The following is a 57,671-nucleotide window of genomic DNA, read 5'->3' as shown; positions in this document are numbered from 1 at the left end:
ATTAATCTATGAGATAGGGTTTAGTTCCTATACTCTTTAACTGTTTTCTTTTGGGACGAGGGGCCTCCCCTCATCCCACTTATAAGGTGAATTTATCTATTTCAACAATGACATCTTTGCTAATATGGCTTAGTTGTGTGGCGGATGCAGAGACTTCTTCGGCTGATGCATTCATTTGCTGGGAGGAGGAGGAAATTTCCTCGGCTGATGCAGCCACCTCCTGAGCTACGGCTGAAGCGCCTTGCACCTTGTCCACAATCACACCTTGATTAGTCTGAAGCTTACCCATTGATCCATTGATGCTCTGCATTTTTGGAATGATTTTGTTAATCGCGTTTATAATATTTTTAAAAGAAAGAACGGAGGTATTCGCCACCTCGATTTGATCATTCACCTCTTTAATCATGTCATCTGATGTATTCACCATATCCTTTGTATCTGAGGATATTTCGACGACCAGCTTGTTAATGTTTTCGGAAGAGAGCTTACTTTGCTCGGCGAGTTTTCTAATCTCCTCGGCAACAACAGAGAACCCTTTACCCGCTTCACCCGCTCTTGCCGCTTCAATCGAAGCATTGAGGGCCAATAAATTGGTTTGATCCGCTATGCCGTTAATGATATTGGTGATATTACTGATTTTATTAACGCTCGATTCAAGGTTAGAAATTTTATCCTTTAAGGCCTTAGCTGCTGAATTGACCTCAACGATTGAATCGGATAAAACCGTCATTTTTCCGCTGCTATCCTTTGCCATCCCATCGACATCACCTGCACTGTGAGCCACTTCATTGATAGAAATAACAATGCTGTCCATTTCCATTCGGAAGTCATCTAGAATCGCTGTAATATCTGCTAGATTCTCGGATTGCGAGCTTGTTCCCTGCGCCACTTCATTAATAGACTGAGAGACATTTTGTGTCGCAGCGGACATTTCTTCAAAAACCAGCCCTAAACTATCGGCTTGCTGTTCAATATGCTTTGTCTTAGCTTTCACAGTAAGGATCATATTCTTAATATCCTCGACAGTGTTGGCCAGCGCCTTTTTCATGAGACCAAATTCATTTCTCTGACCTCGGTCGATGGTTAAGGTGAAATCTCCATTTGCGACTTTATTTAACAGAGCAACCATTTCCTTCGCAGAGCGTTTGATTGAAACGACCGTTACTACAACGAGGAGGATAAAGATAATCGTAACGGATATATATATGTATAAAATCGTTTTAAAGCTGCTTTCATAAGTGTTTAGACTGTTGGTATTTGCCGATTTGGCTTCCTTTTCGTTTATTTCCTTTAACGCTGTCAGACTCGCATAAAGATTGGTTCCAATAGCATCAAGCTCATCAAAATGACTGTCCGACAGTGTACCCGTTGCATCAATTTCCTTTTGGGCATCCTCCCAGTTTGTGACATATAAGGTTAATTGATTTTTTACATTTTCGACATGCACGGCTTCTTCGCTTTGTTTACCGTTAATATAATTAGAGCGAGAACTGCTATAGGAATCGATCAAATCGGTTATTTTTTGATAATCCGCTTGGATAGAATCCGGAAGCTTCGCATCCTTCTTGAGCGAATAATCTCTGACACTAATCCTTATATTAGAAAAAGTACCTCTCATGCTGCTGATTTGGGTGAGCGGAATTAAATTTTCATTGTACAGCAGCCGATTATCCTCATTAATACTCGCCATTCGGTTAGTACTGAAAAAGCCAATAACCCCCATAAATACAATGGCAATAACGGCAAGCATCCAAACCACATTGATAATTTTTAAGTTTTTCAACCTATTAATCATCATTTTCAACTCCTTTAATCATTATAATCAAATTCGCCCGTCGAATTTGCGTCCGGATTTTTATCGAGCTCGCTCGAAATTAACATTAAAAAATCGCAAGACTCGCCGGAGGCTTAACTTCATTCAGCCGGGGTTTGAATCCCCACTGAATCGAAGTACCATTTGCATTCATCTGCTGAATGAAGTTAAAAATAAGACTATTCTATCAAAATTATATTATATCGACATAACAATACATACGACCCATGTTAAAAGATTGTGAACGATTTGGGACAGGTTCCTTGTCCCAAAGGATTTTTTGTGGTACACTTTTGAACGTTAAATAAGTGACTGAATGGTTCATTTGGTCAATTGTGATTGGGGTGACTTCTTAGTGGCGATGGATCGACGTAAATTAATCATTGAGGCTGCGACAAAATCATTTTCTTTATTCGGGTACAAGGCTACGACGATGGACCAGGTGGCAAGGCTTGCTAATGTGGGAAAAGGGACGATTTATACCTTTTTTAAAAATAAAGAGGAATTATTTGATGAAATTATCTCAAGCTTGATTCGCGATATGAAGTCGGTGGCAGAGGATGCCATGAATCGAAGCCTTACCTTTTATGAAAATGCCAATCGGGTCCTATTCGGTCTGCTGGAATTTCGCAAGTCCCATCAGTTAACGATTAAGCTCTTTCAGGAGGAAAGAGAAATCGGGACACAGGCGGTGGTGGATGTGGTACAGCGGATGGAGCAGGCGATCATCCATTATATGATAGGCATCATTCAAGACGCGATGGACCGCGGTGAAATCAAGCCCTGCAATCCCGAAATTACGGCATTTGCCATGCTGAAGCTCTATGTTTCATTAATCTTTGATTGGGAACAGAATCATAAACCACTGACAAAGGAAGAAATCGCCGATCTGTTTAAATTATATTTCTTTACTGGACTAGAAAAATAACCACATGACATCATGGGTGCTCCTCTTTTTTCAAAAAGTAGAGTACCCTGCTTATTTGGCCAAAAATGACCAATTGAATAAAACGGTCAATTGTTAACAGGAGGTTTAAATCGTGAGAAAGTCATCCTTTCTAGCTGAATTAAAGCATATTCTCACCAATCGTAAAATTCTCATTCCAATCATAGCCGTCGCCTTTGTGCCTGTCCTTTATGCCGGCATGTTTCTGTGGGCCTTTTGGAATCCATATGACCAGATGGAAGACCTGCCAGTCGCCATCGTTAGCGAGGATAAGGGCGCTGAGCTTGATGGAGTCCATTTAGAGCTCGGGAAACAGCTGACCGATAAGCTCTCGGAAAACGATCAATTCGATTTCCATATCGTATCGAAGGAAAAAGGCTACAAGGGACTGGAAAACAGGGATTATTATTTATTAGTTGAGATTCCAGAGAATTTTTCAGCGAATGCAACAACCCTATTAGATTCCGCACCGCAAAAGCTAGAGTTAATCTATGTTCCTAATGAAAGCACCAATTTCCTTTCTTCACAAATCGGAGAAACGGCCGTCAAGGAAATTAAAGCAGAGATTTCGAAAAATGTGACGGCAACCTATGCCGAAACGATGTTTGGGAAGGTCGAGGACTTGGCCAAAGGGTTAACACAGGCCAGTGACGGCTCTACCCAGCTTTCTGAGGGTGCAACAAAATTAAAGGATGGCACTAAAAGCCTCCGGGAAAATCTTGAAGTTTTAGCAGCGAAAAGCCTTGAATTTTCCAATGGAGTGGAAAAGGCTGCATCTGGATCAAGCGACCTTGCTGCTGGTGCGGACCAAGTAAAAGCCGGTCTGCAGAAAATCAACGAAAATATACCTGACTTAGTGAGTGGGACATCACAGGTGCAGGATGGGATTCAACAAATGAAAGAAGAGCTGCCAAAGCAAATAGCCTCAGGTGTGACGAGTCAAATCAACGGAAGCTTGGGGCAGGTGGATGCCGGCATGGACCAGCTGGAATCACAGCTAAGCACAGAGCTTTCAACACAGCTTACCAATGGCATTACAGCCAGCCTTTCTGTGCAGCTGGCCGATCAAATCTCAACCTCACAGGCTGAACAAATGGTACAGCTAAAGGCTGCACTCATAGAATCACAAGCCATGGATGAAGCGCAAGCATCTGCTTTTGTTGCCCAAATGGCTCAAGGTAATCCGACAAAGGAACAGCTTCAACAGCAGTTTGAGCAGCAATTGACTGGACAGCTGTCACCGGGCATCACGTCTGGCATAGCAAGTGGGTTAAATCAAGGCCTATCTCAATTTAAAACCAATCTGCATGACCAATTATTATTCTCTACGCAGGGGTTAGAGGGGCAATTGAAGTCTCAAACGGGTCCTTCTTTTGACCAGTTATTAGCCGGTGTTCAACAAATAAATGACGGACAGCTCAGCCTCCAGCAGGGCATTGGTCAACTTTATAACGGTTCCGTAGGATTGAATAATGGTGCACAGGATTTAAGCACGGGAATGGATCAATTAACAAATGGAAGTACGCAATTAGAGACAGGCGCCGGTAAGCTTGCAGAGGGATCAAAGGCAGTGGAAGATGGTACATCACAGCTTATGGACGGATCAACAGAGCTTGCTAGTAAACTAGCAGAAGGGTCCGAGCAGGCCGGTTCCGTTGAAGCAACTGATGACACCTTCGATATGATGGGCGAGCCTGTTACCGTGAAAAAGGAAGAAATCAATAAGGTGCCTAACTATGGTACCGGCTTTGCGCCCTATTTTATCTCACTTGGCTTATTTGTTGGCGCGTTGCTCATCTCGATTGTCTTTAAGCTGAAAGAACCTGTCGTGGCGCCAAAAAATGCGATGCAATGGTTCCTTAGCAAATTTGGTGTGTTAACGATTGTCGGAGTGATTCAGGCTGTATTAGTAGACCTCGTGTTATTATTTGCCTTAAACATCGAGGTTGAAAGTATTCCCTTGTTCTTTTTGACCTCGCTCATTACGAGCTTCGTGTTCTTAAGCTTAATCCAATTGCTTGTTACAACAATGGGCGACCCGGGGCGTTTTATTGCGATTGTCATTCTGATTTTGCAATTAACCACAAGTGCTGGTACATTCCCGCTTGAGTTAATTCCAACTCCACTGCAATCCATCAACCTCTGGCTGCCGATGACCTATTCCGTCCAAGCCTTTAAAGCCGTCATTTCAAGCGGTGATTTGACCTATATGTGGCACAATCATATTATTCTCTTAACCTATATGATTGGCTTTATGCTCATGACGATTGGCTATTTCGCCATAAAATTAAAAAAGCAGGAACAGGATTCAGAGGAAATGAATCAGAATATGGTTTTTTATCATAATTGATTGTGTGGTTGGGTGCACTGGTGCTATCTAGAAAATAGGTGGTGTTGGTGCATCTTTTTTTATTCCTTGTGCCTGATAAAGTAGCATATTTTTCCTCCTTCTACACATCCTATAAAGAAGAACTCTGTACCCAGGAGGACAGCATTATGAACATCGATGATATTGTCATAGCTCGTGAAAAGATGAAGGGGATTGTCTACACCACGCCTCTGGATTATTCGAAAACCTTTAGCCGGCTTTCAGGTAATGAGGTTTTTTTAAAGCTGGAGAATCTGCAAAAGACAGGCTCGTTCAAGGTTAGGGGGTCCTATAATAAGCTGATTTCGCTGTCAAAGGATGAATTAAAAAATGGGGTCGTCGCGGCTTCAGCCGGGAACCATGCTCAAGGGGTTGCGTACTCTAGTCAGATGCTTGACGTGCCGTGCACGATTGTGATGCCACAAGGCGCGCCACTCAGTAAGGTACAGGCCACGACGCACTATGGGGCAGAGGTCGTATTAGAGGGGGCCGTGTTTGATGATGCGCTCGCCCATGCGTTAAAGCTTAAAGAGCAAATGGGTGCCACCTTTGTACATGCTTTTGATGATGAAGCCGTCATCGCGGGACAAGGAACGGTTGGGCTAGAGATTATTGAACTGCTTCCGGATGTCGAGGCCATCATTTGTCCGATTGGCGGCGGCGGACTTGCGGCTGGTGTGGCGATGGCCGTGAAGGAGAAAAACCCCCATATTTCTGTCTATGGGGTGCAAACCTCTGCTTGTCCGAGCATGAAGCAATCGTTGCTGGAAAATAAACCGGTATTGGTTGACTCCGCACCCACGATGGCCGACGGAATTGCGGTTAAAAAGCCAGGGCTCCAAACCTTTGAGATTGTGCAAAAATACGTGGATGATATTTATTGTGTCGACGAAATGGAGATTGCCAGAGCCATGCTCCTAATTTTAGAAAGAAATAAGCTGCTCGTAGAGGGTTCGGGGGCCTGCGCACTGTCTGCCCTGATTTATGAAAAAATGAAGCTCAAGGAGAAAAAAGTCGTTGCGATCCTAAGTGGCGGCAACGTCGATTTGAATTTTATTTCAAGAATTATTGAACATGGCATGGTGGAGTCCGGAAGATACATTACGTTTACGATTACCTTAAAGGATAAGCCGGGTGAACTTCAGAAGGTGTTAAGCACCATTACGGACCTCGACGCCAACATCCAATCCGTTAACCACAACCGCATTGGTCAAAATATTTATCCCGGCTACGCCCAACTCGAGATATCCGTCGAAACCAAAAACCATGACCATATCGAGCAGCTCTACAAGATATTAGCAGAGAAAAATTACAATGTAGAAATTGGGACATAGGACAGGTCCCTCGCCCCACCATATATTACCAAAAAATCTATGCTTTCACTAATCGCTAAAGTGGATGTTCTAAGGGAAACGTGGACAGATAGCATTTCCTCGCTATATTAATTAAGGCCATATCTCTCTGATCCTAGAGATATGGCTTACTTTGCTTTTCTTTTTTCATAAAAGTCCTTTATAAATTTCTTTATCAAGAACCTTTTCTGCCAATGGAAGCGCAAGAACCTTCCCTCTGCTTCTTGAGCCCCCCCTTCTTCCTCAATAAGCGATGATGACGCCGCGGGCCTTTAGGTTTTCGATTATTTTTTGGGATTCTGCATTCAGTTCATTATCCGTTATATTAAGGTATCGAAGGTCTGCTAGATTGCTTAACGGTGTGATGTCACTTATTTTGTTGATGGATAAATACAGGCCTTGCAGATGGGTTAATTTACTCACTACAAGGATATCGCTGATTCCGGTTGAGGTTAAATCGAGCATGGTAAGATTGGTTAAGGTGCCCAATGCACTGATGTCGCTTAATTGATTTGAACATAGATTAAGATCATCAAGCTTGGTTAAGCTGCTCAAAGCACGAATATCACTTATTTCGTTCGTATTTAAGTTAAGTGATGTAAGTTTGGTTAAACCACTTAGGGCACCGATATCATTAATTTCGTTGTAGTGCAGTCTGAGAGCATAAAGGTTGGTTAGTCCCTTTAGTGCACTTATATCACTTAGCTTATTACCAGCTAAATCAAGATCCTGCAGCGTGTTTAATTCGCGTAATGCGTTGATATCACTTATGTTGTTGTAGGATAAATTAAGCAGATAGAGAGTGTTTAATTTGCTCAATGCGCTAATATCGCTTATTTTATTCGCAGACAAATCAAGATCGATCAGTTTGGTCAGTCCACTCAAAGCGCTGATATCACTTATTTCGTTTTGAAATAAGTGAATTATTTGAAGGTTCGTCAAACCCTTCAAGGCACTAGCATCACTTATTTGGTTGAAGGATAAATCAAGCGTTTCAAGCTTGGTTAATCCGCTTAATGCACTGATATTACTTATTTTATTAGACGATAAATGAGCGACTCTCAGTTTGGTTAACCCACTCAAACTACTAATATCGCTTATTTCGTTTACGCCTAAATCTAGATAGGTTAGATTCTTCGCATATTCAATCCCTGATAAATTTTTAATAGAGTATCCCACTCCATCAATTCTAGTCACACGATTCATATCGTCAGCTGTTATGTTTCCCGCAGGTTTGTTAAGCGTTTCTCTTATGGCTTTTTCAAGATACTTATCCTTTATAATTCCTCTAAATGAAGGTTCGAGTGTTCGCGCCATAAACGCAGAAAACTGTCCACGGGTCACCGCTAAATCAGGACGATAAGTGCCATCATGATACCCGCTTGCAATTCCATTTGCGGACACATTAAGAATAGATTGATAGGCTGCCATATTGGAAGATACATCAGAAAATCCATTTTCCTGCCCGGTTGTTAAGGGAAATGCCCGATTTAAAAATAGGGCCATTTGCGCGCGAGTAACTGGCTGATAAGGTTTGTACGTCCCATCCGGAAAACCGCTAATGATGCCTTCCTCAACTGCAGCAGCAATATATCCTGAACCTGTTACATTTGAAGGAACATCACGAAAAGTCGTATCTCTTTGATTTCCGTTCAAATCAAGAGCACGGCCAATCATGATAGCAGCTTGGGCACGGGTTACGGTGTCATTGGGCTTGAAGGTACCGTCCGGAAAGCCAGAAATCATTTCTTCTGAAGAGAGATAAATTACCTCATGATAAAAAGTATAGTTTGGTGATACATCCTTAAATCCCCCTGCCGCTTGTCCAGTGTTTGGAGCTAATAGACCCAAGACGAAAACGAAAAGGATTAAACACATTAACTTTTTCATATAAATCCCCCCTTTATTACAGTATAGCACCAATATCCAATATTTCCCTTTTTTCGACTAAAAAAGGACAGTATCGATTGGGGAAACTTGGGGAGGTTCTGCTTTTCAAAAAAGCTCTATAAATAGATAAACAGCTAACGTACAAGCGTTTTAAGGCTTCACCATCTGCTCTTTTCATCTAAATACGCAAAATATAGAATCAAATTCGCCCGTCGAATTGGCGTCCGGATTACCTGAGCTTGTTCGGGTAAACTACCTTTAAAAAATCGCAAGACTCGCCGGAGGCTTCACTTCATTCAGCCTGGGTTTGAACCCCCACTGAATCGAAGGACCATTTGCATTCATCCCCCACTTATAGAAGTGGAGGACTTCTGTACCTGTCGCAAGCTTTCGGTACAAAAGGCATTTGCTGAATGAAGTTAAAAAGCCCTTTCACTACCATCCATGTGATAGGGCTTTCTTTGTATGCTCTTACGTTATTTAGCTTTGGGGCAAGGAACCACCCTTATCCCAAGTCATATTTCCCTTCCCTCTCGTATATGATTTCTTTAGGTGAAAAAATGGGGGGGATTTCCCCTTTACCTCTATCTATAAAGGAGAAATCGGAAATGGAAATGGCCTTTTGTAAAAATTGTGGTGAACCGCTTGAGGAATCGATAGAATTCTGTCCTGCTTGTGGCTCACCGGTTAAAGAGGAGAACGTGACACCTCCAAATCCTGAAACCATCCCTCTTGAGACAGGAACCAATGCCCCTATTCCTTTTAAACGGAAGGTCCTTTACAGTATTCTTGCTGCCATCGTGCTACTTCTTATAGGAACTCATTTTACGATTAGTCATTGGATGGATAGCGACAGGCATTTGCAAAAGATCTTTAATGCCATCGTTGATGAAGATGGCGAAGAATTATTTAAGGAATTACGCATTTCCGACGGTCTTATTTATACGAAATCATCCTTTGCCACCTATCTCAAAGACGATAATCCTGAAAGACTCCACAAGGATTTGCAAGCTGCCGTCGCACAGGTAAAGAAAACAGGGCTGACTGAGGTTGTGACGAATCCAAGTGGCCGTGATTTATTCCGCGTTAAAACGGAAAAGTTCCTCTTTTTTTATTCAAAAACAATCATTGAACCCATCTCTTCCACATTACGAATTGATACCGATTTATCTAATGCCAAACTGACGATTGCGAACCAAACTTTTCCCTTGAACGGAAAGTCCTTGGAGATAAAAAATATCCTCCCCGCTGACTATGACATTCATTTGCAGGGGAAAAATGAATTTTTTGAATCAGAAGGGAAAAGGAAAGTGGAAGCCAATGACTTTGGGGATCACAATGGGATAGAAATTAAAGCGGAGGATTATTCAATCATTTTTGCCGAAGATCCGACAGACAGTATCATTTTTATCAACGGAAAATCGACCAACAAAACGGCAAAGGAAATTGACACCCTGACACCTGTATTTAGTGATAAAACAGAGGTGTATGGAGTCAGACAAATGGCAGAAGACCAAACAGAGCCGTCCGAAGTCGTTCAAGCCAATCGCGGAGAAACCGTGAGCTTTATTTTTCAAGAATTGATAAAAGCAGAAGAGGAACATAGAAAAAAGGAGCAGGAAGAGGCCGAGGCTGCATTGATTCAAAAACAAAAGGCTGCGGAGCATCAGGAGATAATCAAACATGCCTCCTATGTATACAGCGACTTCCGTAACGCCTATGAAAACGCACTAAATTATAAGAACTTTAGTTATGTTGAAGATTATCTCTATGGATCAGGCGCTGCCTATACTGAGCTATATGATTTTGTTTATGAAAATAAGGACTCCTATTATTGGTACCGATTTATTACCAATGAGGTCAAAAGTGGCGAGGTCCATGAAGACGGTGTCCATTTATTTGTCCATGAAGTATTTACCTTTGAAAATCATTTAGGAGAAAAAATAAAATACAACCGTAATAAGGAATACATCTTGATTGAAGTGTCACCAGGAAAGTATGAAATTAAAGAGATTCGTATTAATACGACGAAAAAAAATGCGATTTAAGGAGGAGTTCCTTTGCATTGTAGTCATTGTGGGCATTCACAGACTTCCGGGAAATTCTGCGTTAAATGTGGAAATTCATTCGTACGATTTAATGATGTTGAAAATGATTTACCAGCTTCAGAGATGACCGTTTCCATACAGCCTAATGTAGCGGCAGACAAGAGCATGAATAAAGCAAAGACAGCATCCTCCCAATATTTCCATTACTTCTTTTCCTATTTAAAAAACCCGACGAAGTCTTTCGAGAACAACTCCGTTTCTTTAATGAATGGAATCGTAACCTGGCTGATTGTTACTTTAATGATTGGATTCATTGTATACACGGGTATTAAACATTTTGTGGAGTTTTACGCAGATTCCTTAAGCGATATCATACAAACTAGTTATTTTATGCCCGTGTTTTCGAGGGCTTGGGGGATTTCGATTGCCACAACCGGTTTAATCATCCTGATTCTATACGGCCTCATTCATCTATTCATTCGTCCTCGTTCACTAAAATGGGTGGCGTCCATGTACGGTTCGGTTTTACTTCCTGTCGTGATCCTGTCGTTACTAACCTGGTTACTCATAATGATGAGGTCCTATACATCTGCCCTTATTGTCTTTACCTTCACCCTCAGCATGATGACCATCGTCTTACCATTAATCGTCCTTTTTCAAGCTTCTAATGGCATCAAAACAAAAATGGACCGAACGTATTTGGGGTTCATTTACATTGTGACTTATACCATTGCCACTTATATTCTTTACTACATTGTGCTTGAATCTACTTTTACGACTTTATTAAAATATTATACGGACTTTGTGAGGTATTTTTGGTGAAGGATTGGGGGGGCACGTTGGGGACGCCTCTTATCTATTTTCTGATTTTTCCAAATAATAGGTGTTCCTTTCTTATTTTTGTTTATATTCGTCCGTCGAATTTGCGTCCGGATTACCTGAGCTGATCGGGTAAACTACCTTTAAAAAATCGCCAGACTCGCCGAAGACTTAACTTCATTCAGCCAGGGTTTGAACCCCCACTGAATCGAAAAGTACCATTTGCATTCATTTGCTGAATGAAGTTAATTTTTTTCAGAATAAGCCTCTACCTATTAATCTGCTACAACACGGCTCTCTTCTGTAGAGAAGCCTTTTTATCCTTCCAATGGTAGAATATTTTCAGCAAAGGCATGATGAAAACAAAAATAAATAGGAGCCTGAAGGTTTGGAACATCGAAACAAGCGAGACATCTGCTTTTACGGCATTAGCTAATACGACCATTTGATCTAAGCCGCCTGGGGCTGTGCTTAGGAAGCTTGTAGCGAATGTTGAGCTCATTGCAAACGACATTAAAAAGCTTGAAGCGAAGGTTAAAGCAATCAGTGCGAATGCGCTGAAAATACCGCCTACAAGTACACGTACTGGAAGCTTAATCATATCGGGCTTGAGCATTAAGCCGATATGAGCACCAATGAGTAGCTGTGCAACGTCCATGACAATTCCAGGTACTTGTGGCATGGCGATGGGTGTTGAAAGTTGTAACAAAATTAATAGAATAATGGGTGTAATGAAAAAGGCGACGGGCAAATGGATGCGTTGCGTTAATGAGGAAAATCCCCATGCAAGTGCAATTAATAAGACTAAACTTATCGTTATCTTAGCATCGGCTGGCGGCTTACTCATGACTTGACCAGCGACAATAAAGGGTACAACTACAACGACTAGTAATAACCGAATGACTTGAAAATAAGTAATAACGCCAATTTCATTCACTTTTTCTTCTTCAGCAAACACGACGATTTGACTTAAACCACCTGGGATCGAACTTAGCACAGCCGCTTTCATCGGAATTTTTGCCCATTTACTCGTTAAGTAGGCGATACCGATTGAGCCGCCGATTAAAATAACATTTAGCATGATCATATAAAATAAAATGGAGCCCATCACGCCGAATAAACCGGTGTTAAATTGTACACCAATTACCGTACCAACCGTGACGACACCTAAATCACACAAATGACCAGACCATTTGAGTGGTCCTTTATAAATAAATTGGGCCACCATGACGACAACAATTGGGCCAAGCATCCATGGAATAGGGATGTGTAACAGGCTAAAAATATAACCACCGATTAAAGATAAGACTAACACCTTTAACATTGCCTTCAACAGTAACACCCCTCCCTCCATAAAAGCTGATGTATCAACGGTTTAACCCGTGATAGGTATGAAAAAGATAGTTTCGACACGACCTCTAACAGGTATTTTAATCATATGTAAAATATTCTACTATATGCTATGTGGTCACTATTGAATCATAGTGCTAAGGAAATACATGGTGCAAAATGGAACTCTGTATTTATTACTTAAGAAACCACCAGCGTCCATAGAGATGAACACTGGTGGTAATGATTATGAATTTAATAATTCTTTTTCCTGTGCTTCACGGTCCACGTCATCACGGCGACGATCACCCCAGTAGGAAGAACCATATTTCAAATATTCCTCATAAGTCCATTTCACCGGCTCCCAGTCTGGCTCGAAGATTAAGTAGCTATTTGTGAAGATTTCAACACGTAAGCCACTTCCTGGGTCTTTAACGTAAATGTACATGGCTTGAGATATACCGTGTTTACCAGGACCTACAAATGGTACATCATTTTCGCGTAAAATGTCCGCCGCACGTAGGATGTCTTGTGCGTTGTCTAACCAGTAGGCGATATGGTGCATTTCGTTCGGCGCTTTTGAACGGGCTGTAGACATCATGGCTACATCATGTACTAAGTTTGTTACAGATAACCAGCTTGCTACTTGAACATCATCCGGATTTACAAAATATTCACGTAATTTAAAGCCCAACGCTTCTTTTAAATAGTTTACAATTTCAGCATTATCAAGAGAGGTTTGTAGGTTTACGTGATCGATACGGCGTGGGGATACACCTTTTGCCCAAGGTTTATAGGTTTGGTTTTTAAGTACTGATTTTCGAGATTCATCGGCAGGTGTTTTTTCCATATCATAGTAAAGTTCAAAGCGGTGACCACTTGGTAAATTGAAACGGATTGCTTCCCCTTGTGCGGCTTCCACACCAGCTGCTATCCAATGTACTTCTGTCCCGGCAGCTTCTAATAATTTTGCAAAAGTTGCGACGTCTTCACGGCGTTTTGTCCGCCATCCAATATGATCAATGTAAGATGTTTCACCCGCTTTAATGGACAAGGTATGGTGCTCGAAATCGCCCCATGCACGTAAGTAGTGTACGCCATCTACAACTTCTGTTTCTTCTAAACCGATTATGTCACAGAAGAATCGTAAGGATTTTTCAAGGTCTGCCGACACTAAGGCTACGTGTCCTAGCTTGGCAATTTCCGGTGCGTAAAGAAATTTTTCCATTTATATTCACCTCATAGGTAGTTTTTTAATAAAAGAAGGCATGTAAAATGCAAATCACAATTAACTATTATCCTTGGATGTTTGTATTCACTCCGAATAAATGTCTTCCGTAGCCTAACATGCCATCTTCATATAAAGAGGTTATATGTGTTCCAATTGCGATTAAATCACGAGTGAATAGCTCGACTGGATGCCCTTTTAATAAGGCATGCCCGCCTAAAGTCAATAGCGCTTTTACGCCAATTTGAGTACATTTTTCGATAATTTCAGCACGGATGGCCTTGTATTTTGCTCCCTCGTACGGACCGCCTTTATCATTTTCCATCATGGTGATGTATTCAGTTAATAAAGCTTTAGCGGAAAGCATTTCAATTTTTAACTTAGCAAGCACACGTTGGCTTGTAGGGGAGTCTTTTTCGTTTACACCCGAGAAGCGAACACGACCAGCTGTATGCTTTTCGAATTCATCAATGACACGCTCTGCGCCCCCAACAGCCATGGCTGCGAACCCTACGTAGAAACCAGGATAGAATGGTGTGTTGTAGTATAAGTAGTCTTGGTCGAAATCCTCATAAGGTGGTTGGCTCTTTTCAATAATTTTGCTAAAGCGTAAAATCGCCTCAGGCTTAACGAAAACATCTTTGACAATTAATGTATTGCTGCCTGTTCCTCGTAGACCAAGGGGATCCCAATCTTTCACAACCTCTAAATCAGACACCTTTAACAAAATACCTACACGCTCAGGCTTGTCACTGTCTTCAAATTGCATCATTGCCCCAACGCCAACCCAGTCACAGAAATTGATACCACTGACAAAATGGTACTCACCTGAAACAGTATAGCCGCCTTCAACCTGCTCCACTTTTCCAACTGGTGCAAATACGTCGGCTACGAATCCGCCTTGGTTAATGACTTCATCACGAATATGCTTTGGATAGTAGCATACCCAAGAGTTGTGCGCCGAGAAGAAGTAGGTTAACCATGAAGCAGATAAATTATAGTAACCAACCTTACTTACCATATCAACGAATGTACGCCAATCGAGCTGTGGATAACCAAAATCCTTTGGTAAAATTAAACGGTGAATTTCTTCCTCACGAATCATATCTGCGACGCATTGAGAAATCGTCGAGTTGTGATCTGCTTCCTTAGCACCTAACTCTGCCGCTTCACCGATACGTTTTGCTTTTTCCATCATTTCCACATAAAGCGCTTTGTTTTCAAAAAGTACTTTGTTTTCCATTGCCGTTGCCATGTAATCATTCCTTTCAAAAATTATTTATTGTACTGTAACGGTTTGATCTTTTTCTGCTGCTAAAAAATCAATGACAAGCTTATTGACGATTTCTGGTTGGTCCGTTTGTGCTTGGTGACCGCAGTTTTCAATATATTTGAATGTAATGCTCGGTAATAATTTCTCAAGCTTATATCCTGTCTCCACTGGTGCGACAGCATCTTGTTTACCCCAAATGAATAAACCAGGAATGTTTAATTTCGGTAACGTCTCTTTAATGCAATATCGATTCCAAAGCTTTGGTTCTTCATTCATTCTGGCTAAGTAAGCATCGAAGGCTTGATTTGATTCTTTTATGCCTGGACGAGTCGCAGCTTGATGACGTAGTTGAATGAGTTCTTCCGGAATCACTGTGTCTTCACTTGAATTGCGATACAAGAATTTACGTAACGATTCTTCTGTATAGTCGTACCCAATCACTTCTAAGAATGAACGCAGCTTTCTTTCAGGTACTTCTTGCATCGCTTGATAAATGGTATTACTGCCGATGTAAACAACCTTATTTACTTTTTCCGGATGGTCAATTGCATATTTAGCGGCAATGTAAGCACCTTGCGAGTTGCCGACAACTGATACCTCATCTAGACATAATGCTTCAATGAAATCATGTACATGATCCACTAAGCTTTGATGACCATTTACTGGCCATGCGTGAGGACGTGCATCTGTTAAGCCCATTGATAGTTGATCGACTGCGTATGCGCGGAAACCAGCCTTTGCTAATGCAGGTAACATAAAACGCCAACCCGCTGCACCACAAGCTCCAGGCCCTGCACCATGTAGCAAAATGACTGCTGGTCCTTCTGTCCCGGCCCAGGAATAATGGGTACGTACACCATTTGCTAATACGAAACTATTATGAAACCCTTCAAAAATTGTCAACGTTTTGTTCCCCCTTGTGCTAATTGGCTGTTATTTATGATTTTGAGTATATCTTTTATATACGTTTAACATAATAGTGATTTTTATGGAGTGAGTATTCAAAATCTTTAAAATTTATTGAAAACCAAACAGCCCTTTTGTAAGATGGTAATAGTTGAAAAAGAAATGAGGATGTGATTTTCATGAGTGAAGTTGCTTTTGATTCTAGCGAAACGAAAAATATTTTAATGTCGGCAAATGCCTTCCACACACTAAAAAATAATTTAAATGACAACATTGGCTCTCATAAAACGAAAGGTTTCCTCTTCCGATTTGGTAAAGAATTTGGCATGGAATCAGCAAGAAATTATCTCCAAGATAAAAACTCGATCAATCGTGTTGGTAAGAGACATTCGCGCTTAGGTCACGTGAAGGATGTTATTTTCACAGGAGAAATTGTCCGCCATCCGGACAACACGATTGAATGTATCAACACGAGGGGACAATGGGTAGAATCATTCGAAGCAGCATTACACCTGAAAAATTATGGTTTGGCAAATGAATGTGTTTGTCATATGTTATGTGGCTTTGCGAGTGGGGCATTGTCATATGAATATGGTGTGTCGATTATTGCCATTGAGCACAAGTGCGTCGCAAAAGGGGATTCAGGCTGTGAGTTTGAAGTGCGTTTGGAACGTGACTGGCTTGAAGAAAAAGAGGAGCTTATTCAACTTTATCAAAACGACAATATTCTGACTGAGCTTGAAATGACCTATGATACACTTTTGCATCATAAGCAAATGCTCGAAAAAATTTCAATGTTTCAGGGCCAACTCACGCAAAAGGTAACAGATAAGCATTCGATGGATGAAATTGTGCAGACTGCATATGAGCTGTTGAACATCCCCATTTTAATTGAGGATATTCACGGGTCTCCGTTAAGTCAAATGGGTTTAACAGACGAACAGCAGCTAGTCATTAATAAAGATAAGGCGGAATTATCGCATTTTAATGGCAAGCACAACGTTTCACATTACAAGGCTAATACCTATTGGAAATTGACAGCACCTGTTCTTATTAATAAAAAAAATTATGCCACCTGTTCTTTTTTCTACTTTGAGGAAGAGCATATGGATGAAAACGATCACTTATTTTTAGAGCGTATTTCAACAGTCGTGGCCCTATGTATTTTATATGAGGAGGCGCAGTTTGAAGAGCAGCAGCGTATGCGCAGTTCACTATTAGAGCGCTTAATTCATAATCAAAACATCAAGGATATTGAATCCTACTATAAATTTTTACCGTTTAAGTTTCAGCCCCCGTTCTATACAGGTATTATTCGGGTGAAAAAGAAACAGAAAAATAACGAAATTATTGATATTCATGACCAGCTCACACAGCTGTCGAAATTGGCAAAAGCGTGGGATTTACCATGTATTTTTGCAGTGCTTGGGGAAGAAATCGCGCTCCTTAACTCATTAAGTGATGAGCAAGGTTGGCAAAAGAAAATCACGAATATTTTTCAAAAGATGGAGAAGCAAAATAGCAACTATCACTATTCAATCGGGCTTAGCGGAAAGTATACCCACTTTAAGGATTTCGAACGTTCTCTACAAGAGGCACGAATCGCACAGCGCTTCCCCAATCAAATGCTGCTAACCGATTACGAGGATTTGGGGATTCTTGGTGATATTGTAAAGAACATGAGTATCGAACAGCTACATGAAATGGCGAAAAAGACGTTAAAGGACTTATACCAATTCGACGACCCTCGCAAAAAGGAGCTGTTGCACACGCTTTACGTCTATTTATTAAATAGCCAGCGCTTAAAAGAAACGATGGACGAGCTGATGTTATCCATCGGCGGTGTCCAATATCGTATAAAGCAAATTGAAGAGCTGCTGCAAATTTCACTAAAAAACGCATCAACAGCATCGTATACTTTGTTAGTGATTCAGGCGCTCATATTGTCAAATAGCTTAAGCTTTGAGGAATTTGCATGATAAAAAAGAGACAGAAGACAGACTCATGTTTCGAGTTTGTCTCCCGTCTCTTTTTAACAAGAATCCCTCACTTCAAACATGTGGGGGGAGTTTACCGCTCTACAGAAACTCCTAAGTTCATTTGTTCTTCTTCAATCGCACGACGTGCATCTTCTTTCTCAGTTGCTGTAATTTTTAACTTACGTGTAGCCAATAACACGATTGCCGTTACAACGTATAAACCAACTATTAATAACACTCCTGAGTTGAAGCCAGAGCGAACGTCATCTCCTGCAAGTGTAATAAAGTAACCAGTAATCCATGGACCGATTACACCAGCCATACTTGAAATAGATAAAGAAATCCCCGTTACACTACCTACTAGATTTTTCGGAATAATTAACGTTTTAATCGCGGCATTTAACGGTAATAAGCTTGTGTTCATGACTAAGCCCACCCCTAAGAACAAGCATGCTAAAACCGGTGAAGATACAATCGTTGTCATGGCGTAAGAGGCAGCACCAACTAGCAATACGGTCACTAATACACGATCATAGGATTTGATAAGGCTTTTATTTTTCTTGAATAAGAAGTCTGTAAATTTACCTGCAAAAATGGCGAATATTGTACCTGTAATACCCATTCCAGCGAAAATTAAGCTCATACTTTGTGGCTCAAGACCAACGATTTGTGTTAAGTAAGTTGGTGCCCAAGTAAGAACCCAAGTTGTAATCCACATCGATACGAAACCTACAACTAAAATTGATAATACATACGGGTTGATTAGTACTTTTAAAATATACCTGAACGGTACTTCCTTGTTAGAAGCTAAGGATTTGACGTCTTCGACCAGTGGTTGCTTTGGCTCGTCTCTCATAAAGAAGAAGAAGAGTGCCCATGCTAAGCTAGCTACCCCTAACAATGCGAAAGTATGCTGCCAACCATAGTTGGTAATGCCCGTAACTAAAAGTGGTGCAGCTAAATATGTACCAACTGTTGTACCAGAAGTCATAATAGCTGTTGCAACACCACGTTGTGCACTAGTGAACCATCGTGCTAGGTGTACTAGACATAAACCGAGCGTACCACCTTCGAAGAAACCTAAGACAATACGTAGTAAAATTAAGTGTGTTAACGTCTCTACAAAGTAAGCGCTTACTAATGAAAGGGTCCATCCAGAAGCAATCATCATTAATAAATATTTTGTGTTGTAGCGATACGTTAATGTACCTAAAAGAATACTTCCGACAGCGTATGCAGCGAAGAAGCTACTTCCTACTAAACCAAACTGATCATAAGATAAATTTAGTTCAGACATGATTGGTTCTGCAGCTAATCCTAAAACTGATTTATCCGTATAGTTTAATACAGATAGTAAGAAAAGAAACCCTAATACAACCCAACGCATGTAAAATCCTCCCTATATTTCGTATTTTCCCCTCCGCATCGACCTTCATAGAATTATTAGACTTTTCAGAAAACTGAAGACAGTTTCAAGTCTTCTTGTTTCCCCTAAGTCAATTGTTAGAGTTTCAAAGAATCGTTAGAATACTTTCACACCTCCATTTATTATGCAAGAAATGCACATTTCAAAATGATTATTACTTTCTTTTAGGCTTTGTTAAACACTAGTGTTCATTCTCTGAATGCCTATGGGGCATGCGTTCAGCAAGTTTTTCATGCTGAAAAGAAATAGCTGCCCGCACACCCTATAGGCATTTTTCAACCTTCCACAATAACAGAGCCTTCTTTTAAGAAAATAATAGAATTGTGAGAAAATTCGGTAAATGAATCTTCCATGAAATGTATTCTATTTGAAAAAAAAGAGATTTACAAGGAAAAATTGAAGATCCTCATTTAAGTTGGAAAGAGAATAAAAAAAGAAAAGAGATAATTTTTCATTTTAAAAATGGTATTTTTAACGCTAGAAAAGGTTGGTATATCTGAATTTACCCAAAAACTGACAAAAAAAAGATTCATAATTGGTTTTGTATAAATTTTATTGTTTTTATCTGAATTTTCAATAAAATTTAAAATGATATTTTTAAATAGACTCATTTATGATTAAAACATAGGTTAAGAATCGAGGAATGATATGAAAGGTTATCCAAATAAAAGGAACACGGACCATAAGACTTAATTGATGAAGTCGCACAAACGGAAGTTAGACAGAAAAAAGGAGGGTTTTATCATGCAAATTGTTTTTGTGAATGCTCATAACTTACAAGAGATTAAACAATCGGCTCCTGATGTGGCTATGGCGCTTGGTTACTTTGATGGTGTGCACTTAGGACACCAAAGGGTCATTCAAACAGCTAAGGAAAAAGCCAAATCACAAAATTTATCATTAGCAGTACTCTCTTTTTTTCCGCATCCTAAAAGTGTGTTATTTCCCAATAAAGAAGTTTTCTATTTAGAGCCATTAGAACAAAAAGCTGAAAAGCTAGAAAGACTGGGTGTACATATTTTCTACGTGGTTGAATTCACCAAAGAATTAGCAAAAGTAGAGCCTGATCAATTTTTATCTGACTATATCATAGGGTTAAATGCAAAAGAAATTATTTGTGGATTCGATTACACATATGGGGCAAAGGCAAGTGGTACTGTTGATACATTAGCAGCTTATGCAGCTACGCAGCAAGTAGGTCTAACGGTTGTCGAGAAATTCACACGGAACGAACAAAAAATTAGTTCAACATTGATTAGGAGATATTTAACAGAGGGGAAATTGAATGAATTACCGAGTTTATTAGGATCCTTTTATAAAACAAAGTACTGTCAAAAGAATGGTTTACTACCCAATTATTCATTACCCAATGTAGGCAGCTATAAAGTATTGATTGAAGCGCGAAATTTATATATTGAATGTGTTGCAACTGTACTATGTAAAAAACATATTCAGATTCACTATGAAACGTCTACTTTACCGAATTTATTAACAATCCAATGGGTTGACCAATTAGAAACCGTACCAAGCTAATTCTTTATGCTCTTTGAAAGAAGCCTGTGGACATGGAACTTTTTATGCCCTGAAAGGGAAAAAACCGAGTTTCTTCTATTATATATTCGCTGGGCCGGGGGACAGGTCTCCCCTCCAAATTATGAATATCATAAAAAAGCCCTATCACTATCATCCATGTGACAGGGCTTTCTTTGTATCCTCTTAAATGATTTAGTTTTGGGATAAGGGACCTGTCCCCTTGTCGCGCGTTTCAGAGATAAGCTCTTCAAGGATTTCAAGCCCTTGTCTTGTCCTATCTATGCTTAGAGAAAGCAAGGTGAATATTTTATCTATTCTTTTCTTGTAGTCTTGTGGCTTTGTATCAAACCCGTCAATCATTCGAACTGCCTTTTTCTCATTGATGCAATATTCTTCATTCATAGCAAATAAGACTTGATTCAGACATGAGATGGATCGATAACAATGCCCTGTAACATACGAAATATCATCTTTATCGATATTATCTTTCGCAAACATTAGTGAAAAGGATGCTTCGAACATAAAGTAGCCAATGATTGCATCTTTTAAAGGTTTTGGATAGGGCATGGTTTTGGCTTTCAGCTCGGCTATTCGATTTGTTTTATCATCTAATATTTTACAGATGGCGACTTCACCCATATACATAACATTTAGATAGGCATGTGGATGTCCAGTATGGTAATGAGCGGAAACGTTACCTAATAAGGATTCATCAATGACTCGCTCGACTCTATTGATATCGCGAAAGATTAAATCAACGTGATATCCTTGAACAATAATCCATCCACCACCGTTTATCCAAGCACCCCATTCGCCTAAAGATGTAACTACATTCTCTCTATGTTCATCATCGAGTTTAGTAGCAGCCTTGCTAACATCGTTGACATTGAAACCAGCCGATTCATCATAGTAAATTCCAATATCAATATCAGAATCGGGATGATTAGTGCCTCTTGCTCTTGAACCTCCTAAAACAACCCCTACAATGCCAGGTACCCCGTTCAGCTCCTTAATGATTTCATTTAATATATTCTCTACAGCCATAAATTTTTCAACTCCCAAACGGGACAGATTATTATCCCCCAATTATTAATATCATAAAAAAATCCATATCACTACAATCCAACCTGATATTGGCTTCCTTCATATTCTCTTTCATTACCTACCTTTTGGGACAACGGACCTGTCCCCTTGTCCCAGTAATATTAATGAAGCGACCAGATACAGTGCGGTAAAGACGACAAAGAAATAAGTATCATCCGGACAGAACACCATCGAGAAATTAAAACAGAAGTGAACCCAGAAGGCATAAAAAAGATTATCACATTTCTTCATTATAATAGCCATGATAAAGGTCAATGCGGTTAGGAGCACTACGTTTTCAATGATATAAAGAAACAGTGACCAGCCGGTGTAATCGGTTGAGACAAACCAAAGCGGTGCGTGCCAGAACGCCCAGATTACACCCAAGGTAACGTTCCCTTTCAAGAATCCATATCGCTCCTCTAATTCCGGACGTAGGTACCCACGCCAGCCTGATTCCTCGCCGGAAGCTCCCTGTAAAAGCGTAAACAAAAGTGCGCTCGGCAATATGGACCAATCAAAGATTAACTGCTCATTGATGGACGTCTTTTGGGTAATGGATAGAATCAACGCCGATAATATGAGAACACCTGATGCGATGACAAATACTAATAAAATAGGGCCCATTTGCAATTTTTCTTTGAACGCCTTTTGATAAAATTCCTTTACTGTAATTCCAGGCTTGAGCTTTTTCAGCATCACAAGGAGCACAATCGTCGGAGACCAGCTGCATATGACAACAACCCATTGCATCGCCGCTGGCGTACCGTGCAGTACCTGCGATACCAGCCCGCCAAGTCCTAAGACCATTACCCAAAACAATAAGTATGCATTGATTACATACTTCCACATGACAGTAATCCTTTTCCCTTTCATGATACTTCTCCCTTTCTTTTTTATAAGGCTGTGTTAAAGTACATTGTTGATTTTTTAGCAGGTTGATTGTAGTGGAAGGCACGCAGACTCCCGCGGGAGAAGCGAGGCAGTCGAGACCCCGCAGGCACGCAGACTCTCGCGGGAGAAGCGAGGCAGCCGAGACCCCGCAGGCAATCAGTGGCGAGGAGGCTCGGCGGTCGTCCGCAGGAAAGCGAAGTGCCTGGAACGAAAATCAACACTCATGTTTAACACAGCCTTTTATAAAATGAATGTTTATCTTTAAAGGGTAATTAAAAAAACATTGGGAAAACAGGCTCTTGACATACATATTTTACCACTATTTAGGACACAGGGACAGGTCCCTCGTCCCACCAAATACTTCAAATTAGCTAAACCTTCACCGATTCCTAGAGCTTATTATCTAAAGGAAACCGGACAGATGATTATCCCGATTTATTAGGATATAAAAAAGCCATATCACTATATTCCATTGTGATATGGCTTCCCTCGTATTCTCTTAAATTACTTACTATTTGGGACAACGGACCTGTCCCCTATCCCATCTTTTGCTTTAGTCGTTCTTCCAATACCTTGGTCATGTAAAGGAAGTGTCCAGCTTCGCGAACTACATGGTCAGCTAAGAGCGGATTGATGACATTTCGAATTTGACAGGACTGAATAAGCGCCAGCCCCGCCTTCTTAAAGGCTTGAATTTCAGCCGCTGCATTTTCACTATCCTTGTTCATTTTGCTTATGATTGGATACGTAGGACTTTTACGATATAACATCGACTCTACGTCTCTAGCTTGGTTTAATAGAATCTCAAAATCATCCCCAAATTTTCGCGCTTGGTTGACTAAATTTCTCTCAGATTGGTCAAGTAAAGCCGATATAAATCGAGAATGCTCCATCATAATCCGTAACCAGAATACATTCTCATTGATAATGGCGTCTTGAATCGGCTCTAAAATGCCTTGATTTAATTTTTTTAACGTTCTCATAAAATATTCTGCCTCACGCGCAATATGATCAACAAGCAAGGGAAAATTAAATCCACTAATTTTACAGTTCACAATCAAGATGAGCAGGTTTCTTTTAAAATTTCGAAAGCCATAGACTAGTTCAATACTTTCCTCATTTAATTTCCGCACCTGCTCAACATTATTCATCATCTGGTTTGCTTTCTTTTCCTGCTGTTCAAAATAGTGATAAAAACGATCAGCTTGTTGAATAAGAGGCTTATCATTTCTGCTAAAACCTTCTCCTAGGAATAGCGCATGCTCCTTCATTATCCTGAGCCAAAAGCGGTTTTCAGTCAGAGAACGGCCAATAAATAATGCTTCGTTCAGCGGCTCCGGCTTTGCGGCAAAAGACTCAGGCGGGACCAGCATTTGATTAAACTGCTCTGTTGTAATATGCCCGGGTATATGATGCTGATACATAACCAACCTCCAGTTTCAGTTTCAGATTTAACTCATTCAAAAATTCAAATATATAAAATTCATAAGATAAATCTATACCACTATGAAGATATGTTAAGGGAGTAAAAAATAATACAGTCAAATAAGCGGGACGGAGGGACAGGTTCCTTGTCCCACCAAATACTTCCAATTCAACTAAATCCTCACCGCTACATACAGCTAATTCTCTAAGGGAAACGGGACTCATCATTATCCCGATTATCAAGAAATAAAAAAGCCATATCACTCTAATCCGATGTGATATGGCTTCCATCATATTCTCTTACATTACCTTACCTTTTGGGACAACATACCTGTCCCCTCGTTCCACTGAACTTCTACCCGCCGCCGAACACTGTTGATAAACCATAGTTTTTTACTTTTTTTCAGGTCCTCGATTGTTAGTACTTTTTCATGGATTTCTCCGGTTTGTAGTAAGTGTTCTCGGAAGGTACCGGCGAGTAGTCCGCTTTGGATCGGGGGTGTCCATTTCATCCCATCCATTTCTAAGACGACGTTGCCATTTGTAAATTCCGTCAGTTCCCCCTCTTGATTCCAAAGCAGCACGTCATACACAGCCGGGTTCTGCTGTTGAAAATACGAATACATCGTTCGATTCGTCGTTTTGTGATAGAAAAATGGATTGTTTTTATCGATCGGTTCTTCTGCCAAGGCTACTTTTACCGGCGTCACCGGCGGTGTGATGGGCTGCGCTTCTAGCTCCCACTCTCCCTTTTTCGATAAAAGAAAGCGGACCTTGAAATCGCCCTCTTGCTTTTGCTTGGCAAGTGTCTCCAATGCTTGGGAGACCTTGTTCAAATCCAACGGAAAACGAAAGTATTCGGCAGATTGGCTTAAACGGGTCAGGTGTTCCTCTAACAGAAAAAATTCCCCATCCTTGAGGAGCAGGCTTTCTAGTAATTGAAACTCAGGGCGATTCTCTTCAAGCAGCTTCGATTTTGCCAGGATTTCATGGTATTCACCATCTGTCGTGGAATCCCATGTAATCCCACCGCCCACGCCATATGTCGCCCTTCCTGTTTTTGAATCCATCACAACCGTCCTGATCGGTACATTAAAAATGGCCTCACGATGCGGTGTAATATAGCCAATCGCTCCGCAGTACACCTCTCGCGGGGCCTTTTCCAGCGCCGAAATAATCTCCATCGTCTTAATTTTCGGCGCACCCGTAATCGAGCCACACGGAAAAAGCGCTTGAAAAATATCGACTAGTTCCGTACCCTCTCGAAGCTTTGCCGTGATGGTTGAGGTCATCTGATGGACCGTCGGATACGGCTCAATTTCAAATAGCTTGGGCACCTCCACCGACCCCGGCTCGGCTATCACCCCTAAATCATTACGCAGTAAATCCACAATCATCACGTTCTCGGCCCGATTTTTTTCCGAATGATACAACCAGCTCGCCTTTTCCTTATCCTCGAAAAATGAAGTTCCCCTTTTAATGGTTCCCTTCATGGGGCGGGTCGTGATGCGCTCACCCTGTAGGTGGAAAAAAAGTTCTGGCGATGCGGAGAGAATTCGGTGGTCGCCTGTATTCAAATAAGCGCAATAATCGGCGGCCTGGCCTCTTTTTAAAAAATCAAAAAAAGCGATATCGTCACCTGTAAATTGGGAATGAAGGCGAATCGTATAGTTAGCCTGGTAGGTGTTACCCGCTTCAATCGCCCGCTTGATGGCTTGAATCGAAGCATCGTATTCATCCATTGAAACAGAGGGAACCCATTCCGTAAGCGAATAGGTACCAGGGCTACTCAGCGTTCCGGATTGAGGCTCGGAAAAAATGCCAAACCATAAGAAAGGCATCGTCGAATTCGCGTTCACCTGAAAGGCTGGGTCAAATGCCGGCGCGCTTTCGTACGAAAGATATCCAGCCGCATAATATCCGGCTTCAATCGCCTCCTGAATCTCCTGAAAACATACGCTCACGTCCTCCAGCCTGTTGGCCGCTATGATTTTCAATGGTTCACTAAATACCATTGGTTGAATTTCACCAGTAGAAGAGGCAAATTCAAAGGATAATAGTGGTTGATTTTGATTATTCATTTGCTTTCTTTTCCCTTTTTAATTATTTTTCGAAAAAATTTCGTATCATCCTTTTCCCGCTGCTCGTTAAAATTGCTTCAGGATGGAATTGAACTCCTTCCACGCTGAAACGCTTGTGGCGGAGGGCCATAATTTCTCCATCCTCACTGCGAGCCGTGATTTCGAGGCAGTCGGGAAGCGTGGCTTCGTCGACAACCAAGGAATGATACCTGGTGATGGGTGTAGGGGTGGGCAACTCTTTAAAAAGCGAGCGCTGATCATGGTCCATTAGCGAAATCTTTCCATGCATCGGCTGCTGCGCTTTTTTAATTTTCCCACCAAACGCTTGGGCAATGATTTGATGACCCAGACAGACGCCCAATATCGGAATGTCTTGATGGTATGTTTTTACAATATCCAAACAAATCCCTGCCGTATCCGGATTTCCAGGGCCGGGTGAAAGGAGAATCGCCTCAGGCTTCATGGTCTGAATTTCGTCCAAAGTCACTTCATTATTCCGCCGCACAACCAAATCCCGCCCGATTTCTTGAATGTATTGCACAAGGTTATATGTAAAAGAGTCATAGTTATCCACAACTAAAATCAATGTACTATTTAGCTCCTATATCTATCATAAATTTTTTTCATTCAACAATAGGTTAATTATAGATAATAGAAGGGTAATTGTGAAGTTGGGACAGGTCCCTCGTCCCACTTATTACGGATAATACCTTTGTTCCAAGCAAATGATAAAATAGAGGGTTTATTGGAAGAAAATTATCCATAATAAAACCAATATGAATATTTTTATCTTGTTATTTGTGATTTTTGTGGAAATATCAATGAGTGAAGCTTTTTACACTAATGAATATGAAGGAAAATACTATGAACTTATTCTGGTCCCATACGATTTGGTATTTGTTATTAGGTGTTCTATCTATCATTCAAATCATTTATACCGTTTATCATTCCGAAAACCGTTGCAGAACCTTTGCATTCTTTTTGACGCTCGTCGCACTTCCTTTATATTTCGAAACCATAATCCTGATTTATTTTGACGCGTATGTCTATTATCCGAAAATCATACGTAATCCAAACCTCGATTCCTTTAATGATGTGTTAGCGGGTAATCTTTTCTCGCAGTTCGGTGTCGCATCTTCAGCACTGTTCCTATCCGTTCAGCGTAAACGATTTTATTGGAAGGTAGCCTTTGCGCTCTTTTATTGTGCGGTGGAAGAGCTCTTTATCGCAATGGACATCTATCGTCAACATTGGTGGAAAACTTGGATGACCTTCTTTGGATTGTTGCTATTTTTCACCCTTTCAAAATGGATGTATAACCGCTTAATCCGAGGTATTCGACCTATATTGTATTACGGCTATATCTATTTGGGTATGTTCCCAATCTGCACCATTCTGTTACTGTGGGGGATACTCGATTTAACCGGTCTGATGCGATTTTCGGAAACTTTATTCTCTAACCCTAAAATAAGCCGTTATAGTCTTTATGTGATCTTTTTTTCTATTTGTTATCCACTGATTATATGGGGATACATACAACATCAGTGGATTTTGAAAATCGCAGCATCGACCTTGGTAGGTGTTATGATTTACACAGGGTACAAATATCATTTGCTAATTTTCCAAGAGGGTTGGTTCTGGCCCATTAGCATCCTGATGATCCTTTGGATGAATATCTCAGTATGGATATTAGACACCTTATACGGAGTGGGACACAGGTCCACTGTCCCGAATTAATATATGGTTTTCTTGATATTCTCTTATATTACTTATACTTGGGACAACGGACCTCGTCCCACTTACTTTGGAGGTAAATACATGAGTGAAAATAGTTCAACAAACAATAATCAAACAAAAACGGGGGAGTGTGAGCTGATCCATACACGCATCTTTGAGGCGCCACGGGAGCTTGTTTTTGAAGCGTGGACAAATCCAGACTACTTGGACAAGTGGTGGGGACCTTCTGGGTTTACAAATAGTTTTCACAAATTCGACATGCAACCTGGGGGGACTTGGGAATTCACTATGCACAGCCCCGACGGAACCGACTTTTCGAATAAAATAATCTTTATCGAAATCGATAAGCCTGAGCGGATTGTCTTAAATCATGTCTCAAGTCCTAAATATCAGATAACAGCCCTATTCGAGGAACTTGGTCACAATACAAGACTCACTTGGCGCCAGACTTTTGAATCTGAACGAATCTTTAACAATGTTAAGATATTCGCTGAATCAGGTAATGAACAGAATTTGGATCGCCTTGAGGCTCAACTTGTAAAGATGCAGCCCCTTCTTTAACCATTACTTTATAAGGGGTACAGGGACGGTCATTGCCGCTGTATTTTGGGACAAGACTGAACTGCACCACAATTGTTAGTTTTTGTGTCTAACAATTGGGGTGCAGTTCAGACATCGCGTCCCACTTTAAAATGGCACTATTTGGTGTTATAGTATAAACCAAAACTGAATGATGTTAAAATTCAACTCTTTAGGAGGCAAAAGGAATGGATAAGCAAGGACAAGAAATGTTTTTAAATTATATTTTAGAAAGAGTTCAAGAAGGCAAGGAGGATGAAGCGAAGGAAATTCTAACAGAAAACTTCAAGAAGCTAACGGAGGGGACTTTTTCACAAGAAGATATTCAAGTGTTTCTCCCTAAGATGATTAGTCTATTAAAGCCAGAAAAGCTAGAGGAAGTAGCCGGAGTTGTGAAGCAATTTGCTGGAGAGTTCGGATTAAACTAAGGTCAACCAATCGAACCACGTTGTTTTCCAAGCGATTGCAAGCCCCCTCCATCGGAAGGATCATGGGGCTAGTTCCAGATTTATTAATGATTACAGATTTTCCGAACGGGAAAGCTCATGCAGGTCGCAGACCGTCTTTAGACGTGGGAGTCTCAAAAAAGCCATTTCTCTGATTCTTGAGAAATGGCTTACTTTGTTTTCCCTCCCATTATGTACCATTGCGATAACGAACCTGTCCCCTCGTTCCAGCGAGTAAAACTACGGCAACTGGGTAGTATATGTTTGGGATGCTGTGTTTACATCATTAGCCTATTCCCGATTATGAAACAAGGACGTGAATCGATGAATCAGAGTAACGAACGCGACAATTTAGGCGGAAATGGAGAAGACATTAGCGATAACCAAGCTGGTGGTAATGCTAATCAAGATGCCACTTTCAATGGTGAAACAACGGGAACTTTGAATGGGGCCGTTGCGGGTGCTATGATAGGTGCTCCATTTGGACTATTCGGTGCGGTTATAGGTGGGGTTTCAGGCGCTACCATTGGTCACGAGGTGGGAGAGGGTGATGTAGAGAACAATACAGACTCCCAAAATCGTGATGAGCCATAATGAAACGCCATGACGGCTCTGCCGCTTCAAGCATTCGTTCAAGCGAACTCTCTGGAGTTACACCTCTGCAGAGTTTGCTTGTTATCTCCCTAGATAACATCCTTCCTTCCCTTTAATTCTTGTAGTAGAAACGCGAGTACCATCCGCACTTTTCCCTTAAGTGATTGCTTCCTTCCCAGAGAATATTACCTTTTATCCCTTACTTAATACTCTTGAAAAAACTCCTTCCAATGAATTGAAAGGAGTTCAATCCAATTAATTCAGTTTTTCTATATGAGCTCCGAAAAAGTTTTGGACATTCGTTGTTCCACCAGAGATATTTTCAAAGCTAGATGCCCCTACAGGCACTCCCCAGAATTGCACCAAATCTTCTTCTAAAATATCACCCGTGGTTTTATACAGAAGCACTTGATAGGAGTTCATTTCGTCATCTAATACATGAGTGATTGAAATCGTTTCTCCATTATCTAATGGTGCTTCTTCTACACTAACAACATTTCCTTGATAGGAAACGAACGTTTGAAAATAGGGTTGAGCGTTTTTGTTTAAATGTTTGGCTGTTACAGAAGTATCCACTTTTCCCTTAGCCTCTGTTATGGCTTCATCCGTTTTCGCTGGTAGTAAAGAATGATTTGCAACAATAAAATCATATGATTCTTGAGAAAGTTCAAGCTGTTCATCCGTTAATATTTGGATGTCTTCCATCAAAGCCTCTGCGTACTTGGCTTCTTCCAAGATTATTGGTTCATTGCTTGTTTCTTCGGTTTCCGTTTCCTCGACTTCAGTTGAGGTTGTTGCATCTTCGGTTTCTCCAACACCTTCATCCGTACCACAGGCTACCAAACTAGTACTTAAAAGCATAGCCAAGGTGAAACACCAAAACTTTTTCATATGTAAAAGCCTCCATTTATCTATTTTCTTATAGTATATATTAATCGGTAAAATTTTACTATATGAATATAGTAAATAAGACCTACTATTAGGTAACATCACGGGGTGAATGCGAAACATGATGACTCTTCTGATGTTTCATAGAGGTTCTTCATAGATTCCTAACACTAGTGCTTATCCTATCACTGAAACGCAACAACTACTGATACAATACCCGTTTTGAAAAAATCACTCTAGTTATTCCTTATCTTTTGGGACAATGGACCTGTCCCCGAGTCCCGTGCTATTATGGATTAGCAGTTTAACTTCATTCAGCAAATGCCTTTTGTACCGAAAGCTTGCGACAGGTACAGAAATCCTCCACTTCTACAAGTGGGGGATGAAGGCAAATGGTCCTTCGATTCAGTGGGGGTACAAACCCCGGCTGAATGAAGTTAAGCCTCCGGCGAGTCTTGTGATTTTTTTAAGGTAGTTTATCGAGCGAGCTCGATAAAAATCCGGACGCAAATTCGACGAGCGAATTTGATTAGGGGAAAAATGAAGGGGGTGAAAAAATGGATACGCATCGAGAATTGATAGAAGAAAAGAATGAAAGAATTGCAGAGCTGGAAAGGCAGTTAATAGAATTAAAGGACGCACGGGAGCAAAGTGCTGCCGCTATTGCAATAGAGCATAATACAAGATCGTTTTCTCCACGAAAAGGGTTGTTCTTTAAAGCTCGTGGATGGAAGATTCTTTTGGCCATCCTAGTATTATTAGTTATCGCTTCAGGAGGATTTTGGCTATTTGGAGGCAATACCTTCAAACAGAAGTCTGTCTCGTTTGTTGAACAGGTTCAAGAGCTTGCCACATTGGCAACCGCCGAGGCTCATATTAAGGCAGTTATTAAAGAAGAGGATAATAAGATTTTCGGGAAAGACATCTCTAAGAACTTGCCCGGAACCAAGCGCGAACTGCTATTTATTGTACCTGGGACCGTTATCGCTGGTGTTGATTTGAAGGGAATTACGTCTGAGGACATGGTTATTAATGAAGAAACTAAAGAGATAGAGATTACCCTTCCACATGCGAAGCTGATCCAGGATCCAGCACTACAGATGGATAACATACAAACCTTTGAAAATGGCGGACTGTTCCGTGCGGACACTAAAATGGATGAGGGGTTCCAGAAGGTCGCTGAGGCCCAAGAGCAAATGCGCCAAGAAGCTCTCTCCATCGGCTTACTAGAAACCGCAGAAAAAAATGCCGAAAAAGTATTAAAAGAATTCTTTAAGAATATTGATTATACGGTAGAGGTTACGTATAGGGACGGAGGGACAGGTCCCTCCCACAGGTGAAACATTAATCTGTCTATGATACATTAATGAAGGGTAATAATTTGTTACGTCAAATGATTTTATTTACAGCAGACAAATTTGCGATACTAGGGGGCCGGCTCGATGAAGATAAACATATTTGTTGTTGAGGATGATGATGCTTTGTTTGCTGCGTTGAAGAAGGGTTTAGAGGCTTGGTCGTTCCGGGTCACGAGACCAGATGATTTTGAAGGTGTGATGCGTTCATTTCTTGAACAACAGCCTCAGCTCGTCATCATGGATGTCACACTCCCGAAATTTGACGGCTTTCATTGGTGTCGCGAGATTCGCGCTGTATCCAAAGTACCCATTGTTTTCCTTTCCTCCCGCGATCATCCAATGGATATGGTCATGGCGCTGAGCATGGGGGCGGACGACTTCATCCAGAAGCCGTTTCATACAGACGTGCTTTATGCCAAAATTCAAGCAATTCTCCGGAGGACTTATGCTTATGGCGAAGACCAATCGAATATTCTTGAATGGAACGGCGCTTTGATTGATTTAAATCGAGGTGTAATTGGAAGCGCTGGGAAAGAAGTGGATTTAACAAAAAACGAATCTTTTATACTGATCACGCTCGTGAAATCGAACAATGTCATTATCTCGCGCCATGACTTGATACGAAAGCTATGGGAGGACGAGCAGTTCGTGAACGACAATACCCTCACTGCGAATATAACCCGTTTGCGGCAGAAGCTGGAGACAATCAATTTAGCAGACGCTATTGTGACAAAAAAAGGGCTAGGATATATGGCCATCACTTTATAGAGATTATGAACATGTACTGATAGGGGGAACCGTTCCATGTTTTTCCGTTACGTTGATGCAAGAAAAAGCTGGATTTTACTGTTTGCCGGCTTGCTCGGCTTAGCCAATGCTCTGATCCTGCTTGATCAAGGCATCCAGGTTACCTCTACCTCTCTCCTTTATTTTAACGCCTCATTTATTCTGTCCTTTCTCCTATTTTTTATATGGCGCTTCAAAAGAGAGACAAAATATGCCGCCGCGTTGGCTGCTCTGAAGGAAGACATGGCCTTAGACTGGATCGAGTCACTTCCTGAGCCTGGGGACGGCCTAGATCAGATGACCAACGACATCCTACGGGAGGCCTCCCTTCAGTTCAAACGAAAGCTTGCTGCCTATAAAGAAACTCAACTGATTGCGAATGAATTCACGGCTTCATGGATCCATGAGGTGAAGACTCCTCTCACCGTCATGAAGCTAATCCTAGAAGCCCTGCCAAGTGATCCGGATATACGTAAAATTGAAGCGGAATGGTTGCGGGTGTATTTGTTGGTCGACCGGCAGCTGCATATGACACGTCTGCCCGCAATCGAATCAGACTATGCTCTTGAATCGGCCTCCATACAGCGACTTGCCGCGGAAGAAGTAAGGGAGCTGTTGCCATGGTGTATGGAAAAAAATCTGGCGGTCAGTATCGAAGGAAATGATGTAACGGCCATTACAGACCGAAAATGGTGCCGCTTCATCCTGCGGCAACTTTTGACGAATGCCGTGAAATATAATCCTGCGAATTCAGCCATTATGATTGTGACGGATGTAACGGAGACAGGCCAAGTCTTCTTGGATGTCATCGATGAAGGACCGGGAATACAGCCTCACGAATTGCCGCGTATCTTTGACAAGGGCTTCACGGGAGAAAACGGAAGGATTCAAAACGCAGCGACCGGACTTGGACTCTATCTTGCAAAAAACGTTGCAGATAAATTAGGAATTACCCTCAGAGTGCAAACCGGTCAAACGAAAGGGACGGTGATGCGAATGATTTTTGTCAATCCTAACGCATTCGAAGCGGTCCGAAGAGGGACGGGCGCGTAATATCCAGCTATAAAGCAGTCAGGATTGCTCCTGGCTGTTTTTTGGTGTGGAATAGTGGAACCTCACAATATTGTCACGTTGTCTTGCCAGTTTGTCATGTAAAACGTACGACGAGAGGAAAATCTAACCGTATAATAAAGCCATCATCAAGCAACAATTATGATTTGGAGGTAGTTATGAATCAGTTAAATGTCGGAGAAACCGTTTTACAAGCACGAAATCTCCACAAAACATATGGCACCAAAGGAAATTCACAGCATGTATTACAAGGAATAGATTTGCGCGTCCTCCGCAGTGAATTTGTCGGCATTATGGGCCCTTCCGGCTCAGGCAAGACGACATTGCTTAACGTCTTAGCCACGATTGATCATCCTACGGACGGAACGGTTTTAATTGATGACGAAGATATCTCTAAGCTAAGTAATACCGCGCTTTCCGCCTTTCGTCGCAACAAGCTGGGATTCATCTTCCAGGATTACAATCTACTGGACACGTTGACAGTGAAGGAAAATATACTGCTGCCCATCTCCCTTAGCAAAATGAGCAAGCGGAAAGCGGAGAGCGAGTTCACAGCCATCGCCGATGTGTTTGACATTAAAGCACTGGCGCACAAATATCCGCATGAAATATCAGGAGGCCAGAAACAACGGACAGCTGCCGGGCGTGCTCTGATCCACCAGCCTTCGATCGTGTTTGCGGACGAGCCGACCGGTGCACTGGATTCCAAATCCGCTTCCTCGTTACTAAACGTGATGGAGAAGGTGAATCAGCAGCGAGGCGTCACCGTTGTGATGGTGACCCATGATCCGGTAGCCGCCAGCTATTGCAGCCGTGTTGTGTTTTTAAGAGACGGGAAGATTTACTCTGAGCTGTACCGCGGCGATAAAACAAGACATGCCTTCTTTAATGAAATTCTGGACGTTCAAGCTGTACTGGGGGGCGACCATGTTGACAGTTTTTGAATTAGCACTTCGCAGCATGCGACAAAATGTGAAGCATTACTATTTGTACTTCTTTGCGTTGATCTTTAGTATGAGCCTGTATTTTGTCTTCACCTCATTACAGCACGATCAGGCTGTTCAGAATATGACACATCCGAGTGTTAACTTCTTTGCCGGGTTTCAAATGGCAGGATTCATGCTGATTGTGATCGTTGGGATCTTTACCATCTCGGCCAACGGCATTTTCCTGCGTCGGCGCAGTCGAGAAATCGGATTATATCAGCTGATTGGTCTTTCCAAAGGCTGGGTAGCCCGATATCTAATGATTGAAAATATACTGATTGGCTTAGGCGCACTACTTGCTGCGATCATTTGCGGCACGTTGATTTCAAGGCTGTTCGTCCTTATTTTGTTGAATCTACTCGACTTAGAAGGGATTGTCGGCATCAGCTTCTCCGTACCAGCGGCTTTTAAAACGTTGATGGTCTATCTTCTCATCATTGTCATCACTTCCATTCAGATGTTGCTGAAGGTTTATCGCAGCACCCTTCTGGATCTGTTTCAAGCTGACAAGCGGCCTGACCTCAACGTGCCGCCCAAAGCGGTGACATCTGCTATTTTCGCCCTGCTCGGTCTGGCGCTGATTGGCTACGGATATGAATTATCGAGTCATATCAATAAACAGTTATTCGTCAACGCACTATTGATGCTCGGATCCATCGTTGCAGGGACTTACTTATTGTTTCGCGTTACGATCAGATGGTGCTTTTTCCTGTTCCGCAAACGTAAAGATGGACACCTAGGCTTAACAAACAGCCTGTCGATGGCTCCGCTGATGCACCATATGAAAGCAAATGCCAACTCACTTACCTTGATTACGTTGTTGTCGACCATGACCATCACGATGATTTCCATGGCATACTCCTTCTACTACTCCGTAGAGCAAGAGACCCGCCGTGATCTCCCTTATGATTTTATGTTTGAAAACGAGCCGCAGGAGGCGCTGGCGTTCAAGAAGGAGCTTGAGAAGAAAGGCATCGATGTGAATCACCATGTTGTTGAAGCGGTTCTGACGATGGGTATCATCCTTGAACCGAATGACGAATCGAGCAGGTTTGAAGAAAGTTTGCTATGGCTTCCGGCCGAACAGCTTAAACAAACAGGCGCAGACCTCAACGTGCCGCCAGATGGAGAAGCCATTTTGTACAATGCGGGGGCCTCACTTGCCGGGGACTTAGATGAGCAGTCGAAGCGATATCCAACTGAAATAGAGCTGGAGCAGCATGGACAGACCGTTATGTATACATTGAGGACACTGATGGAAAGGAACATCATGAATTTAGATGCTTCCGGCAGACAGCTGCTAGTGTCAGAAGCAACGATGGACAAGATCGCCGAACAAATGGCCGGTACGCCCGATTATAAAAAAATTCGCTTTGATACGTATCAAGTTCCGGACAAGGAAGAGCTCGCCATAGCTTCCTCTCTATACGCAAAATCCGTAAGTGACGATCGATTAACGTATGATTTCTATGAGCAGTACAAAAAAGTGCTGCAGATGACAGGTATGCTCATTTTCATCGCAGCTTTCCTTGGCCTTGTCTTTTTAATTTCAACCGGCAGCATCCTGTACTTCAAGCAAATGACCGAAGCCGAGCAGGAAAAGCAAAGCTTTAAAACGTTGCGTCAGCTCGGATTTGACGTGAATATGATCATGAAAGGCATTATACGAAAGCAGGCCATCGTGTTCCTTCTCCCTCTATCGATTGGTATGCTGCATTCAATCTTTGCTATCAAGGCGGCTTCATTTATGATCCGGTCGGACACCATGATTCCAGCATCCATCGCCATGGCGATTTACACGGTTATCTATTTTGTATTCGCTCTGTTGACCATAGGCCACTACCGCAACATGGTAAAAAACGCTATGTCATGACTGGGGACAGGTCCCTCGTCCCACCGAATACTACCGATTTAACTAAACTTACACCGACCCCTAGGGCCAATTCTCTAGGAAAGCGAAGTGCCTGGAACGAAAATCAACACTCATGTTTAACATAGCTAAAAAATAAAAGCCATATCACTATAATCCAATGTGATATGGCTTACTTCCTATTCTCTAAAATCACTCACCTTTTGGGACAAGGAACCTGTCCCGCGTCCCACTAAACTTACTTCAATCTCCTATTTACCCTATCCAGGTTAAACTCGGTATACCCCTGTGATAAGCCCCATTGATGTGTGTATGTGTAATCTGGGTGCTCGGGATTAGAGTAGACCGCTAAGAACTCTTCATAGCCCCCTTCTCCTCCGACATCCTCTGGCGGTGTATTTCCTCCACCATCGAGACACACAGGGTGATTTGGCGTATAGTCTGGCACTTCTTTTACAATTTCAACATCATGCTGCCAAGAATCACCGAAGTCATAGTGATATTTTATTTTTGCCGATAGAAAGTCAGATAAATGGACCTCATCAGCCCATTTCATCGGCACTTTGGTCTCATACGCAAAGGCCTCTTCATGACAGACTACGTTTAAAATAGGCTTAAGCCCTTCTTTGTGGACTCCAGGGTGATTATCCCCATGATCGTAGCCAGTTGTATCCGGATCAAATAGATAGAATTCATACAAATGCTGGTTCTTCCAGCCGAAAGCACTTTGTAAAATGTCATGGAATTCTTCAAAGGTTTGATTGACCGGAACGACCAATCTCCGCCAGACATGATGCTTATCAAGCTTTAAGGTTACCAGCATTTCAACCGCTTGCACATCAAAAATAGGTCCACCCGCCAATTTCTCAAGGTCCTTATACAATTCTTCATTCGGGACGATATAATCTTTTTTCCCATGCCCGACTAAAAAGGTACTGGCTCTTCTGCTAACTTTTCCTTGAAAAAGGGAATCGACCTTAAACAAATCCTCAAAATAAGTCACTTGTTCGCAGCTCTTATTCATCCTGGCAACCGTTGTTCGATCGTTTGTCTTGGCAAAAGAAATTTCCTGCGCCTGTTCCAAATACTGATCAATGATTTCTTCTTTAATATGCTCCTGCTGAAACGCTTCCCGAACTGCGTGAATAAAGTGCTCATCAAGTTTCTTAAAGTCCTTAGCCTTTAACCCATGAAGGACAACGACATACCGATTATGGTCATTCACAAACACCACCGTTTTCCTCCGGTTCACAAGCATTACATTAGCATGCCAAGAATAAAACGGATCCACTTCACTCCGCACTTCCTCAGGCTTCAGCTTCAACTCATCCAACAATTTCTTCGTACAATGTATCCTCATAGACAAAACCCCGTTTCTTTGGGACACAGGTCCCTCGTCCCAATTAATACTACCAATTTAACTAAACTTACACCAACCCTTAGAGCTAATTCAAGAGAAACAAGGGCTGATTATTATCCTTATTTAATCGAGGGTCACAGAGACAGGTCCCTCTCCCCAATAAATACTTCCAATTTAACTAAACTTACACCAATCCCTTGAGCTAGTTCTCTAGGGAAATAGGGATTGATCAGTATCCCGATTTATTAATAAGTAGACTATGTTAAACATGAGTGTTGATTTTCGTTCCAGGCACTTCGCTTTCCTGCGGGCGACCGCCGAGCCGACTCGGGCACTTTGTTCTAGCGGGGTCTCGACTGCCTCGCTTCTCCCGCGGGAGTCTTCGTGCCTTCCACTACAATCAACCTGCTAAAAATCAACAATGGACTTTAACACAGCCAAAAAGTAAAAGCCATATCACTACAATCCAATGTGATATGGCTTTCTTTATATTCTCTTAAATCACTCATCTTTTGGACAACCTGTCCCCTTGTCCCACTTTTACCTTATACTTTGAATTGTTCTACTAGTTTATTTAGTTCTTGAGCAATATTGGAAAGTTCTTCACTTGAACTTGCAATCTCCTGCATAGCTGCTGTTTGTTCTTCTACAGATGCTGTTACTTCTTGTGTTCCAGATGCATTTTCTTGTGATATTGCAGATAATTGCTCCATTACTTTCGCAATGTTTTCCTTTTGATTGGTTATGACACTACTATATTTATTAATTGTGTTGATGACGTTCTTCATGTCTTCAATAGACTCAGAAATTCCTTCAAACTTCTTACTAGTCGCTTTCACACTTTCCGTCTGGGAATCTACGACCATCTTCACTTCCTCCATCGTTTGTACAGCAGTGGAAGATTTGTATGAGAGATCATCGATGACCGTACTTATTTCCTTTGTGAATTGGTTAGACTGCTCTGCTAATTTTCTAATTTCATCTGCAACCACGGCAAACCCTTTTCCCGCTTCTCCTGCTCTAGCTGCCTCAATAGCTGCATTCAATGCAAGTAAATTTGTTTGTTCAGCAATACTTTTAATCATTTCACTTGCTACAGCAATTTTTTTCGCACTTTCGCTTGTATTACCAATCACTTCTTTAATTAGTACAGAAGATTTATTAGACATTTCCGTCTTTTTCACAAGATCTAAAATTAATTCAATACCTTCCATTTTTAGTTGATTAACCGTATCTAATGACTTGTTTAATTGTTTAATTTCACGCGCGTTTTCATTAATGACCTCACCAAGCTCTGTAATAGTTGAAAATCCTTTTTCTGCATCCTTTGCCTGATTAATAGCGCCACTAGCAATCATTTCAATCGTTTGCGATACTTCATTCGCCGCAGATGTAGAATATTGTGTGGATGCTTTTAACTGTTCAGAGTGTGAAGCTAATGTTTGTGAATTTCCTAAAATACTCTTAATAATACCTCTAACAGAATTTTGCATGTCGTTTACTGATCTGGAAATTTCCCCAAATTCATCTGTTTTCTCTGTTAATTTCTCTGGCACCTCATTGCTAAAATTTCCTGTTGCCATAAAGTTCATTAATTCTTTTAGCTTATTTATCGTTTTTATGGCGTAGTTTGAGCAAGAAAATAATATAGTTCCCAGCAATAGAATGCCGATCACTCCAGAAATAGAAACAATCATTAAATTCTTCTTAATGGTAGAGTTAATATTTTCCATAGAATATCCAATATTTACTGCACCTATCTGTTCGCCATTTATGACTGCAGGATATACGATATCGTAAACAGGAATTTCATCTTCGCCAAATAAATATTCCGATGTATATATTTCACCATTCTTCACAGCAGAGATAGTTCCTTTATCCTCAGATAGATCTAAACCAATACGATCTTCTATACTATGGGCAGTCACTTGTAAATTTTTGTCTGTGAAAAGAGCATAGACAATTTCATCGGATGTTGCTAAATCATCCACCAAACTTTGGTAACTTAATTGTTGGACTAATTCATCCACTTCACTAGCAGATATATTATTATCCTCTTCGGTAAAATAATTCAAAATTTCTACAGATTTGGAGTTATCCTCCAACCTATTAATCACTTGTTCCAATACGAATTGGCCATTTCTCCCCATTTCATTGATTAAGCTTTGTTTAGCGTTTAAGGAAGAAATAACACCGATACCTGTTATAGCTAGTACTACTACAATTAGTGGAATGAATAATAACTTCACTTTTATACTATTTTTGTTCATTCTCTTTCTTAATGTTTTAATTTCCATTATTCCCCTCCAGTGAATTATGACAAAAACTATTAATGGTTACCTCAGAAAAATATCTAAGTAGATTTGTTGATATTTAGTCAAAAGAGACAGCTTGACATAGATTGAATGTCTTTTGTTAATTGGACTCCATTTCTTTCTCTCTTCTCTCGCTTTTGTTTTGGTAAAAAAAATAATAAGGCATGCCGAAAACAACAGCATACCTTTTATGTTTTGGCATCCCGACTACCAGAGCTTCTGCCTTAGATTGATTCAAATTTTTGCATCCTTCCCTCTCTCGAGAAGTTTGACTTTTTAAACCTTATTGATATTTCTCTAATTAACTAGTAGGTTCTTTTATTCAGGAAAAATTTACTACCACATGAAAACACAAGTCATATTCTAACATTCTCTTTTATCTACTATCAATGAAATATGTGTGAACTTGTCGTTAACTAGATTCATATTCGGTGACTTTTATCACACGTCATGAGCTGCCTTTAACTATTTAGAAAACGCTTAATCTGGAAGCGTTAGGTAAGCCTCTCTGCCTAAGATACATTCTATTTTTCTATCGATTTGTGAATACTTATGTACAATTTAACTAAGTAGGTATTTTGCACTTAAGAAAATGATACTATTAAAAAGGAGTTTTTCACATAAATTGAAAAGTGGTGATAATGTGCGAGACTTATGTACCAAATGGATATTGAATAATCCTGTTAACTTCAGATATGCATTTATTATGCTATTGATAATAGGCATTTCTTTAAATGGCTTTATTCTGGTCGAAAATGACCATTTTTATTTCCTCTATATTTTAAGTGCTATTTATTTAGGTATTGGTTTTTATAATCAATCTTTTTGGTTTATTTTTTCCCTTACCTTATTAATCGTACTCAGCAGAACTTTTTTCATACCTGAACTATTACCATTTAGTGCAAAGGAATTTTTTATCCACTTATTTACTTATTCTGTAATCTCGTTTAAATCTGCTGAATTAATGAAAAATGTTCAAAACGTTAAAGGTGAAAGCCTTGAATTAACCATGTCTCTCGCCAATGCTTTAGATTCGAGGGATCCATATACTATGCATCATTCTGAAAATGTTGCGAAATACGCCGTAGCAATAGCTAAAAAAATGAAATTGTCTGAAGACAAGTGTGAAGCCATTCGCATAGGAAGCTTACTTCATGATATCGGTAAAATCGGAATACCTGAACATATCCTAAATAAACCTGGAAGATTAACCAATGTAGAGTTTAATGAAATAAAATTGCATCCTAATATTGGTTATCGGATGGTTAAGCATGTTGAAAGCTTTAAAAGAAACGGAGTCATTGAGATTGTGCTGTATCATCATGAACGATACGATGGGAATGGTTACCCAGAGGGTCTAAAGGGGAAGGATATTCCATTAGCGGCTCGAATTGTTGCAATTGCGGATTCCTTTGATGCCATGACTTCTAAACGAGTGTATAGTAATCAGATGGAAATAGATATTGCATTGGACGAAATACGTAAAAACAGGGGTACACAATTCGATCCTGATATTGCAGATGTTTTTTTTAGTTTATTTGAGAAAGAGAAAAATACGATTAAATGTAAAGTATCTTAATGGGACAGATATAGAATGTTATAGATTTAATTATTAAAATAAATAAAATTCATTAGTCTCAGACAAGTCCCTCGTCCCACCAAATATTACCGATTTAATTAAACTTTTACCGACTCCCAGGTCTAATTATCTAGGAAGACAGTGACTGATTAGTATCCTGATTTATTAAAAAATAAAAGCCATACCACGATAATCCAATGTGATATGGCTGTCTTCTTATTCTCTTAAAACTACTCACCTTTTGGGACAACGTACCTGTCCCCTTGTCCCACTGATTTATTTTTCTGAATTTTACCTAAACTACACCCAATTCCTCTATTGTATGGTATTATAAAGAAAAACTTGTTTACAAAGTAGAAAGATTTATTTGTATTTGATTAGTTCTCAATTGTAGTTTAACTTTCATAGAAAATGAATTATGGGTAATATTTTTATACTGTACTTGCATATAATCCATTAATGTATACCAAAGCATACGATACAAAAAGTGCACAGTCCAGCGAATGATAGTAGTGTAAGTAAAATAATGTAAAATTACATCCATCTCTAAAAAATCTACACATTTACGTTTATGTTTATGTTTTCATAATATGTGGGAACAATGTTATAGGAGTGTAAACTGTAGGTCGTGAGGGTGACATGGATGAATATAAATAGAAAAGTATTACATATTTTATGTATACTAGTTACTTTCGACCTACCGATGAGGTGGTGAGAGTCTATGTGTAACAAAGGGGAGGATAAAGAAATGGCAACCAGTACCTTATTTGATACTTTTGTATTGAACCAAGAAGCTGCCGAAATGATTGCCTCGACTCCACGTAAGAAACTAACTGAGGTTAATGTTTTTGACGATACTAAGTTGAGTGATAAAGAAAGAGTGGCACATGCTGCTTCAATTCTAGAAGCCTGGAAAAGGAAGTAATTAGGGTAATGGAATTAATTAGTTTATCAAGTTTGATTGAGGCTTCGCAAGGGGAGAGTGAATTCCTGCAACAAAAACTCTCCTCTTTTCAATGCTCCAAAAATGGAGACGTGGAATTATTTTTACATACTAAAGCAATAGAAATGGATGGTAGATCTATTCGTACTACCTTGGTAATTGATGAGAAATCTAGCGAAATAGTTGGCTATTTTACTATAGGTATTAAACCATTCAAATTTGGCACGGTTTCAGGTTCCTTGAAACAAAAACTTTCCGGCAATAAAAACGCAGAACTATTTAATACAATATTAATTGCCCAACTTGGACGTTCCGACGCCTACAAGAGTTTGGTTAGCGGGACTCAGATATTAGATTTTGCACTTAAGCGTTGTAATGAGATAAATACTCTAGCTGCATTACGGGTAGTTTCCGTGGAGTATGAAGATAATCCAAAGCTAAATCACTTTTATGAAAATAATGGTTTTAAATTTATTCAAATAAATGATAATGGTCTGAAACTTAGTTATGTTCGCCTATAATTATATACAATAGCTTTTAGATTTTTTAATCCTCCCTAGTTATGGAGGATTATTTTATTTGAAACGCCGTTGAAACGCCGTGACGGTTCTGCCGTTTCAATCATTCGTCCAAGCAAACTCTCTGGAGTTACACTTCTTAAGAGTTTGCTTTTTTAACTCCTAGATAAATTCCAACCGTCCCTTTAATCGTTATAGTAGAAACGCGAGTACCTTTCCCACATTCCCTTTCCTCCTGTGACTCACTTTCTGAACCCTCCCCATAGAAACACGGGGGCGGTTCTGATGTTTTATAGAAGTTTTTAATAGATTTCTCTCCACGGCGCCTTTATTGTCAATGAAACGCGAGAACCGTCCCCCCGTTTCAATAAGCAATAAAGAGGAAACATTGGGGAAGGTTCTCAGCGTTTGCCTAGTTTCTTTCATTTTCGTTCGTTTGTTTTTTTACAGTTACAAATTGAAGAATAGTCAGGCCCTGCAGGATAACCTCTGCAGGGCTTTTACTGATAGAAACGTGTAGAAACGTGGGGACGGTTCTTTTGTTTCATAGAAGTCATACATGAATTCCTATTAATAATGCTCTTCCTATCACTGAAACGCGAGAACCGTCACGCTGTTTCCGAGAACCGTCACGCTGTTTCCATTGAGACACTGCTTTCAATTAGTTTTACAATTGAGGTAAAACCAGCTTGGTTTTCGCAAGCCATGCAGCACCAATGATTCCAGCGTCATTTCCTAGTTTTGCAATTCTCAGCTCGGCTCCTTCAGCTACACGTGTGAAAGCATATTGCATAAATTGCTGTTGAAGCGGCTGTAATAACGTTTCACCCGCTTTAGAAACCCCGCCTCCAATCACAATTTTTTCCGGGTTTGTCACATTTGCAATATTGGCGAGGGCAAATCCTAAATAGAAGGCTAGTTTATTCACTACCTCCAAAGCAAGCTCGTCGCCAGCTTTCGCTTCATCAAAAATCTTTTTAGCGGATAAGTGTGCTGCCCCTCTTAAGATACTTTGTGTATCTGTTGATTGTAGATTGGTTTTAGCTAGACGGACAACGCCTGTTGCAGAGGCAACAGTTTCCAGACAGCCAAGTTTTCCGCAATTACATCTTACTGCATCATCTATCACAGCTGCTATGTGACCTATTTCTCCGGCTGCACCGTTTACTCCATGTAGTATTTCACCGTTTGCAATGACACCTCCGCCTACTCCGGTTCCAAGTGTGACACATAATAAATTTTGCGCCCCTTCTCCCGCTCCTTTCCACATCTCACCAATCGCAGCTACATTTGCATCATTATCTACAATGACAGGCAAAGAGGTTGCTTGTTCGAGCAATTCCCGAAGCGGAAAATGACTCCAGCCCAGATTAACAGCTACCTCAATCGATCCATTCTCATCGTTTACAGGTCCCGGAGCCCCAACACCTAATCCAATCAGCTTCCCTTTCGTTTCTCCTAATTCTGAAATCTTTCTATCAATTGCTCTACCAATCTCCGAAGGAATATGGATTCCGTTATCAGCTGTGTTCGTAGGAATTTCCCACTTATGAGCAATCTCACCTTCATCTGTTATAAACGCCAGCTTTATCGTCGTACCGCCAATATCTACACCAACAAACCATTTGTCATCCATTGTTTTTCACCCTTTTCGCTTTTATACAAGAAAAGAAAAGCCTTGAAGCATGAAATACCACAAGGCTTTTAACTATTAAATGATTATGAACTAACTACGCCCACCACATCTCAGCAAGTTTTTCTTTGAAGAGGACTTCTTTCAAAAGTCCAATAGCCTTACCTAATCCTTCATCGATGGATGCTAGCATATCCTCATGCTCAATCGATAATACATAATCATAATCAACTGCACGAAGCGTGCTAACCATGTCCTTCCACAGCTTCTCATTTTGACCATATCCAACAGAACGGAACGTCCAGGAACGGTCTAAAATTTTACTATAATGCTTTGTATCCAGTACCCCATTCACACTGATATTCGCTTTATCCATATACGTATCTTTCGCATGGAAATGGAAAATTGCATTTTCACGGCCAAGCTTTTTGATCGCCTCGACTGGATCAATACCTTGCCAAATCAAATGACTTGGATCAAAATTGGCCCCGATATTTTCACCTGCATGCTCCCTTAGCTTGAGTAAGGTTTCAGGATTATAAACTACAAATCCCGGGTGCATTTCAAAGGCAATCTTAGTTCTATGTGTTTGGGCGAACTTTGATTCTTCCTTCCAATAAGGAATTACTGCTTTCTCCCACTGCCAATCCAAGGCCTCTGAGTATTCCGGCGGCCAAGAACACGTAATCCAGTTTGGATATTTTGCTTCTTCGTGATCTCCTGGGCATCCGGAGAATACATTCACCACTTCTACTCCTAATCTCTCAGCTAGTAAAACCGTTTTTCTCCAGACATCATGCGCTTCTGCTGCTGCTTTTTTGTTTGGATGTAATGCATTACCGTGACAGCTTAAGGCGCTTATCATTAGTCCACGGTCTGCAATGGCACGCTGGAATGCTCTTAGTTTCTCAGGACTTTCCAATAACTCATCAGGATTACAATGGCTATTTCCTGGATAGTTTCCCGTTCCAAGCTCTACTGCTTCCACACCCATTGCTGCTAATTTATCCAAAGCTTCTTCAAAAGGAAGGTTTTGATATAAAACAGTAAAAACACCTAGTTTCATATTGAAACCTCCTTCTTCGTTGCCACCTTTACCCATTGTTGCTTTTCATTACTTTCTAAAATAGCATCTGTAATGCACATCGAAATATGACCATCTTCAAATGTTGCAAAGTTTGGCTTATCTGTTGCCAGGCTCTTACCGTCACGTATGAAAGAATAATAGTTTTTCATCATATTTTTCAACGCATCAGGCCATCCTTCGTTATGTCCTCCCGGATGATGGATGGCACCCCTTGCTTCCGCTGCAAACAGGCTTGCATCAGCAAGAAGAACTTCATTTGGTTTATCCCGGTATCCGAACCATACTTTCTCAGGCTCTTCTTGATTCCAGGATGCAGAACATTTACTGCCGGCAATTTCAAAATGAAGATTGTTTTTATGGCCTGCACTTACCTGTGATACGGTAAATACGCCTCTTGAACCGTCTTCGAAGCGGACAAGTACTGAAGCATAGTCTTCTGTTTCAATCGGCACATCTTCGTACTCGATTTTAGAAGGATCTTGTGTACTGAAAGTTGCCACTGCTGATTTCGGTTTTTTCCTTATCGGTATAACCGTCGCCAGATCAGCAAATACTTCAACAATTTTCTTTCCAGTTACATATTGAACAGTATCACACCAGTGGGATCCGATATCTGCAACAGCTCTCGACTTTCCACCAATATCCGGATTCATGCGCCAGTTAAAATCCGTTTCATATAACAGCCAGTCCTGTAAATAGCCACCGTGAACGATGTTTATTTTTCCAAAATCTCCATTTGCAATTTTCGCTTGTAGATTTTGCACGCTAGCAAACTGGCGATAATTGAAGTTTACACCATGAACCACACCATGCTGTTTTGCCAATGCAACTAGTTCAGCAGACTCCTCACTATTCATGGCTAAGGGTTTTTCTGATACTACATGCTTGCCAGCTAAGATAATTTCCTTCGTGATTTGAAAATGAAGATGATTTGGCGTACAGTTATGAATAACTTGAATCTCAGGATCTTGAAGCATTTCACGGTAATCTCCAAATGCTTTTGGAATCCCAAGCTCTGCTACCTTTTTTTCAGCAGCCTCCTGATTTGTTTCCGCTAATCCCACTACTTCGACAAAACCCAGTCTTCTAATTGCTTCTATATGAGTTGGCCCAATAAAACCTGTACCAATTACTCCAACCTTAATTTTCTCCATACTTTTTCCTCCTATCCCAACTGCAATATCTTATCGAATTGCTTTACGTCCAAGTGCAACTGCTAGAATAATAATTAAACCTCTGATGATCATTTGCTGGCTGACATCAAGTCCCATGATAATCAGTCCGTTATTAATGACTCCAATCATTAGGGATCCGACTACTGTCCCAATAATGGTACCAGTACCACCTGCTAATGCTGTTCCACCTAAAATTACAGCAGCAATAACTGACATTTCATCCCCTTGTCCAAAGGTATATCGACCCGCTTGCATACGGCCTGCATATAAAATACCGGCAAAGCCTGCTGCTAATCCTGTTCCCATAAATGCATATAATTTAATTTTTGCAGTATTAATACCTGAAAATTTTGCTGCACTTTCATTTCCACCAGTTGCTAAAGTTTGTCTACCAAATGATGTCTTACGTAATAAAATATGACCAATCACTACTACAATAAATGTCCAAATAAAGATAATTGGAATTGGACCAATTTTGCCGGCACCAAAGATAGTGTTAAAGGTTTGATCTAGAATTGGAACTGGTGCTGTACTCGTAATCCACATAGCCGTACCGCTTATGATACCCATCGTTCCAAGAGTAACTAGAAATGATGGAATCTTAACCTTTGTAATTAAAATCCCATTGATGAAGCCCACTGCTAACCCCGTTGCTAAGCCCGCTGCAAGACCTCCAATAAATCCAAATCCCGATTGAATGGCAAGTGCCGCGAAAAGTGAAGATAGAGCGGTAATTGAACCTATAGAAAGATCTATTTCAGCAGAGCTGATGACAAAGGTCATTGCTACAGCCATAATCGTGATCATAGCTGTTTGGCGAATAATGTTCATCATATTATCAGCTGAAACGAATCCATCATCATATAAAGTCACAGAGAAATAAATAATTACACCAATAAAAGCAAAGTAAACAATATAATTGCGCCAATCAAACTTCTTTAGAAAACTAAGTGAGACATCATTACTCTTACTTATTTGATTATCGACCTTAATATCCTTGGATTGCATGCTGCAGCTCCTCCTCTGAATGAATTTCTCTTCGATTCATCTCCTTGAGAACTTTGCCTTCGTGCATTACGATAACTCTATCACTTACAGCTAGTAGCTCAGGAAGTTCTGATGAAATCACTAAAATACCTTTTCCGTCATCTGCTAATTCACGAATAATTTCGACAATTTCTGTCTTAGCACCGATATCCACACCAATTGTTGGTTCATCCAAAATTAATACATCTGGATTATTTGCTAACCATTTTGCTAAAACTATTTTTTGCTGATTTCCGCCTGATAATAGTTTAGTAGTTTTGAAGATATCATCTGTTTTGATATTCAGTTTTCTTACTAACTTCTCAGCAATGTCATTTGCCTTCTTGTTATCAATTGTGAATCCCTTTTTTAATTTAGAAAGAATTGGGAGGATCATATTATCCTTAACACTATGGTCTAGAACAAGACCCTGTACCCTTCGGTCTTCTGGAATAAGTGCCAATCCATTATTTATGGCGTCTTTAGAGGATTGAATGGATTTCTTTTCCCCTTTAACAAATACTTCTCCCTTATTAATTGGATCCATTCCAAAAATGGAACGAGCCACTTCTGACCTGCCACTTCCCATCAAACCAGCGATTCCTAATATTTCTCCTGGATATAGTTTGAAACTGACATTTTGAACTCTTTTACCAGAAGCTAAATTTTTCACTTCTAAAACTGGTGTTATATCAGTTGTATAGGCTCTTTCAACCCATTCAAATGCTTTATCCATTTCAACACCAACAATATTTTGAACAACTGTTTCCATGCTGATATCTTTAATATTTTCGGTCACGACACTTTTTCCGTCACGCAGGATGGTTATACGATCGCAAACCTCAAAAATTTCCTCCATCCTGTGAGATATATAGATGATCGAAATTCCTTTGCTTTTAAGCTTTTCAATAAAAGCGAAGAGAATCTCTGTTTCATTCTTAGTTAAGGAGGATGATGGTTCATCCATGATTAAAATTTTTGCTTCTTGAGAAAGTGCTTTTGCAATTTCAGTCATTTGCCAATATCCAACACCTAAATTGGCAACTACATCATTCGGCTCAATATCCACTTCTAATTCTTTCAACAATTCTTTCGTTCTCTCAATTGCTTCTTTATCATTTAAAATACCAATTGAATTTTTAGACTCTCTTGTTAAAAAAATATTCTGTGCTACTGTCAAAGTAGGAATTAAACTAAATTCCTGGAAAATCATCGAAATGTTATTTTTCCTGGCATCCTTCATATTGTTTATAACTACTTTCTTGCCATCAATCAGAATCTCTCCGTCATCAGCTGTATAGACACCTGTTAAAATTTTCATTAATGTTGATTTCCCTGCACCATTACCGCCCATCAAGGCATGCACTTCACCTTTTCGGACAGAGAAATTGACAGAGTTTAAAACATTTATCCCATTAAAGGATTTTGATATATTCTTCATTTCCAGAACTGTATTTTCCAACATAACTCACCTTCTTTTTATTAGGCTTTTCTAGTAACTTAGTTGTTGATTTCTAATACAGGTACTTCGCTTTCCACAGTCCACAGGAGTCTACATGCCTGTAATGAAATTCAAAAATCACCTATGTTTTTTAGCCTTGTTTTAAAAGAGACTGCTAATAAAAAGCAGCCTCTATATAATATTGTTCTTCTACTATGCCAAAACCTTCTCAAGACTTATCCATTCACCTTTTTCAGCAGACTCAAGGATTGCATCAGCAATTGCCTCAATACGATATCCATCATTAAAGTTTGGTGATACTTCAGTGCCCTCAACAATAGATTTAAAGAAATCATATGTTTCAATAATCTTCGTTTCTCCATAACCAATTCCTAATGCAGGGATTGGCCATAGTCCTTCGCCGTATGGTGTGGCAGGTCCTGTGTACACAGTTCTAAAGCCTTTTGCATCTGATGGATCATCTGCAAAGCATACTTGAAGCTCATCGCGGCGCTCATAGTTAAAGTATAAAGAGCCTTTTTCACCGTGAATTTCAAATGTCAAGAAGTTATTTCTACCCCATGCATTACGAGTAGCTTCAATACTTCCAATAGCGCCATTATCGAATTTAACCATTGTAATAAACTCATCATCTACGTCAACTGCACCTTTAGGAGCATCTCCAACGCTTTTCACTGTACCTAAACTATCTGCGCCGCCTGTTTGAAGTGGTCTCTCTGGAATCCACGTTTTGGTTACAGCATTTACATCCGTAATTTCACCAACTAAATAACGGGCAAAGTCAACAACATGTGTACCGATATCTCCAAGTGCTCCAGAACCAGCTACTTTCTTTTGGAAGCGCCATGAAAGAGGGGAATTAGGGTCAGCAGACCAATCTTGTAAATAAGTTCCTCTGAAGCTTAAGATTTTTCCAATTCTACCTTCTTCAATATATTTTTTTGCCAATGCAACAGCTGGTGTTCTTCTATAGTTGAATGCAACCATATGTCTAACGCCAGCTTCTGTTACAGCGTCTAACATTTGCTTAGCTTGCTCCGCTCCTAATGATAATGGCTTTTCACAAATAATATGCTTGCCTGCTTTTGCTGCAGCAATCGCAATCTCAGCATGAGTATTATTCGGTGTCACAATATCAATAATATCTATTTCAGGATTGTTAATTACGTCTCTCCAATCTGTTGCATAGTTTTCAAAACCTAATTTTGCAGCAGCATCTTTAGCAATTTCCTCGGTAACATCAACTAATGTATGGCGGTGTGGAATGGCAGGTGCCGGCCAGAAAAACATCGGCATTCCCGCATATGCAAGTGCATGCGCCTTTCCCATAAATCCTCCGCCAATCATTCCAACGTTCAACTTTTTCATCATGTATTCCTCCTAATATCTTTTCTATTATTTAGCTGCGTTTTGAATTGTCTCTGGTGCTTCTGTTGAGTAAACAAGTTCCCAAGAATCTAAGACATTATCTTGTGAAACACTAAGGGCAGGAACCGCAACATATGCTGGAACTTCCTTGCCTAATAGACCATATCCTGCTAGGATTGCTTCAGAAATTCCTTGGTCAAATGGTAGTTGAGCACCAAGACCTTTAATATTTCCACCGGATGCAATATTAAGTGCCACATTTGTACCTAAGTCGATTGTTGTAATCACCATGTCATCTTTTCCAGCTGTACGAACTGCTGCTAATGCTCCCTCCGCAGGCACATCCCAAACAACAAATAGACCATCAAGATCAGGATTTTTTGTCAGCAAACCTGATGTCACCTTTTCCCCATCGCTCTCACTAGCTATACCGCCACGTGCAACAATTTTGATATCTGGATACTTTTCTTGGATTGTCTTTTCAAATGCATCTGTTCGTTGCTTCGTTACAAAGAAGTCTGCATCATGATAAATGACACCAATTTTTCCTTTTCCACCAAGTTCCTTAGCCATAATATCCGCTGCAACAACGCCATTTCCATAGTTATCCGCAGATACAACACTAATATAATCTTTACCAGCCTGTAATCCGCTTGGTACGTTATCCATAAATACAACTTTTACTCCTGCTTCTGCAGCTTTTTTGTATGCATTTGCAGTTGATACAGCATCAACCGGGATACTAATGATGATATCTGGATTTTTTACTAGAACTGTTTCGATGTCAGATACTTGTTTTTCTGCTTTGAATTGAGCATCCGTTACAGCCACTACTTCTATTCCCATTCTTTCAAAAGCTGCCTTTAAGCCGTTAATTTGTGCAGTTGCCCAGTCATTACCTGCATAGTGCATAACAATGGCAGCTTTATATTTACCTTCTTTTATTTTTGCCAATTCATCTTCTGTTAATTGAAGCGTTTTTGCTGATACTGCACTTTCCCCAGAAGGACCTTTACTTAGAATTTCCTGATCTCCATTTATTTTTTGGTTAATTGTAAGGGGTCCAGAAGTACTGATAGAAGTTTCCTGCTTCGCACTTTCAGCTTTATCTGAAGTACTTGAGTTGCTGCCACATCCTATTAGAGCTGTACTGCTTAGTAACACAGACATCGCTAAGACTGCTAGTTTCTTTTTCATAGTTTCTCCCCCAAATAGTTGCTATTATTTTTCAAATCTTGAAAGATAATTGCGGCTGATAACTGCACCCTCTTTTGGATCTGGGTAGCTATCTAGCTCAACCGTAATCCAGCCTTGATAACCAGCTTCATGTAAAATCGCAGCCATTTCTTCAAATTTTTGATGGCCGACACCTAATGGTTGGAATTCGCCATTTCCAAAATCTTTAAAATGGACATATTTAATGCGATCAATATATTTTCTCATTACCTCTACTGGATCTCCGCCTCCAGCTTCAATATGAGCAGTGTCCGGGCATAAGTTGATTTTCGTTAAAGGCATAAGCTTGTCCAGCTGATCCGGAGATTCTACACAAGTTCCAAGGTGAGGGTGGTAACTTGCAATTAAGTGATTTTTATCAGCAATTTCCACTATTCTATCTAGTGCTGAAGCTAATGCTTGAAAATCACTCTCTTCTATTCCTTCTGAACGAACTGCACCTCCACCTATGATAAGATGTTCAGCACCTAACTCTGATGCAAAGGCTGCCACTCTTTCAATTTTTGCTATTTCTTCTTCTAAAATCCCTGGATAAATGAAGTTCCCGCCAGTATACACTCCAACAAAATTTAAAGAATTTTCATTAATTTGTTTTAGAAAATCTTCTTTTCGATCTACATATTGCATGAGGTTTCCATCAAATAATTCAAATCCAACATAACCAGCATTTGAGATATCCTTTAGAGCTTCTTCTGTTGAGCCATTAGCAAGGTAGTATGAATCTTTAATAGAAGTTACTCCAGCAGGATGACCTACAACACCTCCCCAAGTATTTGTTACATATCCAAATTTAACTGTCATGATCTATTCCTCCATTATTTAATAATTACTTACTTTATCAGGGTGTTATTAGCAAACGTTGTAACGCACCACCACCTTAAAAATAAGAATTAATATGAATGTGTTTTATCAATTTGCATACTTGTGTAATCGATTACATTCATTACTAAAAAAATACTTTGTTATTTTTCAATCTAGCGTATAGTGTAATCGATTACATTAAAATCGGGAAGAGAATGAGTTTCATTGAAACAAACTCATAATACTCCAATTAGCCATTTAACTTAGTAAATTTACCACATGATGCTCTAACAATTAATTTATCTTCAAGTATATATTGCTCTTTTTGAATCGGTTTATTATTTATCAAGCTAATTAACAATTCGATCGCCTTTTCCCCAATCTCAAAAGTTGGTTGGGCAATAGTTGTAAGAGCAGGCTCAAATATGGAAGCAAATTTAATATCATCAAAACCAACAACAGCAATATCATGGGGTACCTTTAAACCTTTAGATTTAATTGCTCTGATTGCTCCCATGGCCATCTCATCATTTGCAGCAAAAACAGCAGTAGGCTGATTTTCCAGAGCTAACAATTTTAACATTTGATTAAAGCCGCTTTCTAAAGTGAAATCCCCTTCTTGTATTAAACATTGATCTAATGGCAGACCGTATTGTATCATGGCCTGTTGAAATCCCTTTAATCGATCACGTCCCAACACAACATGTAAAGGTCCGGTTATTGTTGCAATTCGTTCGTGCTGTAATTGTATTAGATGCTCTGTAATCTTTCTTGCACTGCTGATATTATCGATTGAAACAGTAGGGATTGCAGCACCTTCTATATATTCACATGCTAATACAATAGGATATTCTTTAGTCAATTGCTCTAGAGATTTGCGGTCACTTCTTGCTGTTAACAAGATCATTCCATCAGCCTTTCTCTGACGTAAAATATCCAAAAAAGCAATTTCATGTTCAGGCTTATTAATCGTATCACCTAAAAGGACTTGGTAACCATTTTCGTCGGCAACTACTTCTATTCCCCGCAGCACTTTTGAGAAGAATGGATTTGAAATATCCGGGACAACTACAAGGATGGTTTTTGTTTCTAGTGTTCTAAGTTGTCTTGCCAGCATATTCGGTTGATAATTTAGTTGCTTAATAGCTTCTAATACTTTTTCAGTTGTTTCCTTTTTAACCTTACCAGTGTTACTTAATACTCTGGATACTGTTGCAGTGGAAACATTAGCCAATTTCGCAACATCTGCTATTCTAACCATCTCATTTTTCCTTTCGTTTCTTCTCTATATTTGTAGTGTAATCGATTACATTTACGATTTCAATGTTTTTTTAAAAGTTTTTTTTTACGAAATTGTGAATTCTGTTGTGATTAAGAAGGGAAACACGGGGACGGTTCATCATTCAGGAAGGTGGTGCACGAGGGATATAAATGTGAAGTATAGGTAATCGAATTGTTGTTAATAATAATAATAAAAATAACATAAGAAAAGTGTGCCTTTCTTGGTATTGTTTAATCTGGAAGTTGATCAATACCTTCAAAGTGCACACTTTTTTTGTTTTTTCTACTTATTTTGGGTATAAGTTTTTTGGGCCATCGCGGAGCGATTTCGTTCTTCTGCCGTTTCAAGCATTCGTCCAAGCAAACTCTCTGGAGTTACACTTCTTAAGAGTTTGCTTTTTTAACTCCTAGATAAAATCCAACCGTCCCTTTAATCGTTATAGTAGAAACGCGAGTACCTTTCCCACATTCCCTTTCCTCCTGTGACTCACTTTCTGAACCCTCCCCATAGAAACACGGGGGCGGTTCTGATATTTCATAGAAGTTTTTAATAGATTTCTCTCCACGGCGCCTTTATTGTCAATGAAACGCGAGAACCGTCCGAGACCACTGAAAAAGTAGAGCTTTTTTCGAACCCACATCCCATTTCTTCAAAATTTTTAAATGTAACTTCCAAAATAAGATCAATTATTAACCGAAACTATTATTATGGGGGTATGGATTGTTCCATTTCCCCCTTTATTTAGCAGATGAAGCGGATGCAATAGCTGCAATCCGCTTCAAGTTAACGGCTATGGCAGCCAATTTTGATTGTTTAGACACACTTAATAGACCATACCCCCTAGCTCGGGAGAGGCCGTGGAATCGTTTGAGCTCCGCATTCTTACCTTCAATAGAAGCCCTCTTCTTATATTTTACTAAGAACTTCTCCGACTTCTGATACTGAGATATCTCATAAAATTCAGTAGTGTTCAAACCTATGACAAGGATTCTCCTTGCCGATTCTTTGGCACATTGATCGTGCAAAGGACAAGTTTTACATTGCTTGATATCGAAATAATACTTATATCCTGATCTCTCACCACTGCTTTTCTACATGATCAATCACCGTATCAACGTACTCTTTCATAATAGCCTTCGCTTCTTTATGGTCCTCGATTTCCTTATAGTCAGGTTCTTCTGGCATGTCAACAGGAACCTGGCCAGTTTCTTCCTCAAATGCTTTCAGAATTTTTCGAGCTAAATGTTTCATCAGTCTTTCAGGCGTTTTCTTAATCGTATTGGCTTCAATGTGTGTTGCGTCAATACTGACACTACTACCTTTAATCAGTCCCTTATCTACACATTGTTTGACAATGGTTGTCATAATTTTATCTAGAGGTTTATCATCTGGAAACCGCTTTGTTCTAAACTTTGATAGTAAACTTGGCTCTAGTCAAAGCATATGAAAAACTGTATGATTTTACATTTTTTGCAAAAATAAACTTGTACTTGAATTTGATGACTTTTTCACTGGTCTCGAACCGTTCCCTCGTTTCCCAACTAATAAATAAGCTCCATGTGATTAGGTGTCAGGCACCCTTATTTTCGCATGCATCATACTTTTGATCCTATTTCTTATGGATTCTTTAATAGTTTGGTCATACCTTGTTCATATTTGATGGATATGATGGATTTAGCAAGAAACGAGGACTGGCTGGGTTCTGTGTAAGTGTTCCAAGCCGGGAATTGAAAAAATAATGCTTGGAGGAGTATGACAATGAAAAAGAAGAAATTTTATACTTTAGCTTTAACAGGAGCTTTATCGTTTGGCATATTGGGAACTGGCGTGTCAGCCATGGCAACAACTGATACAGCAGCCTCAGAAAAAGGGATAGCTTTAGATGAAGCAACCAAAGAAAAGGCTCAAACAATCACAGACCAATTAAAAGCAGATTTAGCTGAACTGGGAGTAACATTACCTGAACGCGGTGGAAAAAAGATTATGTTCTCCAATTTAGATGATGAAACAAAAGCGCAAGCTCAAGCCATCATGGAGCAGCAAAAAGATGGCGCAGTCAGCCCGGAGGAAGCAAAAGCTCAATTGGCGGAATTGGGAGTGACATTGCATGAACGCGGCGGAAAAAAGGATATGTTCGCCAACTTAGATGAAGAAACTAAGGTCCAGGCTCAAGCCATTATGGAGCAGCAAAAAGCAGGTACCATCACAAAAGAAGAAGCAACTGTCCAATTAGCAGAACTGGGAGTAGAGCTGCCTAAACGAACAGGAAAAATGGATAAGCTTGCCGGCTTAGATGAAGAAACAAAAGAAAAAGTTAAAGCCATCATGGAACAGCAAAAAGCGGGTACCATCACAAAAGAAGAAGCAGCTGCCCAATTAACGGAACTAGGAGTAGAGCTGCCTGAAAGAGCTGGAAAGATGGACATTCTTGCAGGTCTTGATGAAGAAACAAAAGAAAAAGTACAGACACTTATCGAAGAAGCAAATGCAGAATTGGCTGAATTAGGGATTGATCACATTCCGTTTAAGCTTCATAAATCTAATAATGCTATCGAACAAACCAAAGAGTAATATAGCTAAAAAATAAAGGACGGAGGTTCTGCCAAAAGGGGCAGAACCTCCGTCCTTTATTTATATTCTATTTTAAAATGGTCAACAGAATTATTCAGCTCCCTGGCTTACTTTGCAACTTTTTCAGACGTAGCGACAATTCATGCATAGCACCAGTGGATGGTTGGATTGTAGCTGAAGTTTGTTCTATTCCAGAAGATGTCTCTTGTGAAACGCGGGGACAGTTCGAGATTACTGATAAAGTACCCACTTTGAAAATTAACCACAGATCTTCTACTAGATATAGTAAGTGAAATAAGCGTTTGTTCTACATAATGTAGGTAACGTGATCTTATTTTTCTCGAAACAGACTTTTTCAGTGGTCTCGGACGGTTCTGATGCTTCATAGAAGTTCTGCATTGAGGAAACCTCCCCATGTATATTCCATGTGATATAGCTTCCTTCCTATTACTCACCTTTTGGGACAACTGTCCACTTGTCCCGCTCAATCATCCGTCACATCATCCATCTGTATCTTTATCTGAAATCCTTCGTACGACATCACCATTTCTCCAACTTCCTCCCAGGTAAATGGTCTTCCATCAATAATAATCAATGGATCTCGGTT

45 protein-coding genes and 4 pseudogenes are annotated in these 57,671 nt (G+C 40.2%); 20 read left to right on the top strand and 29 right to left on the bottom strand.

Annotation, left to right across the window (positions count from 1 at the left end; genetic code table 11):
* Positions 1 to 79: 79 nt before the first annotated feature.
* Positions 80 to 730 (bottom strand): methyl-accepting chemotaxis protein, encoded by a 651-nt coding sequence (locus tag BQ5321_RS25010; RefSeq protein ID WP_390622124.1) that lies wholly within the window; start codon positions 728 to 730, stop codon positions 80 to 82.
* Positions 731 to 1,246: 516 nt separating this feature from the next.
* Positions 1,247 to 1,795, bottom strand: a pseudogene (locus tag BQ5321_RS25005) (MCP four helix bundle domain-containing protein); the annotation flags it as partial.
* A gap of 373 nt (positions 1,796 to 2,168) precedes the next feature.
* On the opposite strand from BQ5321_RS25005, the gene BQ5321_RS00995 reads away from it, so the two are divergent.
* The 3 genes from BQ5321_RS00995 (at position 2,169) to ilvA (ending at position 6,461) form a co-directional block, all read left to right on the top strand.
* A complete protein-coding gene (locus BQ5321_RS00995) occupies positions 2,169 to 2,741 on the top strand; it encodes a TetR/AcrR family transcriptional regulator (RefSeq protein ID WP_139187737.1) in 573 nt (190 codons plus the stop codon).
* Between the two features lie 112 nt (positions 2,742 to 2,853).
* Positions 2,854 to 5,109 carry a YhgE/Pip domain-containing protein gene (locus BQ5321_RS00990; RefSeq protein ID WP_071392769.1) on the top strand — a complete coding sequence of 752 codons (2,256 nt, stop codon included), beginning with the start codon at positions 2,854 to 2,856 and terminating at the stop codon, positions 5,107 to 5,109.
* Positions 5,110 to 5,252: 143 nt separating this feature from the next.
* Positions 5,253 to 6,461, top strand: a complete 1,209-nt coding sequence (gene ilvA, locus BQ5321_RS00985; RefSeq protein WP_071393018.1) for a threonine ammonia-lyase — start codon at positions 5,253 to 5,255, stop codon at positions 6,459 to 6,461.
* Positions 6,462 to 6,722: 261 nt separating this feature from the next.
* Here the strand turns inward: ilvA and BQ5321_RS00980 are convergent, their stop codons facing one another.
* On the bottom strand, positions 6,723 to 8,369 hold the full coding sequence (locus BQ5321_RS00980; protein WP_071392768.1) for a leucine-rich repeat domain-containing protein: 1,647 nt from the start codon (positions 8,367 to 8,369) through the stop codon (positions 6,723 to 6,725).
* Positions 8,370 to 8,977: 608 nt separating this feature from the next.
* On the opposite strand from BQ5321_RS00980, the gene BQ5321_RS00975 reads away from it, so the two are divergent.
* Positions 8,978 to 10,417: a TcaA NTF2-like domain-containing protein gene (locus tag BQ5321_RS00975; RefSeq protein ID WP_071392767.1), complete on the top strand. Its 1,440-nt coding sequence runs from the start codon at positions 8,978 to 8,980 to the stop codon at positions 10,415 to 10,417.
* 12 nt (positions 10,418 to 10,429) lie between these two features.
* Complete coding sequence (locus BQ5321_RS00970) at positions 10,430 to 11,239, top strand: hypothetical protein (RefSeq protein ID WP_071392766.1); 810 nt, start codon at positions 10,430 to 10,432, stop codon at positions 11,237 to 11,239.
* Positions 11,240 to 11,519: 280 nt separating this feature from the next.
* Here BQ5321_RS00970 and BQ5321_RS00965 read toward each other — a convergent pair whose 3' ends face one another.
* The 4 genes from BQ5321_RS00965 to BQ5321_RS00950 all read right to left on the bottom strand — a co-directional run bounded on the left by BQ5321_RS00965 (position 11,520) and on the right by BQ5321_RS00950 (position 15,969).
* Positions 11,520 to 12,560 (bottom strand): AbrB family transcriptional regulator, encoded by a 1,041-nt coding sequence (locus BQ5321_RS00965; protein ID WP_071393017.1) that lies wholly within the window; start codon positions 12,558 to 12,560, stop codon positions 11,520 to 11,522.
* A gap of 252 nt (positions 12,561 to 12,812) precedes the next feature.
* The gene (locus BQ5321_RS00960) at positions 12,813 to 13,793 is read right to left on the bottom strand and encodes a VOC family protein (RefSeq protein ID WP_071392765.1); all 981 of its coding nucleotides are present in this window, start codon (positions 13,791 to 13,793) and stop codon (positions 12,813 to 12,815) included.
* 67 nt (positions 13,794 to 13,860) lie between these two features.
* A complete protein-coding gene (locus tag BQ5321_RS00955) occupies positions 13,861 to 15,048 on the bottom strand; it encodes an acyl-CoA dehydrogenase family protein (protein WP_234978341.1) in 1,188 nt (395 codons plus the stop codon).
* Positions 15,049 to 15,072: 24 nt separating this feature from the next.
* Positions 15,073 to 15,969 (bottom strand): alpha/beta fold hydrolase, encoded by an 897-nt coding sequence (locus BQ5321_RS00950; protein ID WP_071392764.1) that lies wholly within the window; start codon positions 15,967 to 15,969, stop codon positions 15,073 to 15,075.
* Positions 15,970 to 16,151: 182 nt separating this feature from the next.
* Here BQ5321_RS00950 and BQ5321_RS00945 point away from each other — a divergent pair, with 182 nt between their 5' ends.
* Positions 16,152 to 17,951: a helix-turn-helix domain-containing protein gene (locus BQ5321_RS00945; protein ID WP_071392763.1), complete on the top strand. Its 1,800-nt coding sequence runs from the start codon at positions 16,152 to 16,154 to the stop codon at positions 17,949 to 17,951.
* Positions 17,952 to 18,042: 91 nt separating this feature from the next.
* Here BQ5321_RS00945 and BQ5321_RS00940 read toward each other — a convergent pair whose 3' ends face one another.
* The gene (locus BQ5321_RS00940; RefSeq protein WP_071392762.1) at positions 18,043 to 19,338 is read right to left on the bottom strand and encodes an MFS transporter; all 1,296 of its coding nucleotides are present in this window, start codon (positions 19,336 to 19,338) and stop codon (positions 18,043 to 18,045) included.
* Positions 19,339 to 20,121: 783 nt separating this feature from the next.
* On the opposite strand from BQ5321_RS00940, the gene BQ5321_RS00935 reads away from it, so the two are divergent.
* Positions 20,122 to 20,910, top strand: a complete 789-nt coding sequence (locus BQ5321_RS00935; RefSeq protein ID WP_071392761.1) for an FAD synthetase family protein — start codon at positions 20,122 to 20,124, stop codon at positions 20,908 to 20,910.
* 192 nt (positions 20,911 to 21,102) lie between these two features.
* On the opposite strand, the gene BQ5321_RS00930 is transcribed toward BQ5321_RS00935, so the two are convergent.
* The 5 genes from BQ5321_RS00930 to BQ5321_RS00910 form a co-directional block, all read right to left on the bottom strand.
* A complete protein-coding gene (locus BQ5321_RS00930; RefSeq protein ID WP_071392760.1) occupies positions 21,103 to 21,954 on the bottom strand; it encodes a nucleotidyltransferase domain-containing protein in 852 nt (283 codons plus the stop codon).
* Positions 21,955 to 22,068: 114 nt separating this feature from the next.
* Positions 22,069 to 22,869, bottom strand: a complete 801-nt coding sequence (locus tag BQ5321_RS00925; RefSeq protein ID WP_071392759.1) for a CPBP family intramembrane glutamic endopeptidase — start codon at positions 22,867 to 22,869, stop codon at positions 22,069 to 22,071.
* A gap of 554 nt (positions 22,870 to 23,423) precedes the next feature.
* Entirely contained in the window at positions 23,424 to 24,311 is an 888-nt protein-coding gene (locus tag BQ5321_RS00920) for a DUF2935 domain-containing protein (protein WP_071392758.1), read from the bottom strand.
* 306 nt (positions 24,312 to 24,617) lie between these two features.
* Positions 24,618 to 26,393 (bottom strand): aminodeoxychorismate synthase component I, encoded by a 1,776-nt coding sequence (gene pabB, locus BQ5321_RS00915; protein ID WP_071392757.1) that lies wholly within the window; start codon positions 26,391 to 26,393, stop codon positions 24,618 to 24,620.
* 22 nt (positions 26,394 to 26,415) lie between these two features.
* The gene (locus tag BQ5321_RS00910) at positions 26,416 to 26,979 is read right to left on the bottom strand and encodes an anthranilate synthase component II (RefSeq protein WP_071392756.1); all 564 of its coding nucleotides are present in this window, start codon (positions 26,977 to 26,979) and stop codon (positions 26,416 to 26,418) included.
* Between the two features lie 278 nt (positions 26,980 to 27,257).
* Here BQ5321_RS00910 and BQ5321_RS00905 point away from each other — a divergent pair, with 278 nt between their 5' ends.
* From BQ5321_RS00905 to BQ5321_RS00890, 4 genes are all read left to right on the top strand, one after another.
* The gene (locus BQ5321_RS00905; RefSeq protein WP_071392755.1) at positions 27,258 to 28,130 is read left to right on the top strand and encodes a hypothetical protein; all 873 of its coding nucleotides are present in this window, start codon (positions 27,258 to 27,260) and stop codon (positions 28,128 to 28,130) included.
* Between the two features lie 81 nt (positions 28,131 to 28,211).
* Positions 28,212 to 28,691: an SRPBCC family protein gene (locus tag BQ5321_RS00900; RefSeq protein ID WP_071392754.1), complete on the top strand. Its 480-nt coding sequence runs from the start codon at positions 28,212 to 28,214 to the stop codon at positions 28,689 to 28,691.
* 206 nt (positions 28,692 to 28,897) lie between these two features.
* On the top strand, positions 28,898 to 29,137 hold the full coding sequence (locus tag BQ5321_RS00895; protein WP_071392753.1) for a hypothetical protein: 240 nt from the start codon (positions 28,898 to 28,900) through the stop codon (positions 29,135 to 29,137).
* 342 nt (positions 29,138 to 29,479) lie between these two features.
* Entirely contained in the window at positions 29,480 to 29,749 is a 270-nt protein-coding gene (locus tag BQ5321_RS00890) for a hypothetical protein (protein ID WP_071392752.1), read from the top strand.
* Between the two features lie 255 nt (positions 29,750 to 30,004).
* On the opposite strand, the gene BQ5321_RS00885 is transcribed toward BQ5321_RS00890, so the two are convergent.
* Positions 30,005 to 30,640: a hypothetical protein gene (locus BQ5321_RS00885; protein ID WP_071392751.1), complete on the bottom strand. Its 636-nt coding sequence runs from the start codon at positions 30,638 to 30,640 to the stop codon at positions 30,005 to 30,007.
* A gap of 554 nt (positions 30,641 to 31,194) precedes the next feature.
* Between BQ5321_RS00885 and BQ5321_RS00880 the strand changes: the two genes are divergently transcribed.
* The 5 genes from BQ5321_RS00880 to BQ5321_RS00860 all read left to right on the top strand — a co-directional run bounded on the left by BQ5321_RS00880 (position 31,195) and on the right by BQ5321_RS00860 (position 36,711).
* Positions 31,195 to 31,977, top strand: coding sequence for a DUF4230 domain-containing protein (locus BQ5321_RS00880; RefSeq protein ID WP_187143707.1), 783 nt, complete (start codon positions 31,195 to 31,197; stop codon positions 31,975 to 31,977).
* Positions 31,978 to 32,079: 102 nt separating this feature from the next.
* Complete coding sequence (locus BQ5321_RS00875; RefSeq protein ID WP_139187734.1) at positions 32,080 to 32,763, top strand: response regulator transcription factor; 684 nt, start codon at positions 32,080 to 32,082, stop codon at positions 32,761 to 32,763.
* 36 nt (positions 32,764 to 32,799) lie between these two features.
* Positions 32,800 to 33,834, top strand: a complete 1,035-nt coding sequence (locus BQ5321_RS00870; RefSeq protein ID WP_071392750.1) for a sensor histidine kinase — start codon at positions 32,800 to 32,802, stop codon at positions 33,832 to 33,834.
* A gap of 176 nt (positions 33,835 to 34,010) precedes the next feature.
* Positions 34,011 to 34,796: an ABC transporter ATP-binding protein gene (locus tag BQ5321_RS00865; protein WP_071392749.1), complete on the top strand. Its 786-nt coding sequence runs from the start codon at positions 34,011 to 34,013 to the stop codon at positions 34,794 to 34,796.
* Complete coding sequence (locus tag BQ5321_RS00860) at positions 34,780 to 36,711, top strand: FtsX-like permease family protein (RefSeq protein ID WP_234978340.1); 1,932 nt, start codon at positions 34,780 to 34,782, stop codon at positions 36,709 to 36,711. The genes BQ5321_RS00865 and BQ5321_RS00860 overlap by 17 nt, the downstream gene beginning before the upstream one ends.
* 235 nt (positions 36,712 to 36,946) lie before the next feature.
* Here BQ5321_RS00860 and BQ5321_RS00855 read toward each other — a convergent pair whose 3' ends face one another.
* From BQ5321_RS00855 to BQ5321_RS24185, 4 genes and pseudogenes are all read right to left on the bottom strand, one after another.
* Entirely contained in the window at positions 36,947 to 38,068 is a 1,122-nt protein-coding gene (locus BQ5321_RS00855; protein ID WP_071392748.1) for a plasmid pRiA4b ORF-3 family protein, read from the bottom strand.
* 545 nt (positions 38,069 to 38,613) lie between these two features.
* Positions 38,614 to 39,144 (bottom strand): annotated as a pseudogene (locus BQ5321_RS25165) (methyl-accepting chemotaxis protein); the annotation flags it as partial.
* A 411-nt stretch (positions 39,145 to 39,555) separates the two neighbouring features.
* Positions 39,556 to 40,218: pseudogene (locus BQ5321_RS25160) on the bottom strand (hypothetical protein); the annotation flags it as partial.
* A gap of 265 nt (positions 40,219 to 40,483) precedes the next feature.
* Complete coding sequence (locus BQ5321_RS24185) at positions 40,484 to 40,621, bottom strand: hypothetical protein (RefSeq protein WP_159433393.1); 138 nt, start codon at positions 40,619 to 40,621, stop codon at positions 40,484 to 40,486.
* Positions 40,622 to 41,008: 387 nt separating this feature from the next.
* Between BQ5321_RS24185 and BQ5321_RS00845 the strand changes: the two genes are divergently transcribed.
* The 3 genes from BQ5321_RS00845 (at position 41,009) to BQ5321_RS00835 (ending at position 43,426) form a co-directional block, all read left to right on the top strand.
* A complete protein-coding gene (locus BQ5321_RS00845) occupies positions 41,009 to 41,962 on the top strand; it encodes an HD-GYP domain-containing protein (protein WP_234978339.1) in 954 nt (317 codons plus the stop codon).
* A gap of 721 nt (positions 41,963 to 42,683) precedes the next feature.
* The gene (locus BQ5321_RS00840; protein ID WP_071392746.1) at positions 42,684 to 42,887 is read left to right on the top strand and encodes a hypothetical protein; all 204 of its coding nucleotides are present in this window, start codon (positions 42,684 to 42,686) and stop codon (positions 42,885 to 42,887) included.
* Positions 42,888 to 42,895: 8 nt separating this feature from the next.
* Entirely contained in the window at positions 42,896 to 43,426 is a 531-nt protein-coding gene (locus BQ5321_RS00835; RefSeq protein WP_071392745.1) for a GNAT family N-acetyltransferase, read from the top strand.
* A 664-nt stretch (positions 43,427 to 44,090) separates the two neighbouring features.
* On the opposite strand, the gene BQ5321_RS00830 is transcribed toward BQ5321_RS00835, so the two are convergent.
* From BQ5321_RS00830 to BQ5321_RS23555, 10 genes and pseudogenes are all read right to left on the bottom strand, one after another.
* A complete protein-coding gene (locus BQ5321_RS00830; RefSeq protein ID WP_071392744.1) occupies positions 44,091 to 45,059 on the bottom strand; it encodes an ROK family glucokinase in 969 nt (322 codons plus the stop codon).
* Between the two features lie 94 nt (positions 45,060 to 45,153).
* Positions 45,154 to 46,122 carry a sugar phosphate isomerase/epimerase family protein gene (locus BQ5321_RS00825; protein ID WP_071392743.1) on the bottom strand — a complete coding sequence of 323 codons (969 nt, stop codon included), beginning with the start codon at positions 46,120 to 46,122 and terminating at the stop codon, positions 45,154 to 45,156.
* Positions 46,119 to 47,297, bottom strand: a complete 1,179-nt coding sequence (locus BQ5321_RS00820) for a Gfo/Idh/MocA family protein (protein ID WP_071392742.1) — start codon at positions 47,295 to 47,297, stop codon at positions 46,119 to 46,121. The genes BQ5321_RS00825 and BQ5321_RS00820 overlap by 4 nt, the downstream gene beginning before the upstream one ends.
* 30 nt (positions 47,298 to 47,327) lie before the next feature.
* Positions 47,328 to 48,326: an ABC transporter permease gene (locus tag BQ5321_RS00815; RefSeq protein ID WP_071392741.1), complete on the bottom strand. Its 999-nt coding sequence runs from the start codon at positions 48,324 to 48,326 to the stop codon at positions 47,328 to 47,330.
* Positions 48,307 to 49,809, bottom strand: a complete 1,503-nt coding sequence (locus BQ5321_RS00810; RefSeq protein WP_071392740.1) for a sugar ABC transporter ATP-binding protein — start codon at positions 49,807 to 49,809, stop codon at positions 48,307 to 48,309. The genes BQ5321_RS00815 and BQ5321_RS00810 overlap by 20 nt, the downstream gene beginning before the upstream one ends.
* A 189-nt stretch (positions 49,810 to 49,998) precedes the next feature.
* The gene (locus BQ5321_RS00805) at positions 49,999 to 51,174 is read right to left on the bottom strand and encodes a levoglucosan dehydrogenase (protein ID WP_071392739.1); all 1,176 of its coding nucleotides are present in this window, start codon (positions 51,172 to 51,174) and stop codon (positions 49,999 to 50,001) included.
* Positions 51,175 to 51,201: 27 nt separating this feature from the next.
* Positions 51,202 to 52,371: a substrate-binding domain-containing protein gene (locus tag BQ5321_RS00800; protein ID WP_071392738.1), complete on the bottom strand. Its 1,170-nt coding sequence runs from the start codon at positions 52,369 to 52,371 to the stop codon at positions 51,202 to 51,204.
* 24 nt (positions 52,372 to 52,395) lie between these two features.
* The gene (locus BQ5321_RS00795; protein WP_071392737.1) at positions 52,396 to 53,211 is read right to left on the bottom strand and encodes a sugar phosphate isomerase/epimerase family protein; all 816 of its coding nucleotides are present in this window, start codon (positions 53,209 to 53,211) and stop codon (positions 52,396 to 52,398) included.
* Between the two features lie 250 nt (positions 53,212 to 53,461).
* Positions 53,462 to 54,472, bottom strand: a complete 1,011-nt coding sequence (locus tag BQ5321_RS00790) for a LacI family DNA-binding transcriptional regulator (RefSeq protein ID WP_071392736.1) — start codon at positions 54,470 to 54,472, stop codon at positions 53,462 to 53,464.
* 773 nt (positions 54,473 to 55,245) lie between these two features.
* Positions 55,246 to 55,924 (bottom strand): annotated as a pseudogene (locus tag BQ5321_RS23555) (transposase); the annotation flags it as partial.
* Between the two features lie 327 nt (positions 55,925 to 56,251).
* Here BQ5321_RS23555 and BQ5321_RS00775 point away from each other — a divergent pair.
* Positions 56,252 to 57,064 carry a hypothetical protein gene (locus tag BQ5321_RS00775; RefSeq protein ID WP_071392733.1) on the top strand — a complete coding sequence of 271 codons (813 nt, stop codon included), beginning with the start codon at positions 56,252 to 56,254 and terminating at the stop codon, positions 57,062 to 57,064.
* Positions 57,065 to 57,548: 484 nt separating this feature from the next.
* On the opposite strand, the gene BQ5321_RS25155 is transcribed toward BQ5321_RS00775, so the two are convergent.
* Positions 57,549 to 57,659 carry a DUF7713 domain-containing protein gene (locus tag BQ5321_RS25155; RefSeq protein WP_452082098.1) on the bottom strand — a complete coding sequence of 37 codons (111 nt, stop codon included), beginning with the start codon at positions 57,657 to 57,659 and terminating at the stop codon, positions 57,549 to 57,551.
* Between the last annotated feature and the right edge of the window lie 12 nt (positions 57,660 to 57,671).

It is taken from the genome of Bacillus tuaregi (genome assembly GCF_900104575.1).
GTDB lineage: Bacteria > Bacillota > Bacilli > Bacillales > Cytobacillaceae > Bacillus_BD > Bacillus_BD tuaregi.
The sequence above is the reverse complement of the archived record's forward strand: the minus strand, read 5'-3'. Positions and strand labels throughout refer to the sequence as shown.

What these genes read in the sequence shown, in the direction of transcription:
- BQ5321_RS25010 (WP_390622124.1), bottom strand. Translation starts at nt 730, where the DNA reads ATGACGGTTTTATCCGATTCAATCGTTGAGGTCAATTCAGCAGCTAAG.
- BQ5321_RS00980 (WP_071392768.1), bottom strand. Translation starts at nt 8,369, where the DNA reads ATGAAAAAGTTAATGTGTTTAATCCTTTTCGTTTTCGTCTTGGGTCTA.
- BQ5321_RS00975 (WP_071392767.1), top strand. Translation starts at nt 8,978, where the DNA reads ATGGAAATGGCCTTTTGTAAAAATTGTGGTGAACCGCTTGAGGAATCG.
- BQ5321_RS00965 (WP_071393017.1), bottom strand. Translation starts at nt 12,560, where the DNA reads ATGTTAAAGGTGTTAGTCTTATCTTTAATCGGTGGTTATATTTTTAGC.
- BQ5321_RS00960 (WP_071392765.1), bottom strand. Translation starts at nt 13,793, where the DNA reads ATGGAAAAATTTCTTTACGCACCGGAAATTGCCAAGCTAGGACACGTA.
- BQ5321_RS00955 (WP_234978341.1), bottom strand. Translation starts at nt 15,048, where the DNA reads ATGGCAACGGCAATGGAAAACAAAGTACTTTTTGAAAACAAAGCGCTT.
- BQ5321_RS00945 (WP_071392763.1), top strand. Translation starts at nt 16,152, where the DNA reads ATGAGTGAAGTTGCTTTTGATTCTAGCGAAACGAAAAATATTTTAATG.
- BQ5321_RS00940 (WP_071392762.1), bottom strand. Translation starts at nt 19,338, where the DNA reads ATGCGTTGGGTTGTATTAGGGTTTCTTTTCTTACTATCTGTATTAAAC.
- BQ5321_RS00935 (WP_071392761.1), top strand. Translation starts at nt 20,122, where the DNA reads ATGCAAATTGTTTTTGTGAATGCTCATAACTTACAAGAGATTAAACAA.
- BQ5321_RS00930 (WP_071392760.1), bottom strand. Translation starts at nt 21,954, where the DNA reads ATGGCTGTAGAGAATATATTAAATGAAATCATTAAGGAGCTGAACGGG.
- BQ5321_RS00925 (WP_071392759.1), bottom strand. Translation starts at nt 22,869, where the DNA reads ATGAAAGGGAAAAGGATTACTGTCATGTGGAAGTATGTAATCAATGCA.
- BQ5321_RS00920 (WP_071392758.1), bottom strand. Translation starts at nt 24,311, where the DNA reads ATGTATCAGCATCATATACCCGGGCATATTACAACAGAGCAGTTTAAT.
- pabB (WP_071392757.1), bottom strand. Translation starts at nt 26,393, where the DNA reads ATGAATAATCAAAATCAACCACTATTATCCTTTGAATTTGCCTCTTCT.
- BQ5321_RS00905 (WP_071392755.1), top strand. Translation starts at nt 27,258, where the DNA reads ATGAACTTATTCTGGTCCCATACGATTTGGTATTTGTTATTAGGTGTT.
- BQ5321_RS00900 (WP_071392754.1), top strand. Translation starts at nt 28,212, where the DNA reads ATGAGTGAAAATAGTTCAACAAACAATAATCAAACAAAAACGGGGGAG.
- BQ5321_RS00895 (WP_071392753.1), top strand. Translation starts at nt 28,898, where the DNA reads ATGGATAAGCAAGGACAAGAAATGTTTTTAAATTATATTTTAGAAAGA.
- BQ5321_RS00890 (WP_071392752.1), top strand. Translation starts at nt 29,480, where the DNA reads ATGAATCAGAGTAACGAACGCGACAATTTAGGCGGAAATGGAGAAGAC.
- BQ5321_RS00885 (WP_071392751.1), bottom strand. Translation starts at nt 30,640, where the DNA reads ATGAAAAAGTTTTGGTGTTTCACCTTGGCTATGCTTTTAAGTACTAGT.
- BQ5321_RS00880 (WP_187143707.1), top strand. Translation starts at nt 31,195, where the DNA reads ATGGATACGCATCGAGAATTGATAGAAGAAAAGAATGAAAGAATTGCA.
- BQ5321_RS00875 (WP_139187734.1), top strand. Translation starts at nt 32,080, where the DNA reads ATGAAGATAAACATATTTGTTGTTGAGGATGATGATGCTTTGTTTGCT.
- BQ5321_RS00870 (WP_071392750.1), top strand. Translation starts at nt 32,800, where the DNA reads ATGTTTTTCCGTTACGTTGATGCAAGAAAAAGCTGGATTTTACTGTTT.
- BQ5321_RS00865 (WP_071392749.1), top strand. Translation starts at nt 34,011, where the DNA reads ATGAATCAGTTAAATGTCGGAGAAACCGTTTTACAAGCACGAAATCTC.
- BQ5321_RS00860 (WP_234978340.1), top strand. Translation starts at nt 34,780, where the DNA reads ATGTTGACAGTTTTTGAATTAGCACTTCGCAGCATGCGACAAAATGTG.
- BQ5321_RS00855 (WP_071392748.1), bottom strand. Translation starts at nt 38,068, where the DNA reads ATGAGGATACATTGTACGAAGAAATTGTTGGATGAGTTGAAGCTGAAG.
- BQ5321_RS00840 (WP_071392746.1), top strand. Translation starts at nt 42,684, where the DNA reads ATGTGTAACAAAGGGGAGGATAAAGAAATGGCAACCAGTACCTTATTT.
- BQ5321_RS00835 (WP_071392745.1), top strand. Translation starts at nt 42,896, where the DNA reads ATGGAATTAATTAGTTTATCAAGTTTGATTGAGGCTTCGCAAGGGGAG.
- BQ5321_RS00830 (WP_071392744.1), bottom strand. Translation starts at nt 45,059, where the DNA reads ATGGATGACAAATGGTTTGTTGGTGTAGATATTGGCGGTACGACGATA.
- BQ5321_RS00825 (WP_071392743.1), bottom strand. Translation starts at nt 46,122, where the DNA reads ATGAAACTAGGTGTTTTTACTGTTTTATATCAAAACCTTCCTTTTGAA.
- BQ5321_RS00820 (WP_071392742.1), bottom strand. Translation starts at nt 47,297, where the DNA reads ATGGAGAAAATTAAGGTTGGAGTAATTGGTACAGGTTTTATTGGGCCA.
- BQ5321_RS00815 (WP_071392741.1), bottom strand. Translation starts at nt 48,326, where the DNA reads ATGCAATCCAAGGATATTAAGGTCGATAATCAAATAAGTAAGAGTAAT.
- BQ5321_RS00810 (WP_071392740.1), bottom strand. Translation starts at nt 49,809, where the DNA reads ATGTTGGAAAATACAGTTCTGGAAATGAAGAATATATCAAAATCCTTT.
- BQ5321_RS00805 (WP_071392739.1), bottom strand. Translation starts at nt 51,174, where the DNA reads ATGAAAAAGTTGAACGTTGGAATGATTGGCGGAGGATTTATGGGAAAG.
- BQ5321_RS00800 (WP_071392738.1), bottom strand. Translation starts at nt 52,371, where the DNA reads ATGAAAAAGAAACTAGCAGTCTTAGCGATGTCTGTGTTACTAAGCAGT.
- BQ5321_RS00795 (WP_071392737.1), bottom strand. Translation starts at nt 53,211, where the DNA reads ATGACAGTTAAATTTGGATATGTAACAAATACTTGGGGAGGTGTTGTA.
- BQ5321_RS00790 (WP_071392736.1), bottom strand. Translation starts at nt 54,472, where the DNA reads ATGGTTAGAATAGCAGATGTTGCGAAATTGGCTAATGTTTCCACTGCA.
- BQ5321_RS00775 (WP_071392733.1), top strand. Translation starts at nt 56,252, where the DNA reads ATGAAAAAGAAGAAATTTTATACTTTAGCTTTAACAGGAGCTTTATCG.